The 57,171-nt window shown below is 67.5% G+C and carries 52 protein-coding genes and 3 pseudogenes (2 of these 55 running past the window's edge); 23 read left to right on the forward strand and 32 right to left on the reverse strand.

What is annotated here, in order from left to right:
- The 3 genes in view from QP166_RS09305 to QP166_RS09315 are tightly spaced (at most 8 nt apart) and all read right to left on the reverse strand, a layout consistent with a single transcriptional unit that may run on beyond the window.
- Positions 1 to 371, reverse strand: partial view of a hypothetical protein gene (locus tag QP166_RS09305; RefSeq protein ID WP_333915660.1) — the 5' portion only. It extends 61 nt beyond the left edge of the window; the window shows 371 of its 432 coding nt (coding positions 1-371); its start codon is at positions 369 to 371; its stop codon lies off the left edge, out of view.
- Positions 368 to 1,105, reverse strand: a complete 738-nt coding sequence (locus tag QP166_RS09310) for a prepilin peptidase (RefSeq protein WP_333915661.1) — start codon at positions 1,103 to 1,105, stop codon at positions 368 to 370. The genes QP166_RS09305 and QP166_RS09310 overlap by 4 nt, the downstream gene beginning before the upstream one ends.
- A gap of 8 nt (positions 1,106 to 1,113) precedes the next feature.
- On the reverse strand, positions 1,114 to 1,362 hold the full coding sequence (locus tag QP166_RS09315; RefSeq protein ID WP_333915662.1) for a hypothetical protein: 249 nt from the start codon (positions 1,360 to 1,362) through the stop codon (positions 1,114 to 1,116).
- A gap of 79 nt (positions 1,363 to 1,441) precedes the next feature.
- Here QP166_RS09315 and QP166_RS09320 point away from each other — a divergent pair, with 79 nt between their 5' ends.
- Entirely contained in the window at positions 1,442 to 2,629 is a 1,188-nt protein-coding gene (locus QP166_RS09320) for a thiolase family protein (RefSeq protein ID WP_333915663.1), read from the forward strand.
- A gap of 203 nt (positions 2,630 to 2,832) precedes the next feature.
- Positions 2,833 to 4,470 carry a Na+/H+ antiporter gene (locus QP166_RS09325; protein WP_333917307.1) on the forward strand — a complete coding sequence of 546 codons (1,638 nt, stop codon included), beginning with the start codon at positions 2,833 to 2,835 and terminating at the stop codon, positions 4,468 to 4,470.
- A gap of 63 nt (positions 4,471 to 4,533) precedes the next feature.
- On the opposite strand, the gene QP166_RS09330 is transcribed toward QP166_RS09325, so the two are convergent.
- The 5 genes from QP166_RS09330 to QP166_RS09350 are packed head-to-tail and all read right to left on the reverse strand — an operon-like array spanning position 4,534 to position 8,972.
- Complete coding sequence (locus tag QP166_RS09330) at positions 4,534 to 4,884, reverse strand: L-rhamnose mutarotase (RefSeq protein WP_333915664.1); 351 nt, start codon at positions 4,882 to 4,884, stop codon at positions 4,534 to 4,536.
- The gene (locus QP166_RS09335) at positions 4,881 to 5,726 is read right to left on the reverse strand and encodes a fumarylacetoacetate hydrolase family protein (RefSeq protein WP_333915665.1); all 846 of its coding nucleotides are present in this window, start codon (positions 5,724 to 5,726) and stop codon (positions 4,881 to 4,883) included. Before QP166_RS09335 ends, QP166_RS09330 begins: the two co-directional genes overlap by 4 nt.
- Before the next feature lie 10 nt (positions 5,727 to 5,736).
- Positions 5,737 to 6,468 carry an SDR family oxidoreductase gene (locus tag QP166_RS09340; protein WP_333915666.1) on the reverse strand — a complete coding sequence of 244 codons (732 nt, stop codon included), beginning with the start codon at positions 6,466 to 6,468 and terminating at the stop codon, positions 5,737 to 5,739.
- 3 nt (positions 6,469 to 6,471) lie between these two features.
- Positions 6,472 to 7,674: a UxaA family hydrolase gene (locus QP166_RS09345; protein WP_333915667.1), complete on the reverse strand. Its 1,203-nt coding sequence runs from the start codon at positions 7,672 to 7,674 to the stop codon at positions 6,472 to 6,474.
- On the reverse strand, positions 7,671 to 8,972 hold the full coding sequence (locus QP166_RS09350; RefSeq protein ID WP_333915668.1) for an aldo/keto reductase: 1,302 nt from the start codon (positions 8,970 to 8,972) through the stop codon (positions 7,671 to 7,673). Before QP166_RS09350 ends, QP166_RS09345 begins: the two co-directional genes overlap by 4 nt.
- A 154-nt stretch (positions 8,973 to 9,126) precedes the next feature.
- Here QP166_RS09350 and QP166_RS09355 point away from each other — a divergent pair, with 154 nt between their 5' ends.
- A complete protein-coding gene (locus QP166_RS09355) occupies positions 9,127 to 9,879 on the forward strand; it encodes an IclR family transcriptional regulator (RefSeq protein ID WP_333915669.1) in 753 nt (250 codons plus the stop codon).
- Positions 9,880 to 9,927: 48 nt separating this feature from the next.
- On the opposite strand, the gene QP166_RS09360 is transcribed toward QP166_RS09355, so the two are convergent.
- On the reverse strand, positions 9,928 to 11,238 hold the full coding sequence (locus QP166_RS09360; RefSeq protein ID WP_333915670.1) for a sugar porter family MFS transporter: 1,311 nt from the start codon (positions 11,236 to 11,238) through the stop codon (positions 9,928 to 9,930).
- Between the two features lie 151 nt (positions 11,239 to 11,389).
- Between QP166_RS09360 and QP166_RS09365 the strand changes: the two genes are divergently transcribed.
- The 4 genes from QP166_RS09365 (at position 11,390) to QP166_RS09380 (ending at position 16,505) form a co-directional block, all read left to right on the forward strand.
- Entirely contained in the window at positions 11,390 to 14,635 is a 3,246-nt protein-coding gene (locus QP166_RS09365; protein WP_333915671.1) for a glycoside hydrolase family 2 TIM barrel-domain containing protein, read from the forward strand.
- A gap of 294 nt (positions 14,636 to 14,929) precedes the next feature.
- Positions 14,930 to 15,355: a YbaN family protein gene (locus tag QP166_RS09370; protein WP_333915672.1), complete on the forward strand. Its 426-nt coding sequence runs from the start codon at positions 14,930 to 14,932 to the stop codon at positions 15,353 to 15,355.
- 44 nt (positions 15,356 to 15,399) lie between these two features.
- Complete coding sequence (locus QP166_RS09375; RefSeq protein ID WP_333917308.1) at positions 15,400 to 15,687, forward strand: HNH endonuclease; 288 nt, start codon at positions 15,400 to 15,402, stop codon at positions 15,685 to 15,687.
- A gap of 221 nt (positions 15,688 to 15,908) precedes the next feature.
- A complete protein-coding gene (locus QP166_RS09380; RefSeq protein ID WP_333915673.1) occupies positions 15,909 to 16,505 on the forward strand; it encodes an opacity protein in 597 nt (198 codons plus the stop codon).
- Between the two features lie 146 nt (positions 16,506 to 16,651).
- Here QP166_RS09380 and rnc read toward each other — a convergent pair whose 3' ends face one another.
- Positions 16,652 to 17,347 carry a ribonuclease III gene (gene rnc, locus QP166_RS09385; protein WP_333915674.1) on the reverse strand — a complete coding sequence of 232 codons (696 nt, stop codon included), beginning with the start codon at positions 17,345 to 17,347 and terminating at the stop codon, positions 16,652 to 16,654.
- A gap of 2 nt (positions 17,348 to 17,349) precedes the next feature.
- A complete protein-coding gene (gene lepB, locus QP166_RS09390) occupies positions 17,350 to 18,165 on the reverse strand; it encodes a signal peptidase I (RefSeq protein WP_333915675.1) in 816 nt (271 codons plus the stop codon).
- Positions 18,166 to 18,260: 95 nt separating this feature from the next.
- Between lepB and pgi the strand changes: the two genes are divergently transcribed.
- The 4 genes from pgi (at position 18,261) to gorA (ending at position 21,987) form a co-directional block, all read left to right on the forward strand.
- Positions 18,261 to 19,751 (forward strand): glucose-6-phosphate isomerase, encoded by a 1,491-nt coding sequence (pgi, locus tag QP166_RS09395; protein WP_333915676.1) that lies wholly within the window; start codon positions 18,261 to 18,263, stop codon positions 19,749 to 19,751.
- A 44-nt stretch (positions 19,752 to 19,795) separates the two neighbouring features.
- Positions 19,796 to 20,008, forward strand: a complete 213-nt coding sequence (locus QP166_RS09400; protein ID WP_333915677.1) for a type II toxin-antitoxin system VapB family antitoxin — start codon at positions 19,796 to 19,798, stop codon at positions 20,006 to 20,008.
- Complete coding sequence (vapC, locus tag QP166_RS09405; protein WP_333915678.1) at positions 20,005 to 20,403, forward strand: type II toxin-antitoxin system VapC family toxin; 399 nt, start codon at positions 20,005 to 20,007, stop codon at positions 20,401 to 20,403. Before QP166_RS09400 ends, vapC begins: the two co-directional genes overlap by 4 nt.
- Positions 20,404 to 20,637: 234 nt before the next feature.
- Positions 20,638 to 21,987, forward strand: a complete 1,350-nt coding sequence (gorA, locus tag QP166_RS09410) for a glutathione-disulfide reductase (protein ID WP_333915679.1) — start codon at positions 20,638 to 20,640, stop codon at positions 21,985 to 21,987.
- A gap of 145 nt (positions 21,988 to 22,132) precedes the next feature.
- Here the strand turns inward: gorA and QP166_RS09415 are convergent, their stop codons facing one another.
- From QP166_RS09415 to QP166_RS09440, 6 genes are all read right to left on the reverse strand, one after another.
- Positions 22,133 to 22,513, reverse strand: a complete 381-nt coding sequence (locus QP166_RS09415; RefSeq protein ID WP_333915680.1) for a hotdog fold thioesterase — start codon at positions 22,511 to 22,513, stop codon at positions 22,133 to 22,135.
- Positions 22,514 to 22,568: 55 nt separating this feature from the next.
- The gene (locus QP166_RS09420) at positions 22,569 to 23,039 is read right to left on the reverse strand and encodes a vgr related protein (RefSeq protein ID WP_333915681.1); all 471 of its coding nucleotides are present in this window, start codon (positions 23,037 to 23,039) and stop codon (positions 22,569 to 22,571) included.
- Complete coding sequence (locus QP166_RS09425; protein WP_333915682.1) at positions 23,030 to 23,317, reverse strand: hypothetical protein; 288 nt, start codon at positions 23,315 to 23,317, stop codon at positions 23,030 to 23,032. The genes QP166_RS09420 and QP166_RS09425 overlap by 10 nt, the downstream gene beginning before the upstream one ends.
- Complete coding sequence (locus QP166_RS09430; RefSeq protein WP_333915683.1) at positions 23,301 to 23,738, reverse strand: copper chaperone PCu(A)C; 438 nt, start codon at positions 23,736 to 23,738, stop codon at positions 23,301 to 23,303. Before QP166_RS09430 ends, QP166_RS09425 begins: the two co-directional genes overlap by 17 nt.
- Before the next feature lie 99 nt (positions 23,739 to 23,837).
- A complete protein-coding gene (hrpB, locus tag QP166_RS09435) occupies positions 23,838 to 26,258 on the reverse strand; it encodes an ATP-dependent helicase HrpB (RefSeq protein WP_333915684.1) in 2,421 nt (806 codons plus the stop codon).
- 186 nt (positions 26,259 to 26,444) lie between these two features.
- Positions 26,445 to 27,437, reverse strand: coding sequence for an adenosine kinase (locus QP166_RS09440; RefSeq protein ID WP_333915685.1), 993 nt, complete (start codon positions 27,435 to 27,437; stop codon positions 26,445 to 26,447).
- Positions 27,438 to 27,524: 87 nt separating this feature from the next.
- Between QP166_RS09440 and QP166_RS09445 the strand changes: the two genes are divergently transcribed.
- The 3 genes from QP166_RS09445 to QP166_RS09455 all read left to right on the forward strand — a co-directional run bounded on the left by QP166_RS09445 (position 27,525) and on the right by QP166_RS09455 (position 29,933).
- Complete coding sequence (locus QP166_RS09445) at positions 27,525 to 28,193, forward strand: EI24 domain-containing protein (protein WP_333915686.1); 669 nt, start codon at positions 27,525 to 27,527, stop codon at positions 28,191 to 28,193.
- Positions 28,190 to 28,564: a hypothetical protein gene (locus QP166_RS09450; RefSeq protein WP_333915687.1), complete on the forward strand. Its 375-nt coding sequence runs from the start codon at positions 28,190 to 28,192 to the stop codon at positions 28,562 to 28,564. The genes QP166_RS09445 and QP166_RS09450 overlap by 4 nt, the downstream gene beginning before the upstream one ends.
- Positions 28,565 to 28,631: 67 nt before the next feature.
- The gene (locus tag QP166_RS09455) at positions 28,632 to 29,933 is read left to right on the forward strand and encodes a cation:proton antiporter (protein WP_333915688.1); all 1,302 of its coding nucleotides are present in this window, start codon (positions 28,632 to 28,634) and stop codon (positions 29,931 to 29,933) included.
- A 295-nt stretch (positions 29,934 to 30,228) separates the two neighbouring features.
- Here QP166_RS09455 and QP166_RS09460 read toward each other — a convergent pair whose 3' ends face one another.
- The gene (locus QP166_RS09460; RefSeq protein ID WP_333915689.1) at positions 30,229 to 30,426 is read right to left on the reverse strand and encodes a hypothetical protein; all 198 of its coding nucleotides are present in this window, start codon (positions 30,424 to 30,426) and stop codon (positions 30,229 to 30,231) included.
- A gap of 203 nt (positions 30,427 to 30,629) precedes the next feature.
- Here QP166_RS09460 and QP166_RS09465 point away from each other — a divergent pair, with 203 nt between their 5' ends.
- On the forward strand, positions 30,630 to 31,688 hold the full coding sequence (locus QP166_RS09465) for a glucokinase (protein ID WP_333915690.1): 1,059 nt from the start codon (positions 30,630 to 30,632) through the stop codon (positions 31,686 to 31,688).
- Here the strand turns inward: QP166_RS09465 and QP166_RS09470 are convergent.
- The 3 genes from QP166_RS09470 to QP166_RS09480 form a co-directional block, all read right to left on the reverse strand.
- Positions 31,683 to 31,955 (reverse strand): hypothetical protein, encoded by a 273-nt coding sequence (locus tag QP166_RS09470; RefSeq protein ID WP_333915691.1) that lies wholly within the window; start codon positions 31,953 to 31,955, stop codon positions 31,683 to 31,685. The two genes, QP166_RS09465 and QP166_RS09470, sit on opposite strands and share 6 nt — an antisense overlap.
- Before the next feature lie 189 nt (positions 31,956 to 32,144).
- Positions 32,145 to 33,170, reverse strand: a complete 1,026-nt coding sequence (locus tag QP166_RS09475; protein ID WP_333915692.1) for an EAL domain-containing protein — start codon at positions 33,168 to 33,170, stop codon at positions 32,145 to 32,147.
- 334 nt (positions 33,171 to 33,504) lie between these two features.
- Entirely contained in the window at positions 33,505 to 33,738 is a 234-nt protein-coding gene (locus QP166_RS09480) for a hypothetical protein (protein ID WP_333915693.1), read from the reverse strand.
- Between the two features lie 66 nt (positions 33,739 to 33,804).
- On the opposite strand from QP166_RS09480, the gene QP166_RS09485 reads away from it, so the two are divergent.
- Positions 33,805 to 35,154 carry a TonB-dependent siderophore receptor gene (locus QP166_RS09485; protein ID WP_333915694.1) on the forward strand — a complete coding sequence of 450 codons (1,350 nt, stop codon included), beginning with the start codon at positions 33,805 to 33,807 and terminating at the stop codon, positions 35,152 to 35,154.
- Positions 35,155 to 35,166: 12 nt separating this feature from the next.
- Positions 35,167 to 35,991: pseudogene (locus tag QP166_RS09490) on the forward strand (TonB-dependent siderophore receptor); the annotation flags it as partial.
- Between the two features lie 21 nt (positions 35,992 to 36,012).
- Here QP166_RS09490 and QP166_RS09495 read toward each other — a convergent pair.
- From QP166_RS09495 to QP166_RS09515, 5 genes and pseudogenes are all read right to left on the reverse strand, one after another.
- Positions 36,013 to 38,223, reverse strand: a complete 2,211-nt coding sequence (locus QP166_RS09495) for a WD40/YVTN/BNR-like repeat-containing protein (protein WP_333915695.1) — start codon at positions 38,221 to 38,223, stop codon at positions 36,013 to 36,015.
- Positions 38,220 to 39,719, reverse strand: coding sequence for a tryptophan halogenase family protein (locus tag QP166_RS09500; protein ID WP_333915696.1), 1,500 nt, complete (start codon positions 39,717 to 39,719; stop codon positions 38,220 to 38,222). Before QP166_RS09500 ends, QP166_RS09495 begins: the two co-directional genes overlap by 4 nt.
- Entirely contained in the window at positions 39,716 to 41,029 is a 1,314-nt protein-coding gene (locus tag QP166_RS09505; RefSeq protein WP_333915697.1) for a tryptophan 7-halogenase, read from the reverse strand. Before QP166_RS09505 ends, QP166_RS09500 begins: the two co-directional genes overlap by 4 nt.
- A gap of 5 nt (positions 41,030 to 41,034) precedes the next feature.
- Positions 41,035 to 41,292 (reverse strand): annotated as a pseudogene (locus QP166_RS09510) (tryptophan 7-halogenase); the annotation flags it as partial.
- 66 nt (positions 41,293 to 41,358) lie between these two features.
- On the reverse strand, positions 41,359 to 44,283 hold the full coding sequence (locus tag QP166_RS09515) for a TonB-dependent receptor (protein WP_333915698.1): 2,925 nt from the start codon (positions 44,281 to 44,283) through the stop codon (positions 41,359 to 41,361).
- Positions 44,284 to 44,654: 371 nt separating this feature from the next.
- On the opposite strand from QP166_RS09515, the gene QP166_RS09520 reads away from it, so the two are divergent.
- The 4 genes and pseudogenes from QP166_RS09520 (at position 44,655) to QP166_RS09535 (ending at position 49,055) form a co-directional block, all read left to right on the forward strand.
- Positions 44,655 to 45,968 carry a glycoside hydrolase family 27 protein gene (locus QP166_RS09520; protein ID WP_333917309.1) on the forward strand — a complete coding sequence of 438 codons (1,314 nt, stop codon included), beginning with the start codon at positions 44,655 to 44,657 and terminating at the stop codon, positions 45,966 to 45,968.
- Positions 45,969 to 46,172: 204 nt separating this feature from the next.
- On the forward strand, positions 46,173 to 46,355 hold the full coding sequence (locus QP166_RS09525; protein WP_333915699.1) for a hypothetical protein: 183 nt from the start codon (positions 46,173 to 46,175) through the stop codon (positions 46,353 to 46,355).
- Positions 46,356 to 46,420: 65 nt separating this feature from the next.
- The gene (locus QP166_RS09530; protein WP_333915700.1) at positions 46,421 to 48,079 is read left to right on the forward strand and encodes a M28 family peptidase; all 1,659 of its coding nucleotides are present in this window, start codon (positions 46,421 to 46,423) and stop codon (positions 48,077 to 48,079) included.
- Between the two features lie 11 nt (positions 48,080 to 48,090).
- Positions 48,091 to 49,055: pseudogene (locus QP166_RS09535) on the forward strand (agmatine deiminase family protein).
- Positions 49,056 to 49,433: 378 nt separating this feature from the next.
- On the opposite strand, the gene QP166_RS09540 reads toward QP166_RS09535, so the two are convergent.
- The 4 genes from QP166_RS09540 to QP166_RS09555 are packed head-to-tail and all read right to left on the reverse strand — an operon-like array spanning position 49,434 to position 53,000.
- Complete coding sequence (locus tag QP166_RS09540) at positions 49,434 to 50,486, reverse strand: S10 family serine carboxypeptidase-like protein (RefSeq protein ID WP_333915701.1); 1,053 nt, start codon at positions 50,484 to 50,486, stop codon at positions 49,434 to 49,436.
- On the reverse strand, positions 50,483 to 50,989 hold the full coding sequence (locus QP166_RS09545) for a hypothetical protein (protein ID WP_333915702.1): 507 nt from the start codon (positions 50,987 to 50,989) through the stop codon (positions 50,483 to 50,485). Before QP166_RS09545 ends, QP166_RS09540 begins: the two co-directional genes overlap by 4 nt.
- A 53-nt stretch (positions 50,990 to 51,042) precedes the next feature.
- A complete protein-coding gene (locus tag QP166_RS09550; protein WP_333915703.1) occupies positions 51,043 to 51,909 on the reverse strand; it encodes a DUF1176 domain-containing protein in 867 nt (288 codons plus the stop codon).
- A complete protein-coding gene (locus QP166_RS09555) occupies positions 51,906 to 53,000 on the reverse strand; it encodes a DUF1176 domain-containing protein (RefSeq protein WP_333915704.1) in 1,095 nt (364 codons plus the stop codon). Before QP166_RS09555 ends, QP166_RS09550 begins: the two co-directional genes overlap by 4 nt.
- Before the next feature lie 75 nt (positions 53,001 to 53,075).
- Here QP166_RS09555 and QP166_RS09560 point away from each other — a divergent pair, with 75 nt between their 5' ends.
- Both QP166_RS09560 and QP166_RS09565 read left to right on the forward strand, forming a co-directional pair.
- Entirely contained in the window at positions 53,076 to 53,945 is an 870-nt protein-coding gene (locus QP166_RS09560) for a 3-hydroxybutyryl-CoA dehydrogenase (protein WP_333915705.1), read from the forward strand.
- Between the two features lie 78 nt (positions 53,946 to 54,023).
- On the forward strand, positions 54,024 to 55,778 hold the full coding sequence (locus tag QP166_RS09565) for a histidine kinase famiy protein (protein ID WP_333915706.1): 1,755 nt from the start codon (positions 54,024 to 54,026) through the stop codon (positions 55,776 to 55,778).
- A 324-nt stretch (positions 55,779 to 56,102) separates the two neighbouring features.
- On the opposite strand, the gene QP166_RS09570 is transcribed toward QP166_RS09565, so the two are convergent.
- Both QP166_RS09570 and QP166_RS09575 read right to left on the reverse strand, forming a co-directional pair.
- Positions 56,103 to 56,396 (reverse strand): hypothetical protein, encoded by a 294-nt coding sequence (locus QP166_RS09570; protein WP_333915707.1) that lies wholly within the window; start codon positions 56,394 to 56,396, stop codon positions 56,103 to 56,105.
- On the reverse strand, positions 56,389 to 57,171 hold the final stretch of the coding sequence (locus QP166_RS09575; RefSeq protein ID WP_333915708.1) for a PepSY-associated TM helix domain-containing protein. The gene runs 783 nt beyond the window's last position; only the last 783 of its 1,566 coding nucleotides appear in the window; the start codon falls outside the window, past its right edge; it ends in the stop codon at positions 56,389 to 56,391. The genes QP166_RS09570 and QP166_RS09575 overlap by 8 nt, the downstream gene beginning before the upstream one ends.

Genomic DNA, 57,171 nt, shown 5'->3' on the forward strand with positions numbered 1-57,171 from the left:
TCCAGCCGGAGCGTCGCCACCGGCACCGCCGCCCCGGCAGACAGGTTCTGGCGCATTTCCGCGGTCATCTGCACCGTCGCGACGATGTCGCCGCTGCGATAGACATTCTCCGCATTGAGGCCGAGCGTCGCCGCACCGGTCGCGCCCGTCCGCGGCAGGTCGATCACCTTTCCATCGATCGACACCCGCAGGGTCGCGGGATCGGCTGTCGCCATCGCCGCCAGCGTCCGCGTCGTCCCCGTCGAGAAAAGATAGGCGGCGCAACCGCGCGCGGGCAAAGCCTGTTGCGGCAGGGCGCCGATCGGCAAACCATCGATGCCGGGCGCGGGCGCAGCCGCCTGCGCCGCCATCAGCAGAAACGCGAACTTCATACCGCCATCCCTACCATGAGCAGCCACGCCGGGTAAGCCGCGATCGCGAGCAGCGTGCCGAGCGGCAAGGAGTCGTCCGCGGCGATCGTTCGCCCACCCAACCGCTGGACGAGTACCCAACCAAGCCCGACCAACCCCGCGACCAGCAGCACCGCCGGCAACATCCGCCAGCCGAGCGCGAGCCCGATCGCGCCGAACAGTTTCGGATCGCCACCGCCCAGCCCTTCGCGGCCGCGCCATCGGCGATAGCCCGCGCCGACCAACCACAGCAGCGCGAAGCCTCCGATGCCGCCGATCACCCGCTCGCTCAGCGCAGGCGGAGCGAGCCACGCCCCCGCTGCCGCAACCAGCGCCAGGGCCGCGACCAGCGGATCGGGAAGCCAGAAGTCGCGCGCATCCATGACGGCGAGCAGCAACAGCAGCCACCCGAACGCTGCCCCCGCCAGCGCCGCCGGACCCGGCGCGACCAACGCCGCCGCGATACCGACGCCCACGCACCCTGCCTCGATCATCAGGTGGAGCGGATCGATCCGCGCACCGCACGTCCGGCACCGCCCGCGCGCGACCAGCCACGACAGCAGCGGGATCAGTTCATGTGAACGCAGCGTCCGCCCGCAGCCATCGCACGCCGACCGCCCGTGCATGACCGACCGCTCCTGCGGCCAGCGCAGCGCGATCGTTGCGAGGAAGCTGCCGATCACGGCGCCCAGCACGCCCAACCCGAGCACCCACATCCACCGTCTCAGCCCTGCTTGCGAATCAGATACCGATACACGCCGAAGCTGTTGATGCCGAGCAAGACGCCATTCTGCACGCCCAGCGGTTCGTCACCGGTCAGCCACGCGCCGGTGATCCACGCGATCGACGAGGTCACGAAGATCGCCATGCCCCAGCCGGTTACCCGGCGGCCGTTATCGAGCGACACCATGAACGCGGCCGCGATCCCGCTGAGCGCCGCATACCATTTCAGCGCTTCGGCAATGGCTTGCATGAACAGGTGCGTAGTCGTTTGCTCCCTGCCGGACGAGCGCTTACATGCCGATCGAGATCAAGCGAGGAACCGCGGAATCATGGCTACCGACCCCATCGTCATCCTGTCCTATGCGCGCACCCCGATGGGTTCGATGCAGGGTAGTCTCGCCGCTTTGTCGGCCAGCGAACTGGGCGCTGCCGCGGTGAAGGCCGCGGTCGAGCGCGCCGGTGTCGATGCCGCTGCGATCGAGCGCATCTACATGGGCAACGTCCTGTCGGCGGGCGTCGGCCAGGCTCCGGCGCGGCAGGCCGCAATCGGCGCCGGGCTCGGCGAGCATGTCGAGGCGACCACGCTCAACAAGGTCTGCGGATCGGGGATGCAGGCCGCGATCCTCGGTGCCGAGGCGCTGGGCGCGGGCTCGATCGACCTGCTGGTCGCCGGCGGGATGGAGAGCATGACCAACGCGCCCTACCTGTCGAAGGCGCATCGCGGCGGCGCGCGCTTCGGGCACGACCGGTTGTTCGATCACATGGCGCTCGACGGGCTCGAGGATGCCTATCAGTCAGGCACCGCGATGGGCGTGTTCGCCGACGAAACCGCGCGCGACTATCAATTCACGCGAGAGGCACAGGACGACTTCGCGATCGCCTCGCTGACCCGCGCGCAAAAGGCGCAGGCGTCGGGCGCGTTCGACCGCGAGATCGTCGCGGTCGAGGTCAAGGGCCGCAAGGGCACCGTCACCGTCGCGACCGACGAACAGCCGACCAAGAGCGATCCCGCCAAGATCCCGTCGCTGCGCCCCGCCTTCAGCAAGGACGGCACCGTCACCGCTGCCAACGCCTCGTCGATCTCCGACGGCGCGGCGGCGCTGGTGCTAACCCGCCTGTCGGTCGCGGAAAAGCTCGGCATCACCCCGGTCGCGCGGATCGTCAGCCACGCCGCGCACGCGCACGCCCCGTCGCGCTTCACCACCGCCCCGGTGCCCGCGATGCGCAAGGCGCTCGAAAAGGCCGGCTGGTCGGTCGGCGACGTCGACCTGTGGGAGGTCAACGAGGCGTTCGCCTGCGTCGCGATGGTCGCGATGCAGGAACTCGCGCTCGATCACGAGAAGCTCAACATCAACGGCGGCGCCTGCGCGCTCGGCCATCCGATCGGCGCGTCGGGCGCCCGCATCCTCGCCACCTTGCTGGGCGGGTTGCAGACGACCGGCCAGAAGCGCGGCATCGCCTCGCTGTGCATCGGCGGCGGCGAAGGCGTCGCGATGGCGGTCGAACTGATGAGCTGAGCCGTCCCCGTCGTCATTGCGAGCGTAGCGAAGCAATCCAGGGCGTCCTGATCCGACTCTAGATTGCTGCGCTGCGCCCGCAGTGACGCAAAACCCCAAGACAAATCATTGCACCCACCCGGATCAGGCCGCTGAACGGTTGCGCCCGGCGTCACTTCCGGCGATCCCCTCCCTGTTCCCAATCCCGAAGGAGGGTGTCCGCTTTGGAAGTCGTCTCGATCGTTCTGTTGTTGTTGTTTGCCGTCGTTATCAGCGGCGCGATCGCGCGCATCCTCCCGATCAACATCCCCGCCCCATTGGTCCAGATCGCGTTCGGCGCGGCGATCGGCATGGCGGCAGACCTGCGCGTCACGCTCGACCCGGAGCTTTTCCTGCTCGTCTTCCTGCCCCCGCTGCTGTTCATCGATGGCTGGCGTATCCCGAAGGACGAGTTGCTCAAGGACGTGCCGGTCGTGGTCGAGCTTGCGCTCGGGCTGGTGCTGATCACCGTCATCGGCGTCGGCTTCTTCATCGACTGGCTGATCCCCGCGATGCCGCTCGCCGTATCGTTCGCGCTCGCCGCGGTCGTCTCACCAACCGACCCGATCGCGGTGTCGGCGATTGCGGCGCGCGTGCCCATACCGCGCCGGATGATGCACATCCTCGAAGGCGAGGCCTTGCTCAACGACGCCTCGGGGCTGGTCTGCCTGCGCTTCGCGATCGCCGCCGCGCTGACCGGCGCCTTCTCGCTTGCCGACGCCGCGGTCAGCTTCGTGTGGCTCGCCGCCGCCGGGATCGCGATCGGCGTCGTCACCACGCTGGCGATCACCCGCGCCAAGGCGTGGGTGTCGCGCCGCTTCGGCGAGGATATCGGGTCGCAGGTGCTGGTCAGTTTGCTGATCCCCTTTATCGCCTATATCGCCGCCGAACATGTCCACGCCTCGGGCATCCTCGCCGTGGTCGCGGCCGGGGTGACGATGACCTTCGCCGAATTGTCGCGCCAGGCGCTTCCCGCCACGCGGATGCGCCGCAATTCGGTGTGGGACACGATCCAGTTCGCGCTCAACGGCATCATCTTCGTGCTGCTCGGCGAGCAATTGCCGGTGATCCTCGCCGGCGCGCGCCAGACGGTGCGACTGACCAACCACGACAATCCGTGGTGGCTGGCGCTCTACGTGCTGGCGATCGTCGCGGTGCTCGGCGGCCTGCGCTTCCTGTGGGTGTGGGTGTCGTTCCGGTTGACGGTGCTGCGCCGGAGCGTCGACGATTCGCCGCTGCGCAGCCCCGACTGGCGCGTGTTCGCGGCGATGTCGCTCGCGGGCGTGCGCGGCGTCATCACGCTGGCGGGCGTTTTGACGCTCCCGCTGGCGATGAGCGACGGATCGCCCTTCCCCGCGCGCGATCTCGCGATCGCGCTCGCCGCGGGGGTCATCATCGTGTCGCTGGTCGCGGCGAGCATCGGCCTGCCCTTGGTCCTGCGCGGACTCGCGCTGCCCCCCGAACCGTCGAAGCAGGGTGAGGAGAACCGCGCCCGCGTCGCGGCAGCGCGAGCCGCGATCCGCGCGGTGGATGGCGCGCAGCACGATCTGTCGCGCGACCGCGACGATCCCGACGTCTATGCAGAGGCCGCGACGCGGATCATGGACCTGTATCGCGAGCGCATCCGCGTCCGCGTCGACGGTGAGCCAGAACTCGCGGTAATCCAGCAGAATGAGCGGATCGATCGACTGCTACGACTAGCGGCGATCCGTGCGGAGCGCGAAGAGGTGTTCCGGATGGAACGCGCCCGCGCGATCGGCAGCGAAACGGGCCGCAAGCTGACCCGCGAACTGGACCTGCTGGAAGGCCGTTTGCGGGGATGAGGGCGTCGCCTCCCCGGTCCATCATTCCCGCCTTGGCGGGAAGGACGGCGGAGGCGACAGGACCTACCCCTGCTCCGCCAGCGAAAAGATCCGCCGCGCCTCGACCCACTTCACCCCGGCATCGGCCCACGGCAAGCGGCGCTGGTAGGCGTCCATCTTCGCCTCCCACGCCTGCACGTCCGGGTCGGCCGCATCCGCCGCCGCCTTGGCTTCGGCATCGAAGGAAGCATCGGTCTCCATCACCATCACCAGCCGCCCGCCGGTGCGATAGATATCCATCGCCACGATCCCCGCCGCCCGGATGCTCGCAACGATCGGCGCCGGCACCGCGCCCGCGGCATGCCACGCCTCATAGGCAGCGACCGCCTCGGGCTCGTCGGCGATGTCGACCAGCAGGACGTGGCGCTCGGTCACTGGCCGTACGCCACGACGGTCTGGCGCTGCTGCCCCAGCCCTTCGATCCCCAATTCCATCACATCGCCCGCCTTCAGGAACACCGGCGGCTTCTGCCCCATGCCGACGCCCGGCGGGGTGCCGGTCGAGATCACGTCGCCGGGCTGGAGCGACATGAACTGGCTGACATAGCTGACGAGAAACGCCGGCTTGTAGACCATCGTCGACGTCGACCCGTCCTGGTAGCGATGGCCGTTGACCTCCAGCCACATGCCGAGCGCGGTCGGATCGGCGACCTCGTCGCGCGTCACCAGCCACGGCCCGATCGGCCCGAACGTGTCGCACCCCTTGCCCTTGTCCCACGTGCCCTGGCGCTCGAGCTGGAATGCCCGCTCCGACACGTCGTTGATGACGCAATAGCCCGCGATGTGACGTTCGGCATCGGCCTCGTCGACATAGCGCGCTTCGGTCCCGATCACGATCCCCAGCTCGACTTCCCAGTCGGTCTTGGTCGAGCCCTTGGGGATCTCGACATAGTCGTCGGGGCCGATGATCGCGCTGGTCGCCTTGGTGAAGATCACCGGCTCGGTCGGCACGCTGGCGCCGGTCTCGGCGGCATGGTCGGAGTAATTCAGCCCGATGCACAGGAACTTGCCGACCGCCCCGACGCACGGACCGTAGCGCTCGACCTCGACCACCGGCAGCGTCGCCGGATCGATCGCCGCCAACCGCTCCAGCTCGGCCTCGCCCAGCGCCGCGCCCGCGATATCCGCGACATGCGCTGACAGGTCGCGGACCTGCCCCTGCGCATCGACCATTCCCGGCTTCTCGGCGCCCGGCGCCCCGTAACGTACCAGCTTCATGCGCTTTTCCTCAGTTGACCCAGCCGCCATCGATGACATGCACCGCACCGGTCGTGAACGCAGCGTCGTCGCTGCTCAGATAGGCGACCAATGCGGCAATCTCTTCCGCGCGCCCCAGCCGACCCATCGGCTGCCGCGCCACGAACGCCTGTTGCGCCGCCTCGTAGTCGCCGGTGTCGCGCAACCGTTGCTGCAGCGACGGCGTGTCGACCGTTCCGGGGCAGATCGCGTTGCAGCGGATGCCCTGCCCGACGAAATCGGCGGCGACTGCCTTGGTGATTCCGATCACCCCGGCCTTGGTCGCGGTATAGGCGAAGCGATTGGGGATGCCCTTCACCGAACTGGCGATCGACGACATGTTGACGATCGCCCCGCCACCCGCCGTCAGCATCCCCGGCAGCACCGCGCGGATCGTGCGCATCATCGCGGTCATGTTGATCGCGATCGCCTGTTCCCATTCGGTATCGCTCAGGTCGAGGATCGTACCGGCGTGGACGATGCCTGCGATGTTCGCGAGCACGTCGATCCGACCGATCTCGGCGACCAGCGCCGCGATCTGCGTCGCATCGGTGACGTCGAGCTGCCGCTGCTCGCACCCGTCCAGCCCCGCCAGCGCGCCCGGATCGACGTCGGTCGCGATCACCCGCGCGCCCTCGGCGGCATAGCGCAGCGCGGCGGCGCGCCCGATCCCGTTGCCCGCCGCGGTGATCAGCGCGACCTTGCCCTTCAACCGGCCTTCCATCGATTAACTCCGTGCAGCGACCGGCAGGCATGCCGGCCCCACCGGGTCGAATGCCTTGTAGGTCAGGATGAATTCGCGGTGGCCCAGCGCCTCGGACACGCTCGGCTGCCCGGCGGCCACCGCCATGATCGCATCGACGATCTCCGCGCCGACCTCGTCGAGCGTCGCCTCGCCTTCGAGGATGCGCCCGGCGTTGATGTCCATGTCCGCCGCCAACCGCCGTGCCGTCTCCGGATTGGCGCAGATCTTGATGACCGGCGCGATCGCCGACCCGACTACCGATCCGCGCCCGGTGGTGAACAAGGTCAGGTGACACCCGCACGCGATCATTTCGACGATCTCGGCATTGTCGGAGATGTTCGGGAAACCGAACCGCGGCTCTCCGTCCGGCACGACGTCGAGCAGATACAATCCGCCCGCCGGCGGCACGTCGCCGGGCTTGATGATCCCGCTGATCAGCGACGATCCCGATTTGGAATACGCCCCCATCGACTTCTCTTCCTGGGTGGTCAGCCCACCCTCGGCATTGCCGGGTGCGAAGCTGCCGAAGCCCATGATCGTGTAATATTGCTCCGCCTTGCGGACGCAGGCCATGATCTCCTCGCCCAACTCGGGGGTCAGCGCGCGGTCGGCCATGATCCCCTCGCAGCCGACGAGCTCGCCGGTTTCCTCGAAGATGCAGGTCGCGCCGTCCGCCACCAGCTTGTCGAACGCGCGCCCGACCGCAGGATTGGCAGTGATGCCGCTGGTACCGTCCGACCCGCCGCAGATCGTTCCGACGATCAATTCGTCGACACGCATCGGCACGCGCGGCACGTCGGCGATCTGCGCCTTGACCCGCGCCACCGCCGCCAGCCCGGCAGCGATCGTCGCCGCGGTGCCGCCGGTCTGCTGGATGACATACAACTCGACCGGGCGGCCGCTATCCTCGATCACCTTGGTCAGCCGCTCGCGATCGAAGCTTTCGCAGCCCAGCGACACGATCACCACCCCACCGACATTCGGGTGCGTCGTCACCGCCTCCATCACCCGCGCCGCATAGGCATTGGGGTAGCAGCCGGGAAAGCCGATCAGATGCACGTCGGCGTCATCGGCCTTGTCGACGATCTTGCGCGCCACATGATGCGCGCACTCGACCAGATACGCGACCGCGACGGTGTTGCGGATGCCCTTGCGCCCGTCGGCGCGCTGCCACGCCTCGATCATGCGCGCTGCTCCGTCACGGTGCTGCGCGTATGGCTGGCGATATAGTCGCTCTTCATATTGTGCATATGGACCCATTGTCCGGCCGCCGCGGCGTCGGTCATCGACCCGATCGGCGCGCCATATTTGATGACCTTGTCGCCCGGCTTCAGTCCGGTACGCGCGATCTTGTGCCCGACCGTCACGCCCTCGCGCGCCGGGATCGTTCCGCCCGACACCGGCAACAGATCGCCCGCCGCTATCGGCGCGACGCAGATCATCACATTGTCGTCCGGGTGGAGCAGGATCAGTTGTTGCGGCGCGCGCGCCTCCAGCGCTGGCCACAGATCGTCGGGGATCGGCGCCGCGATCCGGGTGCGCAGATCGGCGACCTCCTGCGGATTGCCGAGCCCGGCCAGCACGCACGCCACCGCCGGATGCCGCAGCGGGAACTGGATCGCGGCGGCCGGCAGCGCCACGCCTGCGGTGTCGCAGGTCCTGGCCAGCGCGCGGGTCCGCTCCACCAGCGCGGAGGGCGGCGCGGCATAATCGTAATGCGACTGCGCCGGATCGGCCTCCCGCGGATCGCGCGCGAGGATGCCGCTGTTGTACGCGCCGCCGATAACGACGCGCACGCCTTGCGCATGGCATCGGTCGAGGAACGGCTTCGCGCTGCGATCGAGCAGCGTATAGCGCCCCGCAAGCAGGATCACGTCGAGCGGCACCCGGTCGAGCAGCTCCTCGCAGACCGCGACCTCGTTGACGCCGACGCCGATCGCCCCGACCACGCCGGCCTCACGTAACGCCACCATCGCCGCATAGCCGCCGTCGAGGAAGTCACGCAGGTGCCGTTCATGCGCCGCGCTATGCGTCAGCCGCCCGAGATCGTGCGCCAGCAGCACGTCGATCCGGTCGCGCTGCAACCGCGCGCAGCTCGCGTCGAACGAGCGCCGCACGCCGTCGGCGCTATAGTCGAACGCCGGCTCGAACGGATCGGCATCGACGAAACCATGCCGCGTTCCCGCCGCCTCGGTCGGCACGAGCACGCGCCCGACCTTGGTGGAGATCGCGCTTACCCGCTCCGGATCAAGCCGCGCCAGCGCCGCGCCGAGCCGCCGCTCCGCAAGCCCGAAGCCGTAATGTGGCGCGGTGTCGAAATAACGGATGCCGGCATCCAGTGCGGCAGCCACCGTCGCCTCGGCAGTGGCGTCGTCGACCGCGCGATAGAGGTTGCCGATCGCCGCCGTCCCCATGCCGAACCGCGGCAGAATCTCGCCAGCCCGGTCGAGCGGCGACGAAGCGGGGGTCGAGTCTTGGATCATGCACGCTTCCTCTCTCGGCTATCCCTTGTCGCGGTATCGCCGAGCCGGCAACCTAAGAGATGGCTCCCAGAATTGAAATATGAAAGATGCTTTCATTTGCGCGCGACCATCCCCGCTGGCGCCTTCCACCGCGCGAAGCTACGGTACGCCGACCATGACCACTCCACCCCGCTACCAGGCCCCGGCGCTCAAGAAAGGGCTGGAGATCCTGGAACTGCTCGCCACCTCCGAACAGGCGCTGACGATGTCGGATATCTCCAGTGCGCTGGGCCGGTCGGTCGGCGAGATATTTCGGATGCTGCAGGTGCTCGAGGAGCATCGCTACATCGCGCGCGACGATGAGGGATACCGCCTCACCAACCGGCTCTTCGCGCTCGGGATGGGCCGGCCGCCGGTCCGCGATCTGACCGTCACGGCGCTTCCGGTGATGCAGGGGCTTGCGCGTGCCACCGGGCAAAGCTGCCATCTGGCGGTTGCGTCAGGCGCGGAGATGGTGGTCATCGCCGGGGTCGAGGCGCCCCGGCTGTCGGGTTTCGCGGTGCGCGTCGGCTACCGCCGCCCGCTCCATCGCTCCAATTCGGGGCGCGTGCTGCTGGCGTTCCAGCCGCCGGCGATCCGGGCGGCGATGCTGGACGAGGTGCGTGAGGCCGGCGGCGACATCGATCCGGCGCTCGACGAACGGCTCGCCACGCTCGTCTCCGACGGGTACGCCGTCACCCCCAGCCCGATGCTGGAGGGGATCACCGATTTGTCCGCACCGGTCCTCGAACACGGCGCCGCGCGCGCCGCGCTGACCGTTCCGTTCGTCGCCGGGCGGGCGGCGCTCGTCTCGCTCGAGGAAACCCGCGCGCTGCTCCGCGAAGCCGTCCGCTCGATCAGCGCGCAGCTCCAGCCGACGGTCGACTAGCCGATCCGTCGGCGCGAGCGGCCAGCCACCCGCTCGTTCGTCGACGGATCAATCTTCGCCGATCGCCTCCAGCGAGCGTTGCTTGGTCTCGGGGAAGAACTTCAGCACCACCACGAACTGCAACGCCATCATCACCGCGAACACCACGAACGGCAGCCCGCGGGTCTGCGCGGCGATCACCGGGAACGCCATCGCGATCACCGCATCCATCGCCCAGTGGGTCGACGAACCAAGCGCCTGCCCACGCGCGCGGACGTCGGTCGGGAAGATCTCGCTGATATAGACCCAGATCACCGCGCCCTGGCTGAACGCGAAGAAGGCGATGAACGCAATCAGCAGCGCGAGCAGATATTGCTGCCCCTGCCCCGTAAGGAACACCGCCGCCGTCCCGCCCAGCGCAAGCGTCAGCCCGACCGACCCGATCAACAGCAGCGTTCGCCGCCCCAGTCTGTCGATTACCAGCAACGCCAGCGCGGTGAAGACGAAGTTGCACAGCCCGATCGTCACCGCCTGCCGGTCCGCCGATACCGCATCGTAACCCGCCGCCGCGAAGATATCGTTGAGGTAATAGAGGATCGCGTTGATCCCGGAGAGCTGGTTGAACGACGCCACCGCAAAGGCGAGCAGGATCGGCTTGCGATGCCGCGCCCACGACAGCCGCGGCGCGCTGCCGACCGCCACGGCCGCCGCGGCGCGCGCATAATTGTCCAGTTCGTGCCGCGGATCGGCGACGCCCAGCCGCATCAGCACATCCTCGGCCTCGTCCTCGCGTCCCTTCGCCGCCAGCCAGCGTGGGCTGTCGGGGATCGTGAACATCAACGACAGGAGCAGCAGCGCCGGCACCGCGCTCACCCCCAGCTTCACCTGCCAGTCGCCCGCGCCGAGCGCGAAGCTGCCGACCACCGCATTGCTCAGATAGGCGGCGAGGATGCCGAGCACGATGTTGAGCTGGAACGTCCCCACCATCAACCCGCGCCGCTCGGCGGGCGCGATCTCGGCGAGGTACACGGGCGCGAGCACCGATGACGCGCCGACCGCCAGCCCCGCCATCACCCGGAACGCGATCAGCGCCGGCCAACTCCACGCGATCAGGCATCCCAGCCCCGACAGGCAATAGAGCAGCGCGATTCCCTTCAGCGCGTTGCGCGCGCCGTACCGATCACCCGGCAACCCCGCGAGCAACGCCCCCGCCAGCGTGCCCCACAAGGCCGCCGATACGGTGATCCCGACGCCGCTGGCATCGAGCGCGAAGGCCGTGCGGACCCCTTCGGTCGTCCCGGCGATCACTGCGGTATCGAAGCCGAACAACAGTCCGGCCAGTCCACCCACCAGCACGCCGCGCAGCAAGGTCGTATTCAAAAGGTCGTGCTCCGCCCGCATCGTCCGCCCCGCGCGGCCCCTTGCCCACAGGGAACGCAAAGCGCGCGCGCCGTCAACCCGCACGCGCTCTTGGCAAAGCCGAGGACAGCCGATACTTGTCTTACAAAATGACTTAATCGGGAGGATTATCGTGCATCACGTCGGCCAGCGCCGGAGCGCTGTTCTTGTTGCAGCGTTGCTCGCCAGCGTATCGGGCCAGGCCGCCGCGCAGAATGCGCCGGCCGTGCCGCTCCAGCCGCAGATCGATCCGCAGCGTCCCGATTGGGAGAATCCCGGCATCAACTACATCGGCCGGATGCCGGCGCATGCCACCGGCTTTCCGTTCGAGACGCGCGACAAGGCGCTCGCCGGCCATCGCACGAAATCATCGCGCTTCCTGTCGCTGAACGGCCAATGGCAGTTCAGCTTCTCGCCCGATGCCGACAAGCTCCCGACCGGCTTCGAGCGGCCCGATTTCGACGCCTCGCAGTGGAAGACGATCAAGGTCCCCGCCGACTGGCAGACCGAAGGCTATGACCAGCCGCGCTACAACAACATCACTTATCCCTTCCCCGCCAACCGCCCGCTGATCCCGCACGCCACCAATCCGGTCGGCTCTTACCGCCGCACCATCGACCTGCCCGCAGGCTGGTCGGGTCAGGACGTGGTGTTGCACATCGGCGCCGCCGGCTCGGCCTATAAGGTGTGGGTCAACGGTCAGCAGGTCGGCTATTCCGAGGACAGCAAGCTCCCGTCGGAGTTCGACGTCACCCGCTTCGTCAAGCCGGGCGCGAACACCGTCGCGATCCAAGTGTTCCGCTGGTCGGATGGCAGCTATCTCGAGGATCAGGATTTCTGGCGCGTCTCGGGGATCGAGCGCGAGGTCTATCTGATGGCCGCGCCGAAGACGCGCCTGCGTGACTTCTTCGTTCACGCCGGGCTGGACGAGAAGTATCGCGACGGCAAGCTCGCCGTCGATCTGACGGTCGCGCCCGGCGCGGCGGTCAGCGCGCGCTACGTGCTGATGGACGGCGACCGCATCGTCTCGCAGGGCCGCGCGCCGTTGGCCGCCAATGCCGCCGAGCGCAAGACGACGCTCTCCGCCACCGTTGCCGGCGTGAAGCCGTGGAGCGCCGAGACGCCGAATCTCTACATGCTGCTGGTCGAATTGTACGATGCCAGGGGCGCAATCATCCAATCGACGTATCAGCGGATCGGCTTCCGCACCGTCGAGATGAAGAACGGCCTGGTCAGCGTCAACGGCAAGCCGATCACGATCCGCGGCGTCAACCGCCACGAACACGATCCCGAAACCTTCCACGTCGTCAGCCGCGAGTCGATGGAGCACGACATCCAGCTGATGAAGCGCAACAACATCAACGCGCTGCGCACCTCGCACTATCCAAACGATCCGTATCTCTACGAGCTGGCGGACCGCTACGGGCTCTACGTCATGGACGAGGCCAATATCGAGAGCCACGCCTATATGGAGATGGGGAACAACCATCCCCGCGAGCGCAGCAAGTATCAACTCGGTTTCGATCCTGCGTGGCAGTCGGCGCATGTCGACCGCGTCCTCAACATGGTCGAGCGCGACAAGAACCATCCCTCGATCATCTTCTGGTCGCTCGGCAACGAGGCGGGGATCGGTCCGAACTTCGCGACCGCCGGCACCGCCGCGAAGACGCGCGATCCGGGCCGGCTCATCAGCTATCTCGGCTGGGGCACCTATGAGGGCGTGCAGCAGCACCGCCCCAATTGGTTCGCCGACATCTACGCGCCGATGTACGATCCGGTCGCGAAGATGGAGGATTACGCGACCAACTGGAATTACAAGCAGCCGATGATCCAGTGCGAATATGCGCATATGATGGGCAATTCCGGCGGCAATCTGAAGGAATATTGGGACACGATCTACGCGCACCCCGACAAGTTGCAGGGCGGCTTCGCATGGGACTGGGTCGATCAGGCGATGTACCGCTACACCAAGGACGGGCGGCGCTATTGGGGTGACGGCGGCGAATACGGCCCCAACCCCGGTGGCGACATCGAATTCGGCGACGGGATGCTCCAGGCCGACCGCACTCCCAATCCGCAGCTCTACGAGGTCCGCAAGGTCTACGCGCCGGTCCAATTCACCGGCTATGACGCCAACGCAGGACAGCTCACCGTCGCCAACCGCCACGATTTCCTCGGGGCGGACGCCTATGACTATAGCTGGGAAGTGCTGGAGAATGGCGTCGCGGTCGCGCGCGGCACGCTGGCGGCGCCGACCGTCGCCGCGCATCAGAGCGCGCGCGTCGCCCTCGCCCCGACCGGGTTCACGCGCCGCCCCGACGCCGAATATTTCCTGACCGTCAGCTACCGTGCCAAGGCGGGCACCACCCCCGGCCTGGCCGCAGGGACGCTGGTCGGCTGGGAGCAATTCCCGCTGACCGCGCTGCCGACTGCCGCGACCGTGGCCGACAACGGCCCGGTCAAGCTCGACAATCGCGGCGGCACCGTCCGGCTGTCGGCGGGCGAAACCGAGCTGGTGATCGACCGCAAGACCGGGCTGGTCGATCGCTATGCGACCGGTGGCCGGGTGCTGCTGTCGGGTGGCGCGCCCAACTTCACGCGTGCGCTGACCGACAACGATCTCGGCGTCGGCAGCGAGAGGCGCAACATTCCGTGGCAGCGCGCCACCGACGAGCGTGTCGTCGAGGGCATCGATACGCAGAAGCTGCCCGGCGGCGGCGCGGCGGTGACGGTGCGCTGGCTGACCGGCGGCAATGTCGCGCGCTTCTCGACCCGCTACCAGATGGCAGCGGATGGTAGCGTCGCGGTGACGGGCGACTTCCAGCCGCTCGACACGACGCTCGGTGATCCGCTGCGCATCGGCCTCGCCTATGTCACCCCGCGCGACTATCAGGTCGTGCAATGGTACGGGCGCGGGCCACACGAAAGCTACAGCGACCGCAAGACCTCGGCACCGATCGGCCTGTGGCGCGGTGACATCGCGGCGCAGAACCACGATTATCTCCGCCCGCAGGAAACCGGCAACAAGGTCGACGTGCGCTGGATGGAGCTGGTGCGCGGCACCGATGGCGGCCTGCGCGTCACCGGTGAGCAGCCGCTTTCGATGAACGCGCTCGCCTTCCCCTACACCGAGCTGAACCGCCGCACCCCCGGCACGCGCAAGAGCACCGACATCGTCCCAGGCGCGAGCGGCAGCCTGCTGGTCGACGCGGTGCAGTCGGGCGTCGGCGGCGATACCGAGTGGAGCGACTGGGGCCGTCCGCTGGAGCAGTATCGCATCAAGGTCGCCCCGCTGCGCTACGGCTTCACGCTATCCCCGCTCGCCACCGACGCCCATGGCGCCGGCGCCAAGCCCGCCAGCGCGACCGGGGAGGAATAAGGGACCTACCGTCGCCCCGGACGTTAGGCGCGGCCCGCTTCTTCTTGCCGACCGAAGAAGCGGGCCCCCGGGCTCAAGACCAGTAAGGCGCCCGATCACCACCCCGTCATCCCCGCGAAGGCGGGGATTCAGACGAGCAGGTCTATGTGAGGGCCGCAACGTCAGAGGTTCTGGATTCCCGTTTCCGCGGGAATGACGAGGGTAATAGCCCAGCCCCCACCCAAAACCGCTTGCGCGGCACCGATCCGCCACGCGAAACGTTCCCCCGCACGCCGCAGAGGAACCGCAACGATCGTGACCGACCTCCCCGCCGACCCGATCAAGCCCGGCCGCCTGCACGCCGCAGCGCGCTACGGCTGGCTGGCGCTCGGGTTCGTCTTTGTCGCGCTCGGCGTGATCGGCGCGTTGCTGCCGCTGATGCCGACCACGATCTTCCTGATCCTCGCCGCCGGCTGCTTCGCGCGCTCGTCGCCGCGGCTGGAGGCATGGCTGCTCGACCACCCGCGCTTCGGCCCGACGTTGCGCGCGTGGCGGCGTGATCGCGCGATCCCGCGCCGTGCCAAGCTGATGGCATGCACCGGCATCACCATCGGCTATGTTATCTTCCTCGCCACTGCGCGCCCGCATCTGCCGCTCGCCCTTCTCGTCGCCGCCGCGATGGGCGGATGCGCATTGTTCATCCTCTCGCGCCCGACCGCCACCGCATGGCCGGACGCGTAAGGCGCAAGGCCGGGCTCGCCGAAGCCGAAGCGCTCCTGCGCCAAATGAGCACCGCGCCGCCGACATGCGCGCTTTGTGGGCGACCGCTCGGCACCCGTGTCGAGTGGCACCACGTTATTCCGCGCAGCGAAGGCGGTACCGGCACGGTTCCGCTCCACCCCATTTGTCACCGCGCGATCCACGCAGCGGCCGACAATGCCGCCCTCGCCCGCGCCGGCACGCTCGACGCGATCCGCGACCTGCCGTCATTGAGTCGCTTCCTGCGGTGGATCGCCGACAAGCCCGCCGACTTCCACGCCCCCACCCGCCACCGCCGCGACATGTTGCAATAAGGCCATATTGCGGCGCAGCATCCGGACTGTGGCAGCGATGCGGCAGGCTCGTTCATCTTCTCGACAGATTGCGTGTCTTTCCCGCAACACCTCCCGAATTCCCTGCCAAACCGGCGCTTTTTCGCGCAACCAAGCGGGGGAGGCGTGGTTAGAGCAGTCCCCGGCCCGGCCGCACTTGGTGCTGCGACAATCCGGGCAACGAAACTGTATTGAGGTATTTTATGCGTAAGCTCGTTCTTGCGGCCGTTGCCGCATCCGCCGCGTTCGTCGCCACCCCCTCGCTCGCGCAGGATATGTCGACCACCGACACCACCACCGCGACCGCGCCGGATGGCACCCGCGCCTTCGGGATCGAGCCGTATGTCGCCGTGCGCGGCGGCTGGGAAGAGTTCCAGAGCGACAGCGTTCCGGGCGCCCCGCGTCAGAACAAGCTGAACGGTTCGATCGTCGAAGGTCTGGCCGGCGTCAACATTCCGCTCGGGCCGGTGTTCGTCGGTGCCGAAGGCAACGTTGCCAAGGGCGTCTCGGGCGACATCGACTGGCAGTATGGCGCCGCGGGCCGCTTCGGCTTCCGCGCCGGCGACAGCGGCCTGATCTACGGCAAGGTTGGCTACCAGTGGGTGAACTTCGACAAGCGCGTCAACACCGACCGTGACTTCCACGACATGACCTACGGCATCGGCTTCGAAGTCGGCCCGAAGGACATCGGTCTGGGCGGCATCACCAGCAACTCGGGCATCCGTCTGCGCGGCGAAGTGTCGAGCTACGGCTGGACCAACAGCTTCCGCCCGACGCTGGGCATCGTCGCGCACTTCTGATGCGATGACGAAGAGTTTCCGGTCGCCAAGGGAGCACCAGGCGACCGGACCGCACCAGTTGCGTTTCGTGCGGGGAGAAAGGGGCGGGGCCGAAAGGTCTCGCCCTTTTCCATGTCTGAAACTTATCTGGCGCCAGCCAGCAAACGCTAACGCCGCCGCTTGCGCCGCGTCACGGCCTGCGTGCTCAAGACCTCCAGCAACGCCCGGGCGGCTTCGGTCTCCGCCTCCTGCTTGCTGGTCCCCTCCGCGCTCACTTCGTCCTTGCCCACCGTCACCCGCACCGTGAAGCGCGGCGCATGGCCCGGCCCGGATCGATCGACCAGTTCATAGGCGGGCACCGCACGCCGGTTCGCCGCCGCCCATTCCTGCAACGCGGACTTGGGATGTTGCGGGGCCTTGTCGTCGCTATGAATGCGATCCGCCCACAACCGCCGGATCGCGGCCCGCGCCGCATCGAGCCCGGCGGTACGATACAAGGCGCCGAGCAGCGCCTCCATCACGTCTCCGAGTAGATTGTCGCCATGCTGCGCGCCATCGTCCCGCGCTTGCTTGCCAAGCCGGACATGCGCGACCGCACCGATCCCGCGCGCTACTTCCGCACAGACCGCGCCCGTCACCAGCGCATTGAACCGCTTCGACAATTGCCCTTCAGGCTCGTCGGGGAAGACCTCGCTCAGCCATTCCGCCATGACGAGCCCGAGTACGCGGTCCCCAAGGAATTCGAGCCGCTCGTAGCTCTCGCCGGCATGGCTCGAATGCGTCAGCGCGCGAACGAACAAATCGGGCTCGTCGGGCCGGACGCCCAGTACCTCGCCGACCCACGCGGCGACGTCGTCGCCCACGCTCAGAAGCCGTGTCCGATCCGGCTGAACCGCGCCGCCGATACCCACGTCCACGGCTTGATCCATTCCGCTGACCCGTCGGTCGACCAGAAGGTGACCAACGCCTTGCCCTCGATCCGCTCCATCGGAATATAGCCCATGCCCTCGGGCGGTGCGAAGCGGCTGTCGGCGCTGTCGTCGCGATTGTCACCCATCAGGAACACGTCGCCCGCGGGCACGGTATAGACGTCGGTATCGTCGGCGATCGGCAGATTGCCCTGATCGAGCACCTCATAGCTGCGCCCGCCCGGCAGCGTCTCGCGGAAGCGCGGATAGCGGCAGATCGGCTGCCCGCTCGCGTCGACGTCCTGGAACTCCGCACCGCACTTCTCGGCCGGGAAGTTGGGTGTCAGCGGCACGATGAAGTCGGCGACGCGCTGCTTGGGAATCGCCTGGCCGTTGAGGAACACCTGGCCGTTGCGCATCTGGATCGTATCGCCGGGCAGCCCGATCACGCGCTTGATGACGTCATGATCGTCCGGCCCCATCGATCGGAACACCACCGTGTCACCGCGCGTCGGCGTGCTCGCGAAGATCCGGCCGGGGATCAGCGGAATGCCCCATGGCAGCGACCAGCGCGAATAGCCGTAATTCCACTTCGACACGAACAGATAGTCGCCGATCAGCAGCCGCGGCAGCATCGATTCGGACGGGATCGAAAAGGGCGAGAAGATGAAGCTGCGCAGGATGAACACGAACAACGCCAGCTTCAGCAGGAAGCGGACCGTCTCGCCGGTTTCGGAACGCGCGGGCTTGCCGGGGGCAGCAGGGGTGGCCATGAAGCACCGCGTCGCGCAACCGCTCGCCTTCGTCAAGCGGAGCCTTGGCTTGCGCGAACGGTTGTGACCCGCAATTGCTCGGAAGGAAGTTGCACGTGGCGGATTGGTCAAGGATCGAAGCGCTCCCGAAGGAGCGGCTGGAGACGCTGTTCGCGAACGACCCGGATCGGCTGGCGAGACTGTCACTCGACGTCGCCGGGATCCATTTCGACTGGTCGAAGACGCATTTGACCCCCGACGCGGTCGCGGCGTTCGAGGCGCTGGCAAAGGAAACCGATCTCGCCGGCAAGCGCGAAGCGATGTTCGGCGGTCAGAACGTCAACGTCACCGAGGATCGCCCGGTCGAGCACACCGCCGAACGTGGCGAAGGCAAGGACGAGAGCGTTGCCCGCGCCGCTTCCTATCACGCGCGGATGCGCGCGGTGATCGACGCGATCGAGGCCGACGCCTTCGGCCCGATCCGCCACGTCCTGCACGTCGGCATCGGCGGCTCGGCACTCGGCCCGCACCTGCTCATCGACGCGCTCGGCCGCGACAGCGACCGCTACGACGTCGCGATCGTCTCGAATGTCGACGGCATGGCGCTCGACGACGTCTTCGACCGCTTCGATCCCGCGACGACGTTGCTGGTCGTCGCCTCGAAGACCTTCACCACCACCGAGACGATGATGAACGCCGACAGCGTCATCGCATGGATGACCGGCGCGGGCGTCGAAGACCCCTATGGCCGCGTCGTGGCGCTGACCGCCTCGCCCGAAAAGGCGATCGAATGGGGCGTCGACGAGACGCGCATCCTGCCCTTTTCCGAGGGTGTCGGCGGCCGTTATTCGCTCTGGTCCTCGATCGGCTTCCCGGCGGCGATCAAGCTCGGCTGGGAACAATTCGAGGAATTGCTCGACGGCGCGGCCGAGATGGACCGCCATTTCCGCCTGACCGCGCTGCATGAAAACGCCCCGGCACTCGCCGCCTTCGCCGACCTTTATTACACGCAGGTGCGCGGTTGCGAGACGCGCGCGCCCTTCGCCTATGACGAGCGTCTGCGCCTGTTGCCGAGCTACCTCCAGCAGCTCGAGATGGAGTCGAATGGCAAGGGCGTGACGGTCGATGGCCAGCCGGTCGGCCGTCCGACCGCCGCGATCACCTGGGGCGGGGTCGGCACCGACGCGCAACATGCTGTGTTCCAGTTGCTTCACCAGGGCACGCACCTCGTTCCCGTTGAGTTCCTCGCCGTGATCGAAGCCGGCGACACGCTCCCGGCGGAGCATCACCGCCAGTTGCTGCTGAACGCCTTCGCACAGGGTGCGGCGCTGATGCAGGGCAAGCAGGTCGACGATCCCGCGCGCAGCTATCCCGGCGACCGGCCGTCCTCGACCTTGCTGCTCGACCGGCTCGACGCGCGCACGCTCGGCGCGCTGATCGCCTTCTACGAACATCGCGTGTTCGTGAATGGCGTGCTGCTTGGCATCAACTCCTTCGACCAGTTCGGCGTCGAGCTGGGCAAGGAGATGGCCAAGGCCGCAGCGAAGGGCGGCGGCGACTTCGACCCCTCCACCACGGACCTGATCGCGCGCGCCGGTCTGGCGTAAGGGCGCACGACCGATTATGTGTATGGCTCTGCGGAGCCATACACATGCGGACCAATATCGAGATCGACGACGCTCTCATGGCGGAAGCCATGGAAGCGCTCGGCGTGACCACCAAACGCGAAGCGGTCACGGAGGCGCTTCGCCGTTCGATCCGCGCGAGGCGGCAGTTGGATGCCATCCGCGGCCTGCGCGGGCTGGGCTGGGAGGGCGACCTCGCCGACATGCGAACCAGCAAATACATTCCTGAAGGCGAATGATCCTTGTCGATAGCAGCGTTTTGATCGACGTGCTGAACGGGCGCGAAACGTTGCAGACTCGTAGGCTTGAGGAATTGTCGCTGGACGAGCAGGATCTGGCGGTCGGCGATTTGATGATCGTGGAGGTCCTGCAAGGCACGCGAACGAATAGAGCCTTCGAGTTGGCCCGCGCGTACCTGTCGGATTTTTCGCAGCTGCGGATAAGTGACGTGCCGGTGGCCGAGCAGGCGGCCCGAAACTATCGCGCTCTCCGACACCGCGGCATCACCATCCGCAAGACCATCGATACGCTGATCGCAACGCGGCGCATCATGGCCGAAGTGCCGCTACTGTATAACGATCGCGACTTCGACCCGTTCGTCGAGCATCTCGGCCTGCGCTCCGCAATGACGTAGCCTCCGCCCCGTCATCCCCGCGAAAGCGGGGATCCAGACGCGCAGGTTTCTCGATAGAGCCGCAAACGTCGGAGGTTCTGGATCCCCGCCTGCGCGGGAATGACGAGGGAACCCCGCCCTGTCCTACCCCGCCCCGCCCTGCTAACAGCGGCACCATCCGGCGCCCCGCTGGTTCACCATCCAACCCGCGATCGTCTCAACATTCGCAACTTTCGCGCCCCACGGAGCCTGTCCATGTCCGACTTCGACTACGACCTTTTCGTCATCGGTGCAGGTTCCGGCGGCACGCGCGCCGCGCGCGTCTCGGCAGCGCACGGCGCGAAGGTGGCGGTGGCGGAGGAGTATCGCGTCGGCGGCACCTGCGTGATCCGCGGCTGCGTCCCCAAAAAGCTGCTCGTCTACGGCGCGCACTTTGCCGAGGACCTGCGCGACGCGCGTCACTTTGGCTGGGACGTGCCCGACGATTGCGCCTTCAGCTGGCCGCGACTGCGCGACAATGTGATGAAGGAGGTGGACCGCATCAACACCGCCTACACCACCACGATCGAAAGCTCGGGCGCGGAGATCATCCACCAGCGCGCGACCGTCTCCGGGCCGAACGAAGTCACACTCGCCGACGGCACGAAGAAGACCGCCAAGACGATCCTGATCGCGGTCGGCGCGCATCCTGCAATTCCCGACTGCCCCGGCCACGAACACGGCATCACCTCGAACGAGGCGTTCCATCTCGACGGCATTCCCAAGCGCATCCTGATCGCGGGCGCGGGCTATATCGCCAATGAATTCGCGGGCATCTTCCATCAACTTGGCGCGCACGTCATCCTGATGAACCGCACCAAGGAGATCCTGCGCGGCTACGATCTGCAGATCCGCGACCGGCTACTGCAGATCAGCATGATGAAAGGTCTCGAATTCCGCTTCGACGCCGCTTTCCAGGGCATCGACAAGGGCGACGACGGCTGCCTGACCGTCCACATGTCGAACCACGAGCCGGTCACCGTCGACCTCGTGATGTTCGCCACCGGGCGAAAGCCCAACACCCGCGGCCTGGGGCTCGAAACCGCAGGCGTCGAACTCGACGATCACGGCGCGATTACGGTCGACGACGACAATCGCTCGACCTGCGCGTCGATCTACGCGGTCGGCGACGTCACCAACCGCATCCAGCTCACCCCGATCGCGATCCGCGAGGGGCAGGCGTTCGCCGACAATATGTACGGCGGCAAGGCCACCAAGGTGGATTACGAATGCGTCCCCTCGGCAGTGTTCAGCCACCCGCCGCTCGCCGGCGTCGGGCTGACCGAGGCACAGGCACGGCAGAAGCTCGGTTCGGTGAAGGTCTATTCGTCGGACTTCCGCCCGATGAAGAACGTGCTGGCGGGCCGCGACGAGCGCGCGCTCTACAAGATGGTCTGCGACGGCGAGACCGACCGCGTCGTCGGCATCCACATGATCGGCCCGGACGTGCCCGAGATCATCCAGGCCGCCGCAGTCGCGGTGAAAGCCGGGCTGACCAAGGCGCAGTTCGACGCGACGGTCGCGCTGCATCCGACGATGGCGGAGGAATTGGTGCTGCTGAAGTAAACCGTCATCGCGCTCGCTCCTCCGGCATCCCCGCCCCCTTTCGTCATCCCCGCGTAGGCGGGGATCCAGACGCGAAGGTCTTCGCAAGGGTCGCACCGTCAGCGTTTCTGGATTCCCGCCGTCGCGGGAATGACAAAGGCGCCGATCACCCCACGCCGCCACGCCCCGCCGCGATCACCGCCGCCGTCATCCGCGCGAGGCACACCAGCCGCTCCGCCTCGTCGGTCACGCGGATCGTCCAAACCTGCGACGACCGCCCCCGCGCCTCGCTGATCGCGGTGGCATAGACGAAGCCTTCGCCGACCGGCCGCAGATGGTTGGCGTTGATCTCCATCCCCACCGCGGCCGACTGCGCAGGATCGAGCGTCGCCATCGCCGCGACCGACGCGACCGTCTCGGCCAGCGCGACCGATGCGCCGCCGTGCAACCGCCCGTACGGCTGACGCGTGCGCTGGTCGACCGGCATACGCGCGCGCAGCCAGTCGTCACCCGAGGCGACGAACTCGATCCCGAGCAGGCCGGGCATCGAACCTGCACAGCCTGCGGTCAGGGCGTCGAGATCAATGGGGAATGCCAGATGCTCACGCAGTATCTCCGAACGGCAGGATGGTTTCATAACGCGCCAGTGCCGGCGCACCCGGCACGATCGCCTTGTGCCGCAACAGAAAGGCGTGACGAACGATCTCGGCCTGCTGCTCCAGGCCATAGCGTTCCAGCCGCCAGCCGGGACGGATCGCATAATCATAGCGGCAGAACGGATGCCGCTTAAGCGGCAGGAAGATGCCACGCTGATGCTGCCAGATGTGGCACATCTCGTGGATGAACAGCCCCTGTCGATCGAGCGCGGCGGCACCGAAATCCTCGCACCACAGGTCGCCGTGCGGATGAAAGTGGATGCAGCCGCGCGGAGCCATCACCACGTCACGCGGCTGGAAGAATGCCCATTTCCGATTGGCCAGCCGCACCGCCGCATAGTCGATGGCATCGCCGTACATCGACCGTGCCAGCGCGACCTCCGCATCCGTCAGGAATCGCTGGCCCTTTATACCCATAGCTCCGCGAGCAGCGTGATCGGGCTCGTTCCGATGCGCTGGTGACAGGAACGCTCAAGCCACACGACCGACAGCCCGCCGAGCACCACCGGAAAGGCAATGCCCAGCGCCGCGATCATGTCGATCGTCTCGCGGTCGCCAAAATGAAGCACGATCAATGCAGTGATCGCCGCGACCACTAGCTCGGTCAGCAGCGTCAAGACGAACCCGAGGACCGCCGGCGCCCCGCTCCACCGATCGGCCAGTGGGCGAAATCCGGGCTCACTCCGGTGCGACATCGCCCGCCGCGATCACCTTCGCCTCGACCTGCGTCGCCGCACCATCTGCGAAGCGCAATGTCAGCGGCAGGCGCGATCCCGGCGTCACCGTGTGCGGTACGTCGAACAGCATCACGTGCCGCCCGCCCGGCGCGAACGCGACATCGGTCTTGGCCGGCACCGGCACGTTCGCCAGCGACTCCATCGTCACCATCCCGTTCGCGGTCATCTTGCTGCCGTGCATTTCGGCGCGCGAGACGCCTGGCGCTTCGACGCGCACGAGCGTGGTGTCCTTCATCCCGCCGCGCAGCGCGAAATAGCCCGCCGCCGGCCGCCCCGGCACCGCCGCCAGCCGGACATAGCCATCGTTCGCCACCGGTGCGGCGCTCTGCGCCGAACATCCCGCCACGAAGATCGAACCTGCCAATATCAAGCGGCGCATGACCATTTTCCCCATCCGACGCATGGATGTACGGTCGCCCATCGACGCGGGCAAGCGCCGTCGGCTTCGACCTTTTTCGACTAGCCGCGTGTCGCCCGGTCACTTGTTGCGCCGCGCATCCGCATTCTTGGTGCGCAGCGTCGGCGCGGCCGCGGCGGGATCGTCGGGCCAAGGATGACGCGGATAACGGCCGCGCATCTCGCGCGCGACATCGCGCCAGCTCCCCTGCCAGAAGCCGGGCAGATCGCGGGTCGTCTGGATCGGTCGTCCGGCCGGCGAGGTAAGCGACAGCACCAGCGGCACCCGCCGCTCGCCGACCACCGGATGCTCGCCCAGCCCGAACAACGCCTGTACGCGCAACTCGACCGTCGGCCCGGCCTCGGCACCATAATCGATCGCGTGCGTCGATCCGGCCGGGCTGGTGAAGTCGGCCGGCGCCAGTCGGTCGATCTGGCGCAGGGCATCCCAGCCGAGCAACGTGCGCAGCGCCTCGGTCAACGCGCCCGGCGGGATCGCATCGAGCCGCCGCCGCCCGGCGACCAGCGCCGGGAGCCATTCGTCCAGCCGCTCGACCAGCGCTTCATCGTTGAGCGGCACCCCGGCATAGGCCGCGCGCGTTCGCAGCGCCCGCGCCCCCTCCGACCACGGCAGCAGATCGACGCCGTGAGCCCGCACCCCCTCGATCAGCGCCGCCGCCACTGTCGCCGGGTCTGCCTGGCTGTCCAGCCCGCTCGACACGCGGATCGCGCCGATCCGCCGCTCGCGCAATGGCTGGACGCCGCCTGTTGCCGGATCGAACACCGCGGTACGCCGCGTTTCGATCCGCTCGGCGAACAGCGCCTCGAGCTCATCCGCCTCGATCGCGGCACCCGAGAGGATGCGCGCGCCCGCCGCCATGCCCTGCGTTTCCGCGACCGCCAGCCATTCGGCCCGCGCCAACGATGAGGTCGCATCGAGCCGGAACCCCCGCCCGCCCGCCGAGACCCAGCGCTCGCCGCTCGCATCACGCCGCCGCGCGACGCGATCGGGAAAGGCCAGCGCGACGCACGCCGCGATCGTATCGCCACTGCCTTCGCGACCCGCCATCGCCGCCCAGCGCTTCGCCAGCGCCCTCGCACTCTCCGCCTTGGGCGAGCGATCGCCACGCCAGCGTCGCAGCCGGAGTTCGAGGTCGGCATCCTGCCCGCCCAGCCCGCGCTCCTGCAACAGCACTGCGATCTCCGCCGCCAGCCGTTTGTCGCCCGCGCTGAGCAGCATGTGCGCCAGCCGCGGTGTCATCGGCAGCCGTGCGATCCGGCGACCATGCGCCGTCGGCCGCCCATACTCGTCGATCGCTCCCAGCCCGAGCAGTCGGGCGCGCGCTTCATTGATCGCCACTTCCGGCGGCGGGTCGATCCATCGGAGCGCACGTGGATCGGCGACGCCCCACAAGGCGCACGCCAGCACCAGCGCCGACAGATCGGCCTCGAGGATCTCGGGCGGGTCGAAGCGTGGGATGCCCGCCGTCGCGGCCGCTTCCCACAAGCGATAGGCCACGCCCGGCGACTGCCGTGCCGCGCGGCCGGCGCGCTGGGTCGCCGCGGCCTGGCTCGCGCGCTCGGTCACCAGCCGGGTCATGCCGGCGGCGCGATCGTAGCGGGGACGGCGTGCCAGTCCGCTGTCGATCACCACGCGGATGCCGTCGAGCGTCAGGCTCGTCTCCGCGATCGAGGTCGCGAGCACCAGCTTGCGTGCGCCATCGGGTTCGCCGCGGATCGCCGCGCGCTGCGCCGCCGGATCCAGACTGCCGTGCAGACGGTGCAGGCGCACGCCGGGCAGGTCGCCGATCCGCTCGGCAGTGCGCTCGATCTCGGCGACGCCGGGCAGGAAGGCGAGCACCCCGCCCAATTCCTCGGCCAGCGCGCGCCGGACGGCCGCCGCCATCGCATCCTCGATCCGCGCCTCGGCGGCCCGGCCAATATGCCGCAGTTCCAGCGGGTGGCTACGCCCCTCGCTCTCGATCACCGGCGCATCGTCCATCAGCGCGGCGAACCGCGCGCCATCCAGCGTCGCGGACATCGCCACCACGCGAAGGTCGGGCCGCAGCCCGGCCTGGGCATCGAGCGCCAGCGCCAGCCCGAAATCGCCGTCTAGGCTACGCTCGTGCACTTCGTCGAACAGGATCGCCGACACGCCGGTCAGCTCCGGATCGTCCTGCAACCGTGCTGTCAGGATGCCCTCGGTCACGACGGTGACCCGCGTCGCCGCCGAGCGTTTGGTGTCGAGCCGCGTCGCATAGCCGAAGGTGCGCCCGACCGGCTCGTCCGCCTGCGCCGCCATCCGCTCGGCCGCGGCGCGCGCGGCGAGCCGGCGCGGGCTGGTGACCAACACCTCGCCCGTGCACCACGCTTCACCGATCAGCGCGGGCGCCACCGCGGTGGTCTTGCCCGCCCCCGGCGGCGCGACCAGCACCGCCGACGACCGCTCGCGCAAGGTGGCGAGCAGGTCGGGCAGCACGGCATGGATCGGCAACGACGTCACGCGCGGGTCTGTGACAGATCGCCACGCGGTTGAGAACCGTTGCCCCACACACCGTCGTCCCTGCGCAGGCGGGGGCCTATGGCTGCAGAGTGAGAGTAAGACGCTGACACAAAGGCGACGCGCCCGTGTCCAAGGTTAAATCCTGACGACAAAGACATAGGCCCCTGCCTGCGCAGGGGCGACGCCTTACACCCCCGCCGTGATCGCCTTCAAATCGACGATCGGCCGGGCGCCGAAATGCTGGATCACCTCGGCTGCGCAGATCGCGCCGAGCGTCAGCGACGCCTCCAGCGACTTGCCCTGCGCCTGCCCGTGGAGGAAGCCCGCCGCGAACAGATCGCCCGCGCCGGTCGTGTCGACCACCTTGTCGATCGGCTGCGCCGGAACCACGACACGCTCACCGCCAGCGACCGCCATCGCCCCGCGCTCGGCCAGCGTGACGACGACCAGCGGCACCTTTCCCTGCACCGCTGCGACCGCCGCATCGACCGTATCGGTCTGCGTCAGGAACATGATCTCGGTCTCATTGGCGAACAGCACGTCGATCAGCCCCTGATCGATCAGCGCGTGGAAGGCGTCACGGTGGCGGTCGATCACGAACTCGGCCGACAGCGTGAAGGCGACCTTGCGCCCCGCCCCGCGCGCGATGTCGATCGCGGCGCGCATCGCGGCGCGCGGCTCTTCGGGGTCCCACAGATAGCCTTCAAGATACAGATAGCGCGCATCGGCGATCAGCCCGGCGTCCAGCGCCTCGGCCGGCAGATAGTGCGACGCGCCCAGGAACGTATTCATCGTGCGCTGCCCGTCGGGCGTCACGAAGATCAGGCAGCGGCCGGTCGTCGGTGCACCGGCGCGCGATGCCGTGTCGAACCGGATGCCCGCCGCGCGGATATCATGCGCGAACACCTCGCCGAGCTGATCGTCGGCGACCTGCCCGAGGAACGCGCACTGGCTGCCCAGCGCCGCCATCCCGGCGATCGTGTTCGCGGCCGACCCGCCCGAAACCTCCTGCCCCGGCCCCATCTTCGCATAAAGCGCGTCGGCTTCCTCCGGCGAGAAAACCAGCGCCATCGCGCCCTTGGTCATGCCGTTATCGGCGATGAACGCGTCGGTAGCGGGCGAGAGGATGTCGACGATGGCATTGCCGATCGCGACCACGTCATAGCGGGGTTCGGTCAAGATCACGGTTCCTGGCAGCGGGGAAAGCGCCCGACTAGAGCGCGGTCGCGGCTTGCGCAACGGCCAAGCGAGGCGCATCGCACGACGATGGTGCGCGCATTCTGGCTTTCGGTGCAGCAACTCGGCGACCCTGCGATCCTGCGCGTGCTCGCCCTGTCGCTGGCGATCACGCTCGGTGTCTTCGTCGTGCTGGGCGCGGGCGCGTGGTGGTTGATCGACACCGCGCTGAATGGCGTGAGCTGGCATGGGACGCTTGCCGGAGTAGCGGCCACGGCGCTGACGTTGCTCGGCGGATGGCTGCTGTTCCGCGCGGTGGCGATGCTGGTCGTCGGACTGTTCGCCGACACGATCGTCGAGGCGGTCGAGCGGCGGCATTATCCGCAGGCGTTGACCAGCGCGCACGCCGTATCGCTGGCGCGCGGATTGCGGATGGGGCTCGCGTCGGCCGCACGGTTCATCGCGGTCAACCTGCTCGCCGCGCCGGTGTATATCGGATTGCTCGTCACCGGCGTCGGCACCGCGGCAGCCTTCTTCGTCGTCAATGGCTGGCTGCTTGGCCGCGATCTCGGCGAAATGGTCGCGGCGCGTCATCTGCCGGCTGCGGCGATGCGAGACTGGCGCGCGGCGACCGCCGGTCGGCGCTTCGCGCTGGGGCTTGCCGCGACCGGGCTGTTCGTGGTTCCGCTCCTCAACATCCTCGCGCCCGTGCTGGGCGCGGCGATGGCGACGCACCTATTCCACGGAACCCGCCGATGAAGCCTTTAGCCTCCGCCGCGCTGCTGCTTCTGCCCGTGCTCGCCGGATGTGCGACCACTACCGCACAGCGTCCCGCAGTCGCGCGTGCGGTCCCGGTCGCGCTGCCGACGCTCGGGCTGGAGGCGGTAATGGGGCAGGATGCCGCACAATTGACGCGCAGCTTCGGACAACCCGACGCCGACGTTCGAGAAGGGACGGCGCGCAAGCTGCAGTTCTCGAGCGCGATCTGCATCCTCGACGCCTATCTCTATCCCACCGCCGCTCGCGCCGAGCCGCGCGTCACCTGGGTCGACGCACGACAGCGCGATGGCAGCAGCATCGATCGCGCCAGTTGCGTCGCCGCGCTCACCCGCCGGACAGGCGGCCGATAGCGCAAACATCGTCGTTGAGCGCGCGCGCTACTGCCGCTAGCATGCGGAAAACGGGTGGGGATTCGTGATGGCACCGGCGCAGCTCAGCGTCCTCTTCTTCATGCAGCTGTTCGCGATCGTTGCGGTATCTCGCGGCGTCGGATGGCTGGCGAAACGCTATCTCGGCCAACCGCAGGTCGTCGGAGAGATGATCGCGGGGGTGCTGCTCGGGCCGTCACTGCTCGGGCTGCTCGCGCCCGAATGGCAGACGTTGCTGTTCCCGAAGGAGACGCGGGGGCTCCTCTATGCCGTCGCGCAACTCGGCGTCGGGCTGTACATGTTCATCGTCGGGCTCGGCTTCCGCGCCGATCATTTCCGCAGCAACGCACGCAGCGCCACCGCCGTCTCGCTGTCGGGAATGCTCGCGCCGTTCGCGGTCGCGGTCGTGCTCGCGCCGTGGCTGCGCTCGATCCCCGGGCTGTTCGGCCCGACCGTCACAGCGACGCAGGCCGCCTTGTTCACCGGCGCATGCATCGCGATCACCGCCTTCCCGATGCTCGCGCGGATCATCCACGAGCGCGGCCTGTCGGGCACGCCGCTCGGCACGCTTTCACTCTCCTCGGGCGCGATCGACGATGCCGGAGCGTGGACGGTGCTTGCCGTCGTGCTGGCGACCTTCGGTGACGGGGCCGGCGTCGCGATCAAGGCGATCGGTGGCGCCGCGATCTTCGCGGTCGTGGTGCTGGGCGTCGGACCGCGGCTGCTGCGACCGCTCGGCGCACGCGCCGAGCGCACCGGGGTCGTCGGTCAGACCGAGACCGGCATTGCGCTGATGCTGTTCCTGCTCGCCGCCTTCGCGATGGATGCAGTCGGGATGCACGCGGTGTTCGGAGGCTTCCTGCTCGGCGTGGCGATGCCGCGCGGCGCGTTTGCGGAGGGGTTGCGGCGGCAGCTGGAGCCGATGACCGTCCTGCTGCTGCTGCCCTGCTTCTTCACCTTCAGCGGGCTGAACACGCAACTGGCGCTGGTCGCGGACCCGGCGCTGCTCGTCGTCACGCTGGTCGTGCTCGCCGCGTCGATCGTCGCGAAGGGCGGCGCGTGCTGGGCGGCAGCGCGGCTGACCGGGCAGGACAATGCCACCGCGCTCGCCGTCGGCGCGCTCATGAACGCGCGCGGGCTGATGGAGCTGATCATCATCAACATCGGGCTGGCGCGCGGCATGATCGGGCCGGCGCTGTTCTCGATGCTGGTGCTGATGGCGATCGCGACGACCTTGATGACGTCGCCGTTGTTCGAGATTGTCTACGGTCGGAGCGCCCGCGCGCGCGGTGAATTGGGTGCGCTGGGCGAGGAAGACGCAAAACCCGCTTCGTCTCAGGCGCTCTCCTAGGGTCTGTACTCAGTCGCAACAAGGTCGTGGCGGAGCGGATTTTGGCGCCAGGCCAGGAGCAAGGAGGGAGCGATGCCAAAGCATCGTGACCGAGGCGCGACGCCGCATGGCGCCAAAATCCGCCCGCCGCTTTGCGGTCGCCCCTGGAAGACCGCCCAGCATCGGCGCTTGCTTGCGGGTAGCGCAGCTACCCGACTGCGCTTCGCTCCTCGTGGGCGGCCTTACACGGGCGATCACGATCCTTGTTGCGATTGAGTACAGACCCTAAGCCCGAACCGGCGCGACGTCCGTCACTTCAAAGACTGATGTTGCGCCGGCGCATTTCGACCTCGGCCATGTCGCGCAACGGCGTCGGATCACGGTCTGAAAAGATGTCGGCGAAGTCGAGAAGATCCTCGTCATCGAGTGCGATGATGGCCGCCTCTACGGCAGCAAGCCGCGCGAATGCTCGCTCGGTTTCGATCGCGCGGCGCTTCTCTCGTACTCTCAGCATACGAGACTGCTAGCAGGATTTGCCAAAATGCGAAGTGCTCCGTGTCGATCTACGCGTGTGTCTCCGCCACCGCGGGACATTAAGCACGTTCGCGAGACAAATACCTGACGATCAAAGGCTTTTAGTAGTTTGACAGTGTTTGTCGCTTACCAAGCATCCAGCGAGAGGGTTGACATGGGCAGCCTCGGAAGAAGGGGATGCACATGGATGCCGCCGGGATTGTCGCGCATGTCGGCCGCAAGGGACTGGGCTTCGCCCTGACCGACAGCGCCGGAGAGCTGGTTGCCAGCAGTATGCGGCGATATGGGTCCGAGCAGAATTCGAGCGTTTCGGGTGCGCTTTCGACGTTTCAGCATGACTCGAAACTGGCACGCCTGCCCGCCAATCTGGCGATTGCCGTCGCCGGGCTGCCGCGCGGTGACGCGATTTCGATCACTCACACGCGCTGGTATGTGTCGCGGTCGGGATTGCAGGCCATGCTCGGGCGCCCGCCGCTCATCCTCAACGATTTCGAAGCCGAGGCCTGGGCGCTCGGCGATCATCGCAACCACCGATTGCTTCCGCTCGGCGCGATCCCCGGCGTCTGCCTGCAACGTCCCGGCACCTATTGCGTGGTCGGGATGACGTCGGGGCTAGGCGTGTCGGTGCTCGTCCATGACCCGGATGGCGGCGTGAACGTCCTCGCCACTGAGGCCGGACATGCCGGCTTCGCCCCGGCATCGCGGACGATGGCCGATCTCGTCGCCGCGATCTTCCCGGATCGCTATCCCGTCGTGGCCGAGCATCTGATCTCCGCCAACGGCCTCGTCGCCATCTACAACGAACTGGCGCGCGCGCAGAAGCTCGAGAAGAGGTTCACCAAGCCCGAGGATATCACGCGCCTTGCCGGCATCGATCCGCTGGCGCGCAAGGCGTGCGAGCTATTGTGCGAAGCTTTCTGGACCTACACGAGTGGGCTCGTGCTCAGCTTCGGCGCTTGGGACGGCGTGATCGTCACCGGCAAGCTGGCGGTCGCGCTACGCGAGATCCTCGCGCTCGGGTCGATGGCGGGGGTCTTTCAGGGAACCGGCAAGTACATGCGGCTTCTCGCATCGGTGCCGCGCTCGGTGACCGCGCTGGAGCATGGCGAACTCAGCGGCGCCGCACGCGCGCTGGCCCATCATACGAGCCGCGAGACAAGCCCGTCGCGACCATCGGAGCGACCAGGCGGCGTCCCGAGCTTCCTGCGCCACACCGAGCGTTCGCCGATCCTTCCATTATAATCCCGCGCGATCGATCATGGTCGCGATCTCGGCCGGCAAGGTCGCATCCTTCTTCGGCAACAGCCGATTGAGCGCCGTCTGCACGCGCGTCCGCGCGACTTGATAAGCCTTGTGCCGGATTGCCCGCGTCGCATTGGTACGCCACGACGAACTCTCGCCAAGCAGCGCTTCCCATTTCGCTTCCTCCGCTTCGAGGATCGACAGCGCCTGACGAAGCCCATCGCGGCGTCCGCGCGCATAATCATCGGTGATCGGCGGCTTTTCCATCGCAGCGCTTCATCGACCACGCAGCGCCGCTTGGCAACGGCCGGGATCGCCACGGCTGCAGCCGGAGGTTTGACGACGCTCCGACACGGGCCAGTCCGTGCCGCACCGTCGATCGCTCATCGCGGGAAGCCGTAGCGCCACGACATGCTTCATCGAAGCGGAAGCGTCATCTCGTCTGAACTTGGACCGTCATGCCGGGCTCGTTCCGGCATCCACCATCCCGCAAACACGCCAGCAATGCTTCTGCGGAACAGTCGATCCCGGCGTGTGATCCATCCAAGCTAAAGCGTCACCCCGGCGAAGGCCGGGGCCAGTGGCCGCCGCCGCCTCGGGCGCGATCTGTTCGGGAGCGGCCTGCACCACCGGCGGCGCTGCGGGCACCGGCTCGGGGGTCCGGACGATATTGTCCTGAGCCCGGTTCGGGTCGAGCGTCGGCGGTATCACTTGCGGCGGCAGCGCCTGCGCCTCGAGTTCGTCGAGTACCGCCGATGCGACATAGCGATCGACCAGGCAGGCAAAGCCGAGGCGCTCGAGCGCGCAAATGAAGGCTTCCGGCGACTGGAAGACACCGTCGCGTCCGCAATGACGCAGCAGCGATTCATAGTAGAGCGTCGAGCCGGGGCCGCTGTCGACGATGGGCTGCCAGTGAAGGGACAGGCAGCGCCTGTCTTTGATCTTGACCGCCGCCTCGGGCAGCAGCAGCGGCAGCAACTCGGCGGCCAATGCCATGTCGTCGCGATAATGCGCCGCCGCCTCGACGGTATCTTCGATCGGAAGCCCGCCGAACGCGAACAGCCGCCCGTTCTGCACGGTCGAGACGTCCCAGTCTCCGGAAAGCCAGACGCAAAGCTGACCAGCGTCGGTTTTCACCGGACGGCGCATCATCGCAGAACAGAAGGTCGGAAACCATGCCAGGATCAGAGCAACGACGACGTCATCGCCGAACTCGAGGTCGTCGCCAAAGGTTGCCGCCAGCACACCATTCGGCCGCTGCGCGATTCGTGCTGACGACGGAAGTGCCTGACCAAGTCTCCGCGCGACTTTCGCAACGACGTCCTCAGCGACATCTTCGCCGTAAGCATGGGAAATATGGGTGTGATTACAAATACGTACAGTAAGCCTGATCGGATCTGCATTGGCATGACGGACACTCAGGCCCGGGCCGAAGGTTCGCGCCATCGCACGAACAATATTCTGCCACCCCGTCTTCATCATCCCCGCTTCCCCCGCGGGATGTCTGTCAAGTCATCACGCAGATGACGATTTATTGTAGATTATACTTGCAGGCAAGTTTGTAATTTTTTCAATAGCTAGTTTGTAGGTAGACATTGAAGTTATTGGAGATTTTTTACTCTACTCTTTTGAGCATCATCAAATACTACGAAATTTATTAACTAGGTTAGCGTAAATTGAGGGATTTGCTGAATTTATGCCGATATTTCAGATGCTTAGTGCCATTAGTGTCTTGAGGTTTTACCGCGATACATGGACAATACAACGTCCGTTCTTCAATACATACCACAGTCGTAATCATCCTCAGTGACGAGGTCTATACGTTCTTGATAGTCTTTATCAAAGGCAATCCGTATGAGGTCATGTGAATAATGACATAAAGAACGCTTAGCGTCATGGCGACGGCCACATTGGCGCCAAGTAACACTGCAAGGATCTGATTAGACACGGTTATCATGACGCCGAGCCCGTCGTCCTCGGCCAAGACACGCGCAGCCTCTGTAGCCACCCAAGCTTCGATCCAGCCGCACTCGTCCTCACCGGCAAGCATGGCACGCCGCCACCTATTGCGAGATCCCTCGCATTCCTATATGTCGCCGCGCCGGGGGAAATCATCATGAAGACGTTCACAGGCGGCCTGCTGGCAGCAGCGGGCCTGTCGCTCGCATCGACCGTTCACGGCGCGCTGCCTGGCGCCATCGGCGTACCTGTCGGATCGCCCGCACCGGACGCGACCGGGCAGGAGGTCGTCGTCACCGGCCGCGCTTCTCCCGCTCCGAAGGCCGCGGATGACCGCTACAAGCCGACACCCGACGCCTCGACGTTGCGCAGTGCCGCCGATCCGCTCGACACACCGCAAACGGTCAACATCGTCCCCGCGCAGGCGATCCGCGACCAGCGCCCGCGCTACCTCGACGATGTGCTGACCAACGTCAGCGGCATCACGCAAGGCAACACGTTGGCGGCGACGCAAGACACCGTGCTCAAGCGGGGCTTCGGCGGCAATCGCGACGGATCGGTGATGCACAACGGAATGCCGCTGGTGCAGGGACGCGCGTTCAACGCCGCAACGCAAAGCGTCGAGGTGCTGAAAGGCCCGGTGTCGCTGCTCTACGGCATCATGGATCCGGGCGGGGTCATCAACATCGTCTCGAAGAAACCGCTGCTTGACCCGCAATTGACCGTCGCGCTGACCGGATCGAGCTATGCGGCGGCGCGCAGCGGCCTGGAGGCGATGGCCGACCTGACCGGCGCGATCGCCGGCGATCTCGCTGCGCGGCTGGTGCTCGATCATCAGGACGAGGACTATTGGCGCAATTACGGCACCCGTCGCGACACGCTGATCGCCCCGTCGCTCGGCTGGTACGGGGCGGCGACCCAGGCGGTGCTCTGGTACGAATATCGCCGCTTCGATTATCCGTTCGACCGCGGCACCGCGCTCGATCCGCGCACTATGCAGCCGCTGGCGGTGCCGCGCCGCCGCCGGCTCGACGATCCCAACAACCGGATGACCGGCGACAGCCACCTCGTCCAGCTCGCGCTCGATCATCGGCTGGGCGGCGGATGGGCAGCGCATCTCGCCGCCAGCCTCAACAGCGAGCGCTACGACGCCGGGCAGTTGCGAGTCACCGGCGTCAACGTCCAGCGCGGCACGTTGACGCGCAGCAACGACGCCACGCTCGGCGCGCTGAGCACCGACGCCTATCTCCAGACCTATATCGACGGCGGCTTCGACGTGGCAGGAACACGCCACGCCGTCATCTTCGGCGCAGAGGGCGAATACCGCCGTTACTACCGCCGCGACCTGATCCGTCAGGCGGTGCGGAACACGTTCAGCTATCTGGCCCCGCTCTATGGCCGCGAGCCGTTCCCGACCAGCGTCTCCGCGACCGACAGCGACCAGACCGATCGTCTCTACAACTATTCGCTGTTCGGGCAGGATTCGATCCACGTCGGTGAACGCTGAACCCTCGTCGCTGGCGGGCGGCTGATCGGCTTCGACCAGCGCGCCGGGCGCGGACGTCCGTTCGTCGCCAACACCGATCTGACCGGATGGGCGTTCGTCCCGCAGGCCGGGCTGGTGTGGCGCGCCGCACGGACCTTCTCGCTGTACGGCAGCTACACGCGCTCGCTCAAGCCGACCTCGACGATCGCGCCGCTGGCGAGCGGGGTCACCATCACCTCCGCCGTCGCGCCGGAACGCGGCCGATCGTTCGAGCTGGGCGCCAAGCTCGACATTCCCGATCGCATCACGGGCACGCTGGCGCTCTACGATATCGACAAGCGCAACGTGCTGGTGTCGCAGTTCAATTCCGTCACCGCGCTGACCGACTATCGCACCGCCGGCCGCGCCACCTCACGCGGCGTGGAGCTGGATCTCGCCGGACAGATTACCCGCACGCTGAACCTGATCGCCAGCTACGCCTATACGAAGGCGCGCACGGTCGACGACCCCGTGTTCGCTGGCAAACGGCTGGCGAACGTCGCGCCGCATACCGCCTCGCTGTCGGCCGCCTATGACGTGGGTGCGCTCGCGGGCGACGACCGGCTGCGGCTCGGTGCCGGCGGCCGCTATGTCGCACGCCGGCCCGGCGACAGCGCCAACAGCTTCTGGCTGGCCGACTATGTCGTTGCCGATGCGTTCGTCACCTATGACACACGACTGGCCGGGCGCCGGGTGACGCTCCAGTTCAACCTGAAGAACATCTTCGACAAGACCTATTACACCTCGGCGGTGAACCCGTACGGCGTCGCCATCGGTGACCCGCGACGCGCGATCGGGACGCTGGCGTTCGCCTTCTGATGCGCCGCGCTTTCGCGATGGCTATTCCGCGGGATCGCCGTACATGATCCCGCGCCCGTCGGTCCCGACGTAGACGCGTCCGAACCGCCGCGGGTCGCCGCTGATGACGCGCAGCCGCAGCCCCCATTGATGCGCGGTGTCGTTGATCCGCGTCCAGCGTGCACCGCCGTCAAGCGAGCCATAGATGCCGCGCACGTCCGCGACCGCTCCGATCGCGTACAGCGCGGGCCACGCCGCACCCGTCGCCGCCTTGCCAATGCCGTATCGCGCGATCGCGATACCATTGGTCGCGCGCGCCCAATGCTCGCCGAAGTCGACCGATCGGTAGAGATCAGCGCCGACCAACAGCCAAAGCGCTCCGGCGCGTCCTGGCACCGCGACCAGCGGATTGGCTGCCTCGCGCCCAACCGCCCGCGCGCCTGACAGGTCGGCGGGCAGCCCCACGCTCGCCGCCGCATCGAAAGTTGCGCCGCCGTCGTCGCTTCGCAGCACCCGCCCGCCATCCGCATCCACCGCATAGAAACGCCGCGCATCCGCCTTGTCGGCGGTCACGCGCACGCGGGTCGGCAAGCCGTCGACGACGTTCCAGCTCCGCCCCCGATCGCGCGTCAGCAACGGTCGCTCGGTTTCGACCACGAACGTCGCGCCATCGGCGGAAACGGTGATCGCCGCACTACCGGTCTGCGCACGCGATGGTGCCCCGCTCTCGCCACGCTGCGCCGGGACACGCATCGGTTGCCACGTATCGCCGCCATCCGCCGACCACGCCAGCGACGTGTCGGGCACGAGCGGCTTGTGCGTATTGCCGCTGCGCACCATCACCTGCGGCGCGGTGCCGGCATAATCGAGCGAATTGGTGTTGGTCAGCATCGGGTTACGATGCACGTGGGGCGGTGATTGCGTCAGGTCGTCGTGCCGAAAGCCACCGAGATCGCCGAAGCCCGACACCAACGGCGCACCGCCGGTCGGACTCACCAGGGTAATGATCGCGGTCTGCTCGATCCCGCGCGTCCACGGTGCCCAGCGCATCGTGCGCGACGCGGTGAAATCGTCGGTGCCATAAACGGTCGCGCCGGTGACATAGGCGGCGTGGCCGGCATCGAACGGATCGATTGCCAGCCCCGCGATCCAATGGCCGAAGTCCGCCCTTCCCTCGAAATCGAGGAACGGCGTAGCGGCCACGTCGCGGACGCTGTCGCGCGCCAGCTCGCGCCACGTCGTCCCGGCATCGGCCGAGCGCCACACCGTATCGCCAAGGCGATAGCGATTGACCGTCGCCACCGCGATCACCCGCGGATCGCGCGCGGCGACCGCCACGCCCATATAGCCGCCGGGCACCACCGCCGCGCCCTTCAGCGGGGTGACGTCCTTCCATGCGCCATCGCGGGGATCGAACCGCCACACCGCGCCGCGCGTGATCCCGTTCGGCCCGATCGCGTCGCAATAGGTGAGCGTCAGCACGCCGTCCGCGCCGATCACGCCCTTGACCGGCAACATGTCCGCCGCCGGCCCGCCCGCCACCGCCTGCCAGTTGGCACCACCGTCGTCGGAGCGGAACAGATGCTGCGCGTCGGGATCGGCGCTGGCGACGAAGATCCGCCCGCGTTGCGCCGGATCGAACAACACGAACGACAGGCCGCCGTGCGTCACACGCGGGCGATCGGGTCGCCCCAGGCCGGCGAGCGGAAACGTCGCGACCTTCCGCCAGCTCGCGCCCGCATCGTCGCTGCGCCACAACCCGTCATGCCGCGATCCGAACATCAGCGTGGCGGTGCGATGCGGATCGATCGCCAGCCGCTCGCCCAGCCCGCGGCCATCCTCGTTGCCGCCCATCGCGAACGGCACGATCGTCTTACGCCAGCGCGCGCCGCGGTCGGTCGAGCGGAAGATCGCCGCCGGGCCACGCGCCGACATCCCCGCCGCCAGATAGACGATGTTCGCGTCGCGCGGATCGGGCGCGATGCTCTCGATCCCCATGAAGTTCGATTCCGCTTCATCGTCCTGCAGCGGCTGCCACCGACGGCTGCTTGCGTCCCAGCGATAGGCGCCCCCCATGTCGGTGCGCAGATAGGCCAGCCCACGCTCGACCGGGCTGAACACGATCCCCGGCGCGAACCCGCCACCCCCCACCACGACATTCTGCCAGCGATACGGCGTCGCGGGCGGCGGGGCAGCACCGACCGCTCCTAGGGAAACGAGCGCCATCAGGAACCGATACCGCATCACGCTCATCTCCCGCGCGCCGTCGCGCAATGCCGCGCGATGAAGGCGGCGTGATCCGGCATCGCCGCCGCGGTCTGCGCGATCAGGCCGCGCAGATGGTGGAGGAACCGCCCCGCCTCCTCCGCGGGCAGCGCGCCGAGCAGCGGGTCGAGCGCAGCCGGCGCGGCATCCTGCCCCGCCAGCACCGCGAGCCAGCTATCGTCGGTGAACAATTCGCCCGGCTCGGGCAGCACCCGCCCGCGCTCGCGCCACAGCGCCAGCTTCTCGGCGAGCGTGTCGGGCGGCGTCATCGTGCGGCAATGCTTCCAGAACGGCGAATCGTCGCGCGCGGTCGCGTGGTAATGGAGGATGATGAAGTCGCGGATCTGGCGATATTCGGTGCCGAGCAGCCGATTGTAGGTATCGCGCTCCACCGGGGCATGCGCGCTGCCCGGGAACAGGCTCATCAGCCGCGCGATGCCCGATTGGATCAGATGGATGCTCGTCGATTCGAGCGGTTCCAAAAACCCGCCCGCCAGCCCGATCGCGACGCAATTGCGCTCCCACAGCCGTTCGCGCACCCCGGCGGTGAAGCGCAAGGCGCGCGGCTCGGCCAGCGCCGCCCCGTCCAGCCCGTCGAGCAGCGCGTCCGCCGCCCGCTGATCGTCGACGAACGCGCTGGCATAGACATGCCCGTTGCCGACGCGATGCTGGAGCGGGATGCGCCAGCGCCATCCGGCCGTCTCCGCGGTCGCACGCGTATACGGCAGCAACGGCGCGGTGGAGGCGCTCGGCACTGCCAGCGCGCGGTCGCACGGCAGCCAATGCTGCCAGCTGACGAACGGCACCCCCAACGCCTCGCCGAGCAGCAGCGAGCGGAACCCGCTGCAATCGACGAAGAAGTCGCCCGCGATCCGCCGCCCATCGTCCAGCACCACCGCCGCGATATCGCCGGTCTCCGGGGCCAGCTCGACCGCGCCGATCCGCCCCTCGATACGCGTCACGCCCTCGCCGACCGCCCGCTCGCGCAGGAACGCGGCGTACAATCCCGCATCGAAGTGGAAGGCGTAGCGCAACGACGACAGCACCGCCGCCGGATCGCGCGACGGCCGCGCGAAGCGTGCCTGCCGCGCCGCCACCGCGGTCAGGCAATACTCCTCGAGCGCGCCTACGTCGTCGCCGTCACGCTGCGCACGCGCCCAAAGCTGGTGGAACTTCACCCCCTGCACATCACGCCCGAACGTGCCGAAGGGATGCAGATAGCTTTCCCCGACACGCCGCCAGTCGACGAACGCGATCCCCAGCTTGAACGTCGCGGCGGTCGCGCGGACGAATGCATCCTCGTCGATGCCCAGCCGCTGATTGAAGTCGTGCAGCGACGGGATCGTCGCCTCGCCGACGCCGACGGTCCCGATCTCCTCTGACTCGACCAGGGTCACCGCGATCCCCGCCTCGGTCAGCCGCGCGAGCACGGCGGCGGTCATCCAACCGGCGGTGCCACCCCCGACGATGACGACCCGCTTCACGCCGCGCCGAACCCGCGAACGCGCGCGTAATCGATCAGTTGTCGGTTGCTCGGCAGGTTGGCGACCGCATAGGCCGCCTGCCGCTCGACCTCGGCGAACGCCCGCCGCGCCTCCTCGGCATAGCGATACGCGCCCGCACGCGCCGTCAGATCGGTCTTCCAGCCCATGCCGTACAGCACATATTGCCAGCTCGCATCGGTGAAGATGTCGACGTTGGCGTCCATGTCGATCTCGTTCGGGGGACGGAAGCGCCAGCAATCGAGCATGTCGTGGAGGCTGTCAGGGATCGAGGAGTCCGCGACATTGTCGCACCAGAAATCGGAATCGCGCCGTTCGGAGATGCAATAATGCAGCTTGATGAAGTCGCGCGCGCGTTCGTATCGCCGCAGCATGTTGGCGTTGAACTGTCGCGCCGACGTCTCGTAATCGCCGCCCCACGGAAAAAGGTTCGCGACCATCCCCGCCGCCACTTCGGAAAAGACGATCCCGGTTGCCTCCAGCGGCTCGAAGAACCCGCTCGACAGCCCGATTGCGACGCAGTTGCGATGCCAGTTGACCTTGCGATAGCCGGCCTCGAAGCGGATCTTGCGCGGCTCCAGATCCTGCCCGGTATAGGCGCGCAGCAGCTCCGCCGCGCGTGCATCGTCGGTGTGCGCCGACGAATAGACGTGCCCCACCCCGCGACGGCGATCGAGCCCGATGTCCCACATCCACCCCGCTTCCTGCGCGGTGGCGACGGTATAGCTGACAATCGGCTCACGCTCGTCGCGATACGGCACCTGCACCGCCAGCGCGCTGTCGCAGAACAGCACGTCACGGCACGACCGGTACGGCATCCCCAGCGCCTTTCCGATCAACTCGGCGCGAAAGCCGGTACAGTCGATGTAGAGATCGGCGGTCAGCGTGCCATGGCGGTCGGTCACCACGCCCGCGATCGCGCCATCCTCGCCGACGGTCACCGCGTCGACGTGCCCGTCGAGATGCGCCACCCCGCTCGCGACCGCCCGATCGCGCAGCAGCGCGGCGAGCGCCACCGCGTCGAAGTGGAACGCATAATTGAGCGGCGCGACATAATCGGGGTGGCTGGGCAGCTTGGGCGCGCGATGCGCGTCAGCGGCCTTCTTCTGCGGACTGCATACCGCGTCCCAATTGTCGGCCCCGCCGTGCCCGAGCAGCCAATAGGGCAACAGCTCGACGCCATTCGGCGCCTCCGCCACCTGGAACGGATGGGTATAATGGTCCGGCCCCGGCGCGCCGGGGTGAAGCGCCAGTGCGCGAACTTCGCGCCCTGTTTGAAGCTCGCGCCGCAATGACGGACGAGATCGGCCTCGCTGATCCCGATCGTCGCCAGCGTCTTGCGGATCGTCGGGAAGGTCCCCTCCCCCACGCCCAATATGCCGATGTCGGTCGACTCGATCAGCGTGATCGCGACCCCGCCGGGCAGGTCCGCGCTCAGCCGTTTCGCCAGATAGCCGGCGGTCAGCCAGCCGGCGGTCCCGCCACCGACGATCAGGACGCGCTTCTTCATCTCCAACTCCTTCGCAGGCCCGCCCCGTAGAGCGGGCCTGCGCATCCTATCAGAACGACAGGTTGATACCGGTACTGATCCGGCGATCCGCCTGGAACCAGCTCCGCCCGATCAGCGTGCCGCCCGGATACCCCCCATCAACGTCCGCTGCGTCGCCGCGGTCAGGTTGGTGCCCTGGATCCCGAACGAGAAATTCTCGGTCACCTTGAAGCGCACGCCGGCATCGAGCGAGCCGTAGGCCGAGCCATAGACCGGCAGCGCGATCTGGATCGGAGTCGAGGCGCCGGCGCTCGTATAATAATTATACGACGGGTTTGTCCCGTTGCTGTTGGTCGATTGCAGATACTTCGACCGCCACGAATAGGCGACGCGGAAGGAGATGGGATTGCGTTCGTACAACAGCGTGGCGTTGAGATTATGCTTCGACAGTCCGACCAGCGGCGCGTCGCGGCGGATCACGCCGTTGATGTCGCGGTAGAAGTCTCCGGGGTTCGAGCTTTCGATGAAGGTATAATTGCCTTCGAAACCAAAGCCGCTGAGGACGCCGGGCAGCATGTCCAGGAAGAAGCGGCCGCCGACTTCGACGCCCTTCACGGTCGCCGCGCGATCGGCATTTACGTAATCGCTGGCCGACGCGTTGACGTTCTCGGTCGTGCCGTCGCTGAACACCACCGTCACCTGTCGCTCGGTTAGCGAGAAGATCGGCAGGTTCGTCAGGCGCTTGTAGAACGGTGCCAGGTGGAACGACGTACCCGGCCGCAAATAATATTCCAACGACAGGTCAAAGTTGTTCGACATCGTCGGCTTCAGCAACGGATTGCCGGTGTCCGCGGTGAAATTGGTGAAGATCGGCGGCGTCGCAGAGCCGGTGGTCGCCGCGCCGACCGAACCCGACGAGCGCAGCGCGTTGAACGTCGGCAGGTCGAGCGTGATGTTATAGCCGGCGCGCAGCTTGATCTCGGTGGTCGGCGAGAATTCGAGGTTCACCGACGGCAGGAAGCGCGTGAACTCCGCACGCCCGCCACGCGGCACCACTGCGGCTGCCAGCGTCTGCTGCACGCCATTGCGGATGAAGGTGTTACCGTTCTGGCGAATGAAGCCAGAGCCCTCGTTCTTGATGTTGACGACACGCAGCCCGACGTTGCCCGAAATGCCTGGCGCGTCACCCTGCGGGCCGAATCGCATCAACGCATAGCCGGCGAGATTCTCGGTGCGGTTCCGTACCTCGTCGCCAAGGCGGAAGCCCGGCGGCGTGATGCCCTGATTGCCACCATAGCCGCTGCCCAGCGGCAACTGGCCGGCTTGGGTACAATCGCCACCGGGGCAGAAGCCGGCGGGCGGCGATGCGACCAGCCCGGTCCGATCGCGGACGTACCGGCGCGCCAACTCTTCGCTCGCGAACATCAAATTGCCCGGCAGCGGCGTCTCGCCACGGAAGAAGTCGTTGAACGCGTGGTATGAGACATCGCCCGGCGCGGCGTTGGCGTAGCTCAACTGCGGATCACCGTTCCAACCCTGGCCGAGCGCCGCCCAATTGTAGCCGTTCGCGAAATCACGCTCGGTGCGTTTGGCGTAGCGGCCGCCGAGCTTGACCGACCGGAAGAAGCCGTCGTCGAACTTATATTCGAGGTCGACCTGCCCGGCGTCGAGCCGTCCGGTGTTGTTCTCGTTGTGCGGCATCGATGCCGTCCAGAGATAGCTTGCCGGATCGGCGAAGCCGGCCTGCGTCGCTTGCGAGACGCTGATCCGCGGCAAGTCGCCGGTCAGGTCCATGCCGAACCCGGGACCGAAGCTGACGCTGCGGAAGATGTCGAGCCGATCGTAGATCTGCTTGGAATCGACGCGCTGCAACGCACCGCTGATCCGCAGGCCGCTATCCTCGGGCGCGTAAGCGAACGACAGCGAGTAATCGCGGGTCAGGGTGTTGCTGGTGACATAGCCCTTGTTGCCGCTGCTCAACACGTTGCCGCTCGGCAGGAAGGTGTTGGGATCGCGATTGAACAACGAATTGGTCTTGAGCAGCAGCCCGTTGTCGTCGAACTCGCTTGTCGCCGGATCGACCGACAGCGTCTGCGACGACACCTGGGCGCCGTAATCGCTCGACTTGCTCTTGTAGCGCGACTGGAAGAAGCTGCCAGTGAAGGTCAGCGCATCGGTCGGCGCCCACTGCACCGCGCCATAGATGCCGTAGCGGCGATACTGGAACGCCTCGTCACCATAAGTGAAGCCACCGGGGATGTAGTAATCGTTCGAGTTGATCCGCGTCTTGAAATACGGCTCGGTCCGGATGAACTGCGACAGCGAGCTGAACTGGCTGTACGCCACGTCCGCCAAGATGCCGATCCGGCCGATGCCGGTATCGAACGACTTGGTGACCAGCACCGATCCCATCGGGTCGGCCTTGTTTGCCATGTCGCCCAGGCTCAACTCGCCGGTGCCCGCGACATGCCAGTCGCCGTTGAAGTCGAACGGCATCTTCGTGCGCAGGTCGATCTGGCCGCCGGTTCCGCCCTCGATCAGATCGGCCGTCGACGCCTTGTACACGTCGACCGCCGCCATCAACTCCGGCGTCACGTCGCTCCACAGGATCGCGCGGCCGTTGTTGGCGCTGAAGATCTCGCGGCCGTTCAGGCGCGAGGCGACGCCGGTCAGGCCGCGCACCTGCACGCCCGAGCCCTGCACCGAATAGTGATCGGGATCGCCGAGCGCCGCGAAGCGGACGATCGACACGCCGGAGACGCGCTGCAACACTTCGGTGATCGAATTGTCGGGGAGCTTGCCGGCATCGTCGGCGACGATCGAATCGACGATCGTCTCGCTGCGGCGCTTGCGCTCGTCGGCGGCCTGCAACGCGGCGCGACGGCCGGTGACGACGACGTCGCCCGCGCCAGCCTCTTCACCCGTTGCTTCCTGCGTGGTGCCGACCGACCCCTGCGGCTCGATCTGTGCGTGTGCCGTGGTTGCGAGCACGACGGCCGCCAGTGCGAGCGTCGAGGCGCTGCGACGGAGCACGCGTGCGTGACGGTGTGAAATCATATCCTCCCCCTTCGATGATCAGTGGTGCGCTTGTCGCGCTTTCGATAGCGCTCCCAATACCGCCGCACTTTTCAAAAAACAAAGCATTTTAATCTTACGATTTCGACAAAGATGGCGCGCAAACGTGTGCGAAGTCGGCGCCTCCAGGTTTTTCAAACATGGTAGCGTAACCATTTAACTGTCGCGCTTTAGTCGACAAAGCTTCGTGCGGCGGCTCAGATCGGTCGGTCGGGCGACCAAGGTCTTCACACGCTTAACTCTGACATTTAGGAAGGTGCGATAAGGCCGTACCGAGAGGGGATGACGTGACGAGGACAGGGATCAACCGGCGCCAGGCATTGGTCGGCGCAACGGCGGCCGGCGTAACGGCCATGACGATGACGGGCAGCGCCACGGCACAAAGCGGTGCCGCACCCGCCGGCACCGCCGCGGCGATCCTCGCGCCGCGCCCGCCGATGGGGTGGAACAGCTGGAACAGCTTCGCGACGACGATCACCGAGGCGCAGGCGCGCGAAACCGCCGCGATCATGCGCGCCAAGCTGCTGCCGTTCGGCTATGATGTCTTCACCGTCGACATCCAGTGGTACGAACCCGAGGCGTCCAGCTACACCTACAATGCGAAGCCGACGCCCGCGCTCGACGCCTACGGCCGGCTGATCCCCGCGCCGAACCGCTTTCCGTCCAGCGCCGACGGATCGGGCTTCAGCAAGCTGGCGCGCGACGTCCACGCGATGGGGATGAAGTTCGGCATCCACCTGATGCGCGGCATCCCGCGGCTGGCGGTCGAGAAGAACCTGCCGATCCTCGGCACCAGATACCGCGCCGCGGACGTGGCGGACAAGAACAGCATCTGCTCCTGGAACCCCGACATGTACGGCGTCGACATGACGAAGCCGGGCGCGCAGGCCTATTACGACAGCGTGTTCGCGCTCTACGCCGGCTGGGGCGTCGACTTCGTCAAGATGGACGACATGTCCCGCCCCTATGACGCGCACGCGCCGGAGATCGAGGGCGCGCACAAGGCGATCCTCGCCTCGGGGCGTCCGATGATGCTCAGCCTGTCGCCCGGCGAGACGCCGGTGATCCGCGGCGGGCATGTGCGCGACCATGCGCAGATGTGGCGCATCTCCGACGATTTCTGGGACGATTGGGCGATGCTGGAGGCGCAGTTCACGCGGCTCGAGAACTGGAACCCGTGGCGCCGCCCCGGTGCGTGGCCCGATGCCGACATGCTCCCGCTCGGCCGGCTCGCTCTCGGCCAGCGCGACACCAAATTCACCCCCGACGAACAGCGAACGTTGATGACCCTCTGGTCGATCGCGCGCTCGCCGCTGATCATGGGCGGCGACCTGCGCCACCTCGACGCCCCGACGCTGGCGTTGCTTACCAATCGCGCGGTGCTGGCGGTCAACCAGGCGTCGACCGGCAACCAGCCGCATTTCATCGCGGACGGCACGCGGATCTGGTCCGCACGCCCCGAGGACGCGCCCGCCGACCGCTATGTCGCGCTGTTCAACACCACCGACAAGCCGAAGGACGTCGGCGTTCCGCTGCGCGATCTGGAACTCGGCGACTCCGCGATGGCGACAGATCTTTGGAGCGGCGCGAAGCTCGGTCGCGTCACCGCGCGCCTCTCGCAACGGCTGCCCGCGCACGGTGCGAGCCTGTATCGCCTGACCGCCTGAGGACCTTCACAGCACGCGTTGACTCGCCGGGAGAAAGCTCCATACTTCCGTTATGACTGGTGCTGTTGTTCATCAGCGCTTTCGCGACCACGCGGGCCAGCTCGCCGCACGCGGTTAGCCCGGACCCGGCGGCGTGCCGCTCGGGTTCGGGACGATCTCGCCGACCCCGCGCGGCCGCGCCTTCGAGCCAGCGGAAGCCCTGCCTTGAACAGCGACCTTTCGCCGCGTGACACCGCGCGCCTGCCCTCCGTCCGCCCAACCCCGATCGTGCCGCAAGCCGAGGCGCCGCCGCCGCCCGCGGACACGGCGCTCGCGATCGGGCTGCTCCTTGCCATCCTCTTCTTCGGCATTCCGATGCTGCTCTTCTGCGTGCTCACCTCCGGGTGAGCCTTGCGTGGACAGCGCCCGCGCCGCTTGGCAGAAGGCGCGCCTGTTTCCGCGGAGTCTCGTCCATGCGTTTGCGTCTTGCCGCCCTGCCCCTTCTCGCGCTCGCCGCCACCGCCCCGGCGCAGACGATCGTCGCGCCGGTCGCACCGATATCGGAACAGACGCTCAAGGACGTCACCAAGGAACTGTCGTCGGATGCCTATGAAGGCCGCGCACCGGGCACCGCCGGCGAGGAGAAGACGGTCTCCTATCTGGCGAAGCGCTTCGCCGCCGCCGGGCTGAAGCCGGGCAACAAGGGCAACTGGTATCAGGACGTGCCGCTGGTCGAGCTGACCGCGAAGAACGTGTCGCCGCTGGTGTTCACCGGCGCGGGCGCCCCGCTCAGCCTCAACTACGGCCCCGACATGGTCGTCGGCACGTGGCGGATCACCCCGCGCGTCGAGGTGAAGGATTCGCCGGTGGTGTTCGTCGGCTATGGCATCAACGCACCGGAAAAGGGCTGGAACGATTATGCCGGGCTCGACGTGCGCGGCAAGACGGTGCTGATCCTCGTCAACGATCCCGACTGGCGCACCCCCGGTCTGGTCGGACCGTTCGGCGGCCGCGCGATGACCTATTACGGACGCTGGACCTACAAATATGAGGAAGCCGCGCGACAGGGTGCAGCGGCGGCGATCATCGTCCACCAGACCGAGCCCGCCGCTTATGGCTGGAACGTCGTGCAGTCGAGCTGGACCGGCGCGCAACAGGTCGCCGATGCGGCCGACAATCATGCCGGCGACAGCGCCGCGATCGGCTGGATGCAGGAGGCGCAGGCGCGCAAATTGTTCGAGCGCGAGGGGCTGGACTTCGACGCGCTCACCGCTGCCGCCGCGCGCAAGGGCTTCCGCGCGCGCCCGCTGAACGGCGTCCGCGCCTCGGTGTCGTTCGACGAGAACGTGCGCCGTCACCAATCGCGCAACGTGATCGGCATCCTGCCCGGCACGACGCGACCGAACGATTACGTCCTGTATTCCGCGCACTGGGATCACCTCGGCCATTGCGAGGCCGCGTCCGATGGCGACGACATCTGCAACGGCGCGATCGACAATGCCACCGGCACCGCCGCGCTGGTCGCGCTCGCCGAAGCCAATGTGAAGGCCGGGCCGACCCCGCGCAGTCAGGTCTTCGTGGCGGTCACCGGCGAGGAAAGCGGGCTGCTCGGCTCCGAATATTACGCCGCCAACCCCGTCTATCCGCTCAGTCAGACCGTCGGCGGCGTCAACATGGACGCGCTGTCGCTGGCCGGCCCGGCGAAGAACGTCGTGGTGGTCGGCAAGGGCAAGTCGGAGCTGGACGCCTATCTGGCCGCCGCGCTCAAGACGCAGAACCGCGTCGCGAGCGCCGAGCCGACCCCCGAGAAGGGCTTCTATTACCGCTCGGATCACTTCAGCCTCGCCAAGCGCGGCGTACCGATGATCTATTTCGACGCCGGTGACGATCTGGTCGCGGGCGGCAAGGCGGCGGGCGCGGCGGCGGCGAAGGACTATGAGGAACATCGCTACCACGGCCCCAAGGACGAGTACGATCCCAACTGGAACTGGGCGGGCACGGTGAAGGACGTGCAGCTCTATTACGAGATCGGCCGCGCGCTCGCGGAAAGCAGCGCCTGGCCCAATTGGGTGGCGGGCGACGAGTTCCGCGCGATCCGCGACAAGAGCCGCTCGACGGCGGCTGCCAAGTAAGAGGGACGACGATGACCAAGACCCCGCCGCCCGAATGGGCCCCGCACGCCGCCGTCTGGATCGGCTATCCCAGCCATCCCGAATTGTGGCTGGAGGATCTGGACGAAGCCCGCGCCGAAGTGACCGCCTTCGCACGCGCGGTCCATGCCGATGGCCGCGGCGAGCAGGTGCTATTGGTCGCCGCCGACGAGCAAGCCGCCAGCGACGCGCGTGAACGCGCCCCGTTCGCGGAGGTGGTGATGGAGCGGTTCGGCGACATCTGGCTGCGCGACACCGCCCCGATCCTCGACGGCGACGGCAAGGCACGCGACTTCGGCTTCAACGGCTGGGGCGGCAAGTACGAGTTGGAAGGCGACGACGACATCGGTGCGCGGCTCGCGCGCGCGCGAGGGCTGGCGGTGGTGCCATGCGACTGGATCCTCGAAGGCGGCGCGATCGATGGCGACGGTACGGGGCTGGTGGTGACGACCGAGCAATGCCTGCTCAACCCCAACCGCAATCCGCGCATGTCGAAGGCGGAGATCGAGCAACGCCTCGCCGACGACCTCGGGCTGACGCGGGTGCTGTGGCTCGGCAACGGGCTGCTCAACGATCATACCGACGGGCATGTCGACAATCTCGCGCGCTTCGTCGCCCCGAACCGCCTCGCGCTGCCGCGCGCCGAGGAGAACGACCCGAACTGGCAGGTCTTTCAGGATGCCGCGATCCGCGCCCGCGCGATCGGGATCGACGTGGTCGAGGTGCCCTCCCCGGCCGCGTGCTGCGCGACGAACAGGTCGTGCCGGCCAGCTACATGAACTTCTACATCGGCAATGTCGCGGTGGTCGTGCCGGTCTATGGCAGCGAACATGACGACGCCGGCGTCGCGGCGATCCGCGCGCTGTTCCCCGACCGCGAGGTCGTGGGATTGCGCGCCGACGCGATCCTGACCGGCGGCGGCAGTTTCCACTGCATCAGCCAGCAAATCCCGGCCTAACCGCGCCCGCGCGGCGCTGCGCGGGCAAAAGCCCGCGCAAGGCCGGGATCGGCGCGGCGAGCGGCAAAGCCGCGCGTCCGACGTGCAGGCGGCGGCTTCGCCTCGCCCGCAGCCAATGCGGATCCCCGGACTAGATCCGGAAACCCGCCCCTCTTGCGCCAACAACACCGACCCCATCCGTCATTGCGAGCGCAGCGAAGCAATCCAGAGCCGGACCAGGACGCCCTGGATTGCTTCGCTACGCTCGCAATGACTAGGGAGCGTCAGCGGGACGTCGGATCAAACCTAAGGCAAGAGCCAAACAGCCCCCCGTTCGTGCTGAGCTTGTCGAAGCACGTGCCCCAAGACGCGCACCCTCAAACAAAAGCCCCCGACCAATCACCGATACATCGCCGCCGCATCGGCCTTGAACGACGCTCCGCTGCCCGTGCGGCTGTAGAACATATGCCCACCCGGATACACGCGCAGTTGCACACGCTCGGGCACGCCGAACGCCGGCATCTGGTCGACGATCAGCCGCGACGCGAAGAACGGGCACGACAGATCGTCCCAGCCATGCACGATCATCACGCGCATCTTCGGATCGTTCGCGATCGCCTTGCGCAGGTCGCTGACCGGCGTGTCGGCCGGCTGCCCGCGATCCCACGCCGCATTCACCGCATAGGACAGTGCGTTGTACCGCGCATCGGTCTTCCAGCCGACCTCCCGCGTCACGAAATCGACCATCGCGCTGGTGGTCGGCGCGATCAGCGCGTCGAGCAGCGGATCGTTCGATTCCTGCCGCGGCGACCACGGGAAGGGATCGAAGGCGGTGACATTCGAATCATAGATGCTGCCGATCGTCGCATCGTTGCGATGCACTTCGCGCAGGAACGTCCGGCTGTCGACGCGCCCGCCCATCCGTTGCACCAGCGCCGGGTCCAGCCCGGTCAGCCGCGTGACGTTGCTCACCACGCGCTGCACCGCCTCGGTGTTCGCGCGCCCCAGCAGCAGGTCGCGCGCGAAATCGCCGCGCGTATAGGCCTCGACCTCGGCCATCGCCGCCGGAGTGAGCTGCCCCTTGCGCTCCAGATTGGCGGCGGCCATCGATGGCAGGTCGATCATCCACGGCAGCGGCGACAAGGCCGTCGCGCCATCGCCCGACGCCGGGTCGAGATACGGCGACACCATGATGAGTCCGTTGATCCCGACGCCGACCTGCGACTGCAGCTCATAGGCGATGCGCGGCGCGCGATAGCCGCCGTAGCTTTCACCCATCACATATTTGGGCGAGCGCAGCCGGCCTTCCTTGACCAGCCAGTCGTACACCACCTTCGACAGATATTTGATGTCGGGATCGTTGGCATAGAACGCCTTCTTGGTCGCATCGGCGTCGACCAGGCTGCGGCTGAAGCCGGTGCCGATCGGATCGATGAAGACCAGATCGGTCATGTCGAGCCAGCTATTGGGATTGTCGCGCGCGATCGGGGCGTCGGAGGGGAGTCGCCCTGCGCGCCGAACTGCACGCGCTTCGGCCCGACCGCGCCCATGTTGAGATACACCGACGCCGCCCCCGGACCGCCATTGAACGCGAAGGTGACGGGGCGCGCGGCGTCGCTGCCGGGCACGGTATAGGCGGTATAGACCACCTTCCCGATCTCCTTGCCCTTTTCGTCGCGCACCGCGATCGTGCCGATCGTCGCCTTGTAGCTGATCGTCCGACCACCGATCCGCGCGGTCTGCGTGATCGTCTTGTCGGCGGGAAGCGGCGGTTGCTGCTGCTTGTCGTCCTCCTGCTTCTTCTCGACGGTGGTGGTGGTCTTGTCGGTCTGCGCCAGCGCGGGTGCGGTGGTGGCGAGCAGCAAGGCGGCGAGCGACAGCGTGCGAACGATCATCGGCAGGGTGACATCCGGGATGTGGCGGACCGGCGGGCTGCCGGTGCCTGATCGCGCCATGCTACACCCTCGCCCCGCCCGCGCAATCCGCCGCTGACGCGGATCGACCCGCGCTACCCGCCTCGCACGGTCGCGCGATAGGTCGTCACTTCATAGGTCGCGCGGCGGCACTCGGCGACGACGCGCTCCTCGGCCAGCCGGAAGCGCGCACCGTCCCACACGAAGTCGCGCCGGGTTCCGCAATCGCGGCCCGGTGTCACGGGCACAAGCACCGCATAGCGACGCCGCGCCGGCTGCCACGCGCCGGCCGCGGGCAGGTCGACCGCCAGTTGCGCCTCACCCTTGTCCGGCACGACATAGGGCAACGCGTCCGTCCCGCGGCACGGCGACACCACTTCCAGCAGGCTATGCGCCGCATCCAGCCGATAACTGCGCGCCTGGACCGCTCCGCACCCCCTGACGGGCTTGCCGACCAGTTTCTCAAGCTGCTTGCGCGACAGGGCACGCGGCGCGCGCGCATCGGCTGGCGGCACCTCGATCACCGCCGTCGCGGGTCGCGCCTCCGCTCGATCGCCGATCGCGGCCAGCGCGGCGCTCAGCCCGGTCAACGACGTGCGCGTCCGCACCCGCTTTCCGACATCGGCGAGCGTCAGCACGCGCCCGCGTCGGAGCGCGCTGGCGAGCGTGCCGGTCACCGGCAGCGACAGCCCCGCCCCGCGCCCCGGCGCGATCAGCTCCGCGATCGTCCGCCCGTCGATCGCCACCGTCATCCGCGTCCCCGCCGTGACCGTCGCCGGGATCGAGATGTCAATCGCCGCGACCGGCCCATCGTGGCGCAGCACGGCCAACGGATAGGCGTCTGCGTCCCCGCCGTCCGGCACCTGCGACAAGGCGACGCACCGCTGGCGATCGTCGCAGAACACCCGCCAGTCGCCAGCCCCGGCCGCTAATTGCAGCGCCAGCAGCAGCGCGATGCTCATCCGCGCACCACGCGCGTGCTCCACACCGGCAGATAATCGGGATTGCCGCGGCATTCGCCCATGCTGCGCTGCTCGACCAGCCGGAGGCGCTCACCGTCCCACACGAAGGACTGCATCACCCCGCAATCGCCGAGACCACGCCCCTTGGCATAGCTGCGCAGCACGCCCCCCTCCACGTCGCCGTTGATGACGCTGTGCACCGGGGTCTGCGAGTCGGCGCCGGTCTCCTCGAACCCGGACGGCGCGTCGACCTTGGCCGGCGTCGCCTTGCCGTCGCGCACGACGAACAACGCGTCGATTTCGTTATACGCACCCGCCGAGCAGGGCAGCAGCACCAGCATCGCGCCATCGGCAAGGCCATACGCGCGCGGGTCGGGGCCGGAGAAGGACGGGTCGCATTCCGCGGTCCGGCGCATCCCCGCCAGCAACGCGGGAGCAAGCGCCGCCGCCTCGCCCCCGAACGCCACCCCGCGCACGCGAGGCGCAGCGCGCGCGGCGGGCACCGTCGCCGCCGGCCGGTCGCCGCGCGCAACCAGCGCCGTCACCGTTCCCGCGCGCCCTTGTTGCGCGTCGATATAGCGCAACGCCGCCGACGCCCCGGCCGCAGAGATCGTGCCGAGCCGCTTGCCGCCCGTGTCGAGCGCCTCGATCGTCGTGGCATCGGCAAGCGCGTGTGCGATCGCCGCCGCCGCCGCACCGCTCAGCCCGTTCCCGCCGACCGCAAACGCCCGCCCGTCGATCCGCAGCGTCGCGGGCGCGTCACCATCGCCCTGCGGCATATCGAGCGCGACCTCGACCGCGCCATCGGGGCCAGCGGCGCGCGCAACCTGCATCGTCACCGCCGGAAAGTCGGCATCGGTGCCCAGCGACGCCATCGCGCAGCGCGCGACATTGTCGCACGCCACCGTCCAGTCGCGGAACGTCTTCTGCTCGCCGGGCTTCGGCACCGCACGATCGTCGCCCTCGGCGGTCGCCCGCGCCACGGCGGCCTGAGACGATGAAGGTGTCGGTGACGGGGATGTCGGCGCCTTGGCGGGCTGCTGCGAACAGGCGGCCAGACCCAGTACGGCCGCCAGTGCCACTCTTTTCATCGCCTTGCCCCCTGCTGCTGGCGCATCGTCACTGCGGCGGGTTAAAGGCGCGTCAACATGAATAGGAGATGGCAGATGCAGGTGGTCGGCGTAATCGGCGCGGGGCAGATGGGCGCGGGGATCGCGCAAGTGTCCGCAGCGGCGGGCTATCGCGTGTTGCTCAGCGACGTGGACGCAACGCGCGCCGCGGCGGGCAAGGCAGGGATCGCCAAGCGACTGGCGCGCGCACTCGACAAGGGCCAGATCGACGCCGCCGCCCGCGACGCGACGCTGGCACGGATCGAGCCGGTCGCCGGCGCCGCCGACTTCGCTCCCTGCGATCTGGTGATCGAGGCGGCGACCGAGCGCGAGGAGATCAAGCGCCGCATCTTCGCGGATGTCGGCGCGGTGCTGCGCCCCGACGCGTTGCTCGCCTCGAACACCTCGTCGATCCCGATCACGCGGCTGGCGCAGGCCGCGCCCGATCCGGCGCGCTTCATCGGCGTCCACTTCTTCAATCCGGTGCCGGTCATGGGGCTGATCGAGGTGATCCGCGGCCTCGCCACCGCCGACGCGACCGTCACGGCGATCGAGCAATTTGCCGAGCGGCTGGGCAAGGCGGTGGTCCGTGCCAACGATGCGCCCGGCTTCATCGTCAACCGCGTGCTGATGCCGATGCTCAACGAGGCGATCTTCGCGCTCGGCGAAGGCGTGGCGACGATCCGCGATATCGACCTCGCCTGCCAGCTCGGGCTCAATCACCCGATGGGGCCGTTGACGCTCGCCGACTTCATCGGGCTCGACACCTGCCTCGAGATCATCCGCGTGCTGTTCGACGGCACCGGCGACCCGAAGTTCCGCCCCGCCCCGTTGCTCGTCAAATATGTCGAGGCCGGCTGGTACGGGAAGAAGAGTGGGCGCGGCTTCTACGATTATTCGGGCGCAGAGCCGGTTCCGACGCGTTGATCCGAGTCACTTATTGTTTGCCTCCTTCCGGCGCGACGTTTCTTGCGCCGGAAGAAAGGGCTGCGTAACAGCCGGAGAATGAACGACAACGCCTATCCCTCCGACCCAGACCAGCACGATGACGTCGATCCCACGGGTCTCGCCGCGGGTCGACCGGCACAGGGTACGATGGACGTTGGCGCGAGCGAACCGATCGCGCGAATCGGGCTGCATCACTGGCGTGAAAGCACGATCACCGATCCGAACCTCCAGGATCGCGGCGGCGTGTTCTTCGCCGCGATCGAGATGACGCGGATGCCGATGCTGCTCACCGACCCGAGCAAGCACGACAATCCGATCGTCTTCGCCAACAAGGCGTTCTTCGACCTCACCGGTTACGAGGAAAACGAAGTGCTGGGGCGCAACTGTCGCTTCCTGCAAGGCGCGCAGACCGATCGCAATGCGGTTGCGGAGATGCGCGAAGCGGTGCGCACCCGCTCGTCGATCGCGCTGGAGTTGCTCAACTACCGCCGCGATGGCTCGCCGTTCTGGAATGCAGTGTTCATCGGCCCTGTCTATGACACGCAGGGCAAGTTGCAGTATTTCTTCGCCAGCCAGCTCGACGTCACCCGCCGCCGCAATTCGGAGCAATCCTATCGGCAGGCGCAGAAGATGGAGTCGATCGGCCAGCTCACCGCCGGGCTCGCGCACGATTTCAACAATTTGCTTCAGGTCGTGAACGGCAACCTCGAACTGGTCACGCACACCAGCGATCCGGATCGCGTGAAGCGCTATGTCGCCGCGGCGCAATTGGCGGCCGAGCGCGGGGCGAAGCTGACGCGACAATTGCTCGCCTTCGCGCGCAAGACCCGGCTGGAGCCGCGTCCGCTCAACCTCACGCATCTCGTCTCCGAGTTCAGCGAGCTGATCGAAAGCTCGGTCAACAAGCAGATCGACATCCACCTCAGCCTGCGCCGCGGGTTGCAGCATGTCGTCGTCGATCCGGACCAGCTTGAGATGGCGCTGCTCAACATCGTCAACAACGCGCGCGACGCGATGCCGAACGGCGGGCTGGTGACGATCTCCACCCTGCCCCGCCATCTCGACGGCGATGCCGCCGCGCACGATCTGCCGTCGGGCGATTACGTCGTCCTGCAGGTCGAGGACGATGGCGAGGGCATGAGCCCCGAGGTGCTGGAACGCGCCACCGAGCCGTTTTTCACCACCAAGGGCACCGGTAAGGGAACCGGGCTCGGGCTGGCGATGGCCAGCGGCTTCGTCCGTCAGTCGGGCGGGCGACTGGAGATCGAGAGCACGCCGGGCAAGGGCACCGTGGTGCGGATGCTGTTTCCGGTCATGCAGGCCGATCGCAGAGACGACACGACGGAGGTCGAATCCGAAGCCGCCACCAGCGCGCCGCGCAAGGGCGCCGAGCATATCCTCGTCGTCGAGGACAATGACGAAGTGCTGGCGATCGCGCGCGAGATCCTCGAAGCCGCGGGCTATCGCGTCTCGACCGCGATCAGCGCCGAGGCGGGCCTCAAATTGTTCGAGACAGTCCATCCCAATGATCGCTTCGACCTGTTGTTCACCGATCTGGTGATGCCGGGCGGGATGAACGGGCTGATGCTCGCCGATGCGATCGTCGAGCGCGACGCCGCAGTCTCGGTGTTGATGACCACCGGCTATAACGAAGAACTGGTGGTCGGCGGCCCGCGCGCCCGCGCCACCGACGTGCTGAGCAAACCCTACCGCCGCTCCGAGCTGCTCGACCGCGTCCGGCTGGCGCTCAACCGCAACGGCGAAAGCGGCAAGCGCCGCTCGCGTTCGGATTTCGGCGCGGTAGAGGCGTAACCACACCGGCGGTATCGCCCGACCTATCAGGTCGAGTGTGCGATGACATCACCTCGAACCGCAGCCGTCATTGCGAGCGCAGCGAAGCAATCCAGGGCGTCCTGATCCGGCCCTGGATTGCTTCGCTGCGCTCGCAATGACGAACGCGGGTCGCACCCTCGTCCTGATCAGACGCCCCCCTCAGAGGATCGTCGCAACCTTACCTTCCGTGCTCCTGCCTCCGCAGGAGCACGACCAACTCTCAACAAACTCCCCTCCCCTTCAGGGAAGGGCCTGGGGGTGGGGCAGTGTCTCACCGAGACCACCCCAAGCGACGTCCACCTCTCAAGAGCGCCGCAAAACCCGACGCACCGGATAGAAGACCGCACCCGGCGCCACCGACAGCGCCAGCACCACCGCCACCGAAGCGATCGACGCGCACGTCAGCAGCCTAACCCAGCGCTCGCCGTCCACCGGCGTCCCCACCCGCATCAGCGCCAACGCGATCAACACCGCCGCCCCGCTGCGCAACGCGCGCACCGCGCGTTCGCCGGAGATACCCGCCTCGCGCCGGAACTTGTACGACGCCGCCGCCAGCAGCACGAACGCCAGCGCACACAGCAACACGCCTTCAAACATGTACCACCCCTTGTGTCCGTCGCGGTGCGCGCACCGCCTGCCGCCGCGCCGCGCGCCAGGCGGCGATGCCCAGCAGTGCGGCGACGCCCAGCATCGCTAGATCGAAACCCATGAACAGTCCGTCACCGGCGCGCCACGACGCCAGCAACCCGCGCGACGTGGTCAGCGCATTCGCGACCGGGATCGCCGCGAACACCGCGGCGCCCGCGGCGAAGAGGATCGCCCACGCCTGCTTCGCCGGCCGCAGCAATTGCAGCACCGCCGCCCCGCCCCAGACGTAGAACATCGTCGCCACCTCGGTGGCCGCACGCCCCTCGGCCGCCGCGGGGACGACGCGGTTGGCGAGCAGATAGGCGCCCATCCCGAGCGGCAACCCGGCGATCGTCGCGACGTTCAACCGCTCGACCAGCCGCAACCCGAAGAACGGCACCGCTCCCGGCTTGCGACGCGCCGCGGTCCACAGCAGCAATCCGGTGCCGACCATCGCCGCCCCCGTCAGCCCGAGCAGGAACAACACCCAGCGCAAGGTCGGCGCGGCGAAGTTCGCAAGGTGCAGCCCCAGCATCACGCCGACGGTCGACAGCGCCGCGCCGCTGCCCGATGGCGGCTGAAGCAGCGCGCCGGTCGCGCCCGAATACACCACCGTTCCGGTGCGCGCGTTCAGACGCGCTCCGGCGCTACCGGTGATGGCGACGGTCGCAGCGGCGTCGCCGGGCTGCTGCACCACGAGGCGCGCCGCCGGCATCCCGAGCCGCGCCTCGGCGTCGCGGACCAG

Origin of the sequence: Sphingomonas sp. LR60 (assembly GCF_036855935.1) — a bacterium.
In the GTDB taxonomy this organism is placed as follows: Bacteria; Pseudomonadota; Alphaproteobacteria; order Sphingomonadales; family Sphingomonadaceae; genus Sphingomonas.

Coding starts and splice junctions, on each gene's coding strand:
- QP166_RS09485 (WP_333915694.1), top strand. CDS start 33,805: ATGAAGACGTTCACAGGCGGCCTGCTGGCAGCAGCGGGCCTGTCGCTC.
- QP166_RS09495 (WP_333915695.1), bottom strand. CDS start 38,223: ATGAGCGTGATGCGGTATCGGTTCCTGATGGCGCTCGTTTCCCTAGGA.
- gorA (WP_333915679.1), top strand. CDS start 20,638: ATGTCCGACTTCGACTACGACCTTTTCGTCATCGGTGCAGGTTCCGGC.
- lepB (WP_333915675.1), bottom strand. CDS start 18,165: ATGGCCACCCCTGCTGCCCCCGGCAAGCCCGCGCGTTCCGAAACCGGC.
- QP166_RS09470 (WP_333915691.1), bottom strand. CDS start 31,955: ATGGAAAAGCCGCCGATCACCGATGATTATGCGCGCGGACGCCGCGAT.
- QP166_RS09355 (WP_333915669.1), top strand. CDS start 9,127: ATGACCACTCCACCCCGCTACCAGGCCCCGGCGCTCAAGAAAGGGCTG.
- QP166_RS09465 (WP_333915690.1), top strand. CDS start 30,630: ATGGATGCCGCCGGGATTGTCGCGCATGTCGGCCGCAAGGGACTGGGC.
- vapC (WP_333915678.1), top strand. CDS start 20,005: ATGATCCTTGTCGATAGCAGCGTTTTGATCGACGTGCTGAACGGGCGC.
- QP166_RS09420 (WP_333915681.1), bottom strand. CDS start 23,039: ATGGGTATAAAGGGCCAGCGATTCCTGACGGATGCGGAGGTCGCGCTG.
- QP166_RS09530 (WP_333915700.1), top strand. CDS start 46,421: ATGCGTTTGCGTCTTGCCGCCCTGCCCCTTCTCGCGCTCGCCGCCACC.
- QP166_RS09335 (WP_333915665.1), bottom strand. CDS start 5,726: ATGAAGCTGGTACGTTACGGGGCGCCGGGCGCCGAGAAGCCGGGAATG.
- QP166_RS09450 (WP_333915687.1), top strand. CDS start 28,190: ATGAAGCCTTTAGCCTCCGCCGCGCTGCTGCTTCTGCCCGTGCTCGCC.
- QP166_RS09315 (WP_333915662.1), bottom strand. CDS start 1,362: ATGCAAGCCATTGCCGAAGCGCTGAAATGGTATGCGGCGCTCAGCGGG.
- QP166_RS09515 (WP_333915698.1), bottom strand. CDS start 44,283: ATGATTTCACACCGTCACGCACGCGTGCTCCGTCGCAGCGCCTCGACG.
- QP166_RS09345 (WP_333915667.1), bottom strand. CDS start 7,674: ATGATCGAGGCGTGGCAGCGCGCCGACGGGCGCAAGGGCATCCGCAAC.
- QP166_RS09380 (WP_333915673.1), top strand. CDS start 15,909: ATGCGTAAGCTCGTTCTTGCGGCCGTTGCCGCATCCGCCGCGTTCGTC.
- QP166_RS09425 (WP_333915682.1), bottom strand. CDS start 23,317: ATGTCGCACCGGAGTGAGCCCGGATTTCGCCCACTGGCCGATCGGTGG.
- QP166_RS09455 (WP_333915688.1), top strand. CDS start 28,632: ATGGCACCGGCGCAGCTCAGCGTCCTCTTCTTCATGCAGCTGTTCGCG.
- QP166_RS09340 (WP_333915666.1), bottom strand. CDS start 6,468: ATGGAAGGCCGGTTGAAGGGCAAGGTCGCGCTGATCACCGCGGCGGGC.
- QP166_RS09310 (WP_333915661.1), bottom strand. CDS start 1,105: ATGTGGGTGCTCGGGTTGGGCGTGCTGGGCGCCGTGATCGGCAGCTTC.
- QP166_RS09445 (WP_333915686.1), top strand. CDS start 27,525: ATGGTGCGCGCATTCTGGCTTTCGGTGCAGCAACTCGGCGACCCTGCG.
- QP166_RS09400 (WP_333915677.1), top strand. CDS start 19,796: ATGCGGACCAATATCGAGATCGACGACGCTCTCATGGCGGAAGCCATG.
- QP166_RS09430 (WP_333915683.1), bottom strand. CDS start 23,738: ATGCGCCGCTTGATATTGGCAGGTTCGATCTTCGTGGCGGGATGTTCG.
- QP166_RS09375 (WP_333917308.1), top strand. CDS start 15,400: ATGAGCACCGCGCCGCCGACATGCGCGCTTTGTGGGCGACCGCTCGGC.
- QP166_RS09460 (WP_333915689.1), bottom strand. CDS start 30,426: ATGCTGAGAGTACGAGAGAAGCGCCGCGCGATCGAAACCGAGCGAGCA.
- QP166_RS09570 (WP_333915707.1), bottom strand. CDS start 56,396: ATGTTTGAAGGCGTGTTGCTGTGTGCGCTGGCGTTCGTGCTGCTGGCG.
- QP166_RS09560 (WP_333915705.1), top strand. CDS start 53,076: ATGCAGGTGGTCGGCGTAATCGGCGCGGGGCAGATGGGCGCGGGGATC.
- QP166_RS09550 (WP_333915703.1), bottom strand. CDS start 51,909: ATGAGCATCGCGCTGCTGCTGGCGCTGCAATTAGCGGCCGGGGCTGGC.
- QP166_RS09350 (WP_333915668.1), bottom strand. CDS start 8,972: ATGATCCAAGACTCGACCCCCGCTTCGTCGCCGCTCGACCGGGCTGGC.
- QP166_RS09415 (WP_333915680.1), bottom strand. CDS start 22,513: ATGCCCGGCCTGCTCGGGATCGAGTTCGTCGCCTCGGGTGACGACTGG.
- QP166_RS09520 (WP_333917309.1), top strand. CDS start 44,655: ATGACGATGACGGGCAGCGCCACGGCACAAAGCGGTGCCGCACCCGCC.
- QP166_RS09565 (WP_333915706.1), top strand. CDS start 54,024: ATGAACGACAACGCCTATCCCTCCGACCCAGACCAGCACGATGACGTC.
- QP166_RS09540 (WP_333915701.1), bottom strand. CDS start 50,486: ATGACCGATCTGGTCTTCATCGATCCGATCGGCACCGGCTTCAGCCGC.
- QP166_RS09475 (WP_333915692.1), bottom strand. CDS start 33,170: ATGATGAAGACGGGGTGGCAGAATATTGTTCGTGCGATGGCGCGAACC.
- QP166_RS09555 (WP_333915704.1), bottom strand. CDS start 53,000: ATGAAAAGAGTGGCACTGGCGGCCGTACTGGGTCTGGCCGCCTGTTCG.
- QP166_RS09545 (WP_333915702.1), bottom strand. CDS start 50,989: ATGGCGCGATCAGGCACCGGCAGCCCGCCGGTCCGCCACATCCCGGAT.
- QP166_RS09480 (WP_333915693.1), bottom strand. CDS start 33,738: ATGCTTGCCGGTGAGGACGAGTGCGGCTGGATCGAAGCTTGGGTGGCT.
- QP166_RS09320 (WP_333915663.1), top strand. CDS start 1,442: ATGGCTACCGACCCCATCGTCATCCTGTCCTATGCGCGCACCCCGATG.